The sequence below is a fragment of the Paenibacillus sp. LHD-38 genome, from assembly GCF_031157315.1.
Classification (GTDB): domain Bacteria; phylum Bacillota; class Bacilli; order Paenibacillales; family Paenibacillaceae; genus Pristimantibacillus.
Map to the genome: position 1 here is coordinate 173,015 of NZ_JAVIFU010000008.1, position 57,671 is coordinate 230,685.

The 57,671-nt window shown below is 49.2% G+C and carries 37 protein-coding genes and 1 riboswitch (2 of these 38 running past the window's edge); of the genes, 36 read left to right on the forward strand and 1 reads right to left on the reverse strand.

Going from position 1 to position 57,671, the window contains the following annotated elements:
• The 32 genes from RCO25_RS09420 to RCO25_RS09575 form a co-directional block, all read left to right on the forward strand.
• On the forward strand, window positions 1-392 hold the final stretch of the coding sequence (locus RCO25_RS09420) for a carbohydrate kinase family protein (RefSeq protein WP_308995890.1). 550 nt of this gene lie to the left of the window's left edge; 392 of the gene's 942 nt are visible here — the last part of the coding sequence; its start codon lies beyond the left edge, outside the window; the stop codon is at window positions 390-392.
• 97 nt (window positions 393-489) lie between these two features.
• A complete protein-coding gene (locus tag RCO25_RS09425; protein WP_308995891.1) occupies window positions 490-2,046 on the forward strand; it encodes a glycoside hydrolase family 38 C-terminal domain-containing protein in 1,557 nt (518 codons plus the stop codon).
• Between the two features lie 20 nt (window positions 2,047-2,066).
• Complete coding sequence (locus RCO25_RS09430) at window positions 2,067-2,978, forward strand: metallophosphoesterase family protein (RefSeq protein ID WP_308995892.1); 912 nt, start codon at window positions 2,067-2,069, stop codon at window positions 2,976-2,978.
• Complete coding sequence (locus RCO25_RS09435; RefSeq protein ID WP_308995893.1) at window positions 2,975-4,450, forward strand: leucyl aminopeptidase family protein; 1,476 nt, start codon at window positions 2,975-2,977, stop codon at window positions 4,448-4,450. The genes RCO25_RS09430 and RCO25_RS09435 overlap by 4 nt, the downstream gene beginning before the upstream one ends.
• 36 nt (window positions 4,451-4,486) lie before the next feature.
• Entirely contained in the window at window positions 4,487-5,458 is a 972-nt protein-coding gene (locus RCO25_RS09440) for an aldo/keto reductase (protein WP_308995894.1), read from the forward strand.
• On the forward strand, window positions 5,448-6,215 hold the full coding sequence (locus RCO25_RS09445; protein WP_308995895.1) for a sugar phosphate isomerase/epimerase family protein: 768 nt from the start codon (window positions 5,448-5,450) through the stop codon (window positions 6,213-6,215). The genes RCO25_RS09440 and RCO25_RS09445 overlap by 11 nt, the downstream gene beginning before the upstream one ends.
• A gap of 362 nt (window positions 6,216-6,577) precedes the next feature.
• A complete protein-coding gene (locus RCO25_RS09450) occupies window positions 6,578-7,588 on the forward strand; it encodes a LacI family DNA-binding transcriptional regulator (RefSeq protein WP_308995896.1) in 1,011 nt (336 codons plus the stop codon).
• A 136-nt stretch (window positions 7,589-7,724) separates the two neighbouring features.
• Entirely contained in the window at window positions 7,725-8,546 is an 822-nt protein-coding gene (locus RCO25_RS09455; RefSeq protein WP_308995897.1) for a hypothetical protein, read from the forward strand.
• A gap of 123 nt (window positions 8,547-8,669) precedes the next feature.
• Window positions 8,670-9,296, forward strand: coding sequence for a hypothetical protein (locus RCO25_RS09460; RefSeq protein ID WP_308995898.1), 627 nt, complete (start codon window positions 8,670-8,672; stop codon window positions 9,294-9,296).
• 15 nt (window positions 9,297-9,311) lie between these two features.
• Window positions 9,312-10,667, forward strand: a complete 1,356-nt coding sequence (locus RCO25_RS09465) for a family 4 glycosyl hydrolase (protein ID WP_308995899.1) — start codon at window positions 9,312-9,314, stop codon at window positions 10,665-10,667.
• A gap of 372 nt (window positions 10,668-11,039) precedes the next feature.
• Window positions 11,040-11,240, forward strand: a riboswitch (cobalamin riboswitch).
• A gap of 159 nt (window positions 11,241-11,399) precedes the next feature.
• Window positions 11,400-15,095 (forward strand): DUF4430 domain-containing protein, encoded by a 3,696-nt coding sequence (locus RCO25_RS09470; RefSeq protein ID WP_308995930.1) that lies wholly within the window; start codon window positions 11,400-11,402, stop codon window positions 15,093-15,095.
• Between the two features lie 73 nt (window positions 15,096-15,168).
• A complete protein-coding gene (locus RCO25_RS09475) occupies window positions 15,169-16,695 on the forward strand; it encodes an S-layer homology domain-containing protein (protein ID WP_308995900.1) in 1,527 nt (508 codons plus the stop codon).
• 282 nt (window positions 16,696-16,977) lie between these two features.
• The gene (locus RCO25_RS09480) at window positions 16,978-21,552 is read left to right on the forward strand and encodes a rhamnogalacturonan lyase family protein (RefSeq protein ID WP_308995901.1); all 4,575 of its coding nucleotides are present in this window, start codon (window positions 16,978-16,980) and stop codon (window positions 21,550-21,552) included.
• Window positions 21,553-21,753: 201 nt separating this feature from the next.
• Window positions 21,754-23,535, forward strand: a complete 1,782-nt coding sequence (locus RCO25_RS09485) for a glycerophosphoryl diester phosphodiesterase membrane domain-containing protein (RefSeq protein ID WP_308995902.1) — start codon at window positions 21,754-21,756, stop codon at window positions 23,533-23,535.
• A 30-nt stretch (window positions 23,536-23,565) separates the two neighbouring features.
• Window positions 23,566-24,294 (forward strand): uracil-DNA glycosylase family protein, encoded by a 729-nt coding sequence (locus RCO25_RS09490; protein ID WP_308995903.1) that lies wholly within the window; start codon window positions 23,566-23,568, stop codon window positions 24,292-24,294.
• Between the two features lie 33 nt (window positions 24,295-24,327).
• Window positions 24,328-25,116, forward strand: coding sequence for an SGNH/GDSL hydrolase family protein (locus tag RCO25_RS09495; protein WP_308995904.1), 789 nt, complete (start codon window positions 24,328-24,330; stop codon window positions 25,114-25,116).
• Window positions 25,113-26,024 carry an ABC transporter ATP-binding protein gene (locus RCO25_RS09500; RefSeq protein ID WP_308995905.1) on the forward strand — a complete coding sequence of 304 codons (912 nt, stop codon included), beginning with the start codon at window positions 25,113-25,115 and terminating at the stop codon, window positions 26,022-26,024. Before RCO25_RS09495 ends, RCO25_RS09500 begins: the two co-directional genes overlap by 4 nt.
• Window positions 26,017-26,988: an ABC transporter permease gene (locus RCO25_RS09505; protein ID WP_308995906.1), complete on the forward strand. Its 972-nt coding sequence runs from the start codon at window positions 26,017-26,019 to the stop codon at window positions 26,986-26,988. The genes RCO25_RS09500 and RCO25_RS09505 overlap by 8 nt, the downstream gene beginning before the upstream one ends.
• Before the next feature lie 75 nt (window positions 26,989-27,063).
• Window positions 27,064-27,411, forward strand: a complete 348-nt coding sequence (locus RCO25_RS09510) for a hypothetical protein (protein ID WP_308995907.1) — start codon at window positions 27,064-27,066, stop codon at window positions 27,409-27,411.
• Window positions 27,412-27,651: 240 nt separating this feature from the next.
• Window positions 27,652-29,475, forward strand: coding sequence for a sensor histidine kinase (locus tag RCO25_RS09515; protein WP_308995908.1), 1,824 nt, complete (start codon window positions 27,652-27,654; stop codon window positions 29,473-29,475).
• Entirely contained in the window at window positions 29,472-30,974 is a 1,503-nt protein-coding gene (locus RCO25_RS09520) for a response regulator transcription factor (protein WP_308995909.1), read from the forward strand. The genes RCO25_RS09515 and RCO25_RS09520 overlap by 4 nt, the downstream gene beginning before the upstream one ends.
• Window positions 30,975-31,266: 292 nt before the next feature.
• Window positions 31,267-32,664 carry an ABC transporter substrate-binding protein gene (locus tag RCO25_RS09525; RefSeq protein WP_308995910.1) on the forward strand — a complete coding sequence of 466 codons (1,398 nt, stop codon included), beginning with the start codon at window positions 31,267-31,269 and terminating at the stop codon, window positions 32,662-32,664.
• Window positions 32,665-32,754: 90 nt separating this feature from the next.
• Entirely contained in the window at window positions 32,755-33,621 is an 867-nt protein-coding gene (locus tag RCO25_RS09530; RefSeq protein ID WP_308995911.1) for a carbohydrate ABC transporter permease, read from the forward strand.
• Complete coding sequence (locus tag RCO25_RS09535; protein WP_308995912.1) at window positions 33,618-34,523, forward strand: carbohydrate ABC transporter permease; 906 nt, start codon at window positions 33,618-33,620, stop codon at window positions 34,521-34,523. The genes RCO25_RS09530 and RCO25_RS09535 overlap by 4 nt, the downstream gene beginning before the upstream one ends.
• Window positions 34,524-34,935: 412 nt before the next feature.
• Window positions 34,936-36,042 (forward strand): Gfo/Idh/MocA family protein, encoded by a 1,107-nt coding sequence (locus RCO25_RS09540; RefSeq protein ID WP_308995913.1) that lies wholly within the window; start codon window positions 34,936-34,938, stop codon window positions 36,040-36,042.
• A 37-nt stretch (window positions 36,043-36,079) separates the two neighbouring features.
• A complete protein-coding gene (locus tag RCO25_RS09545; RefSeq protein WP_308995914.1) occupies window positions 36,080-36,883 on the forward strand; it encodes a sugar phosphate isomerase/epimerase family protein in 804 nt (267 codons plus the stop codon).
• Window positions 36,884-36,917: 34 nt separating this feature from the next.
• The gene (locus RCO25_RS09550) at window positions 36,918-38,312 is read left to right on the forward strand and encodes a sulfatase family protein (RefSeq protein ID WP_308995915.1); all 1,395 of its coding nucleotides are present in this window, start codon (window positions 36,918-36,920) and stop codon (window positions 38,310-38,312) included.
• On the forward strand, window positions 38,309-39,313 hold the full coding sequence (locus RCO25_RS09555; protein ID WP_308995916.1) for a Gfo/Idh/MocA family protein: 1,005 nt from the start codon (window positions 38,309-38,311) through the stop codon (window positions 39,311-39,313). Before RCO25_RS09550 ends, RCO25_RS09555 begins: the two co-directional genes overlap by 4 nt.
• Window positions 39,314-39,343: 30 nt before the next feature.
• Window positions 39,344-39,895 carry an adenylyl-sulfate kinase gene (gene cysC / locus RCO25_RS09560; RefSeq protein WP_308995917.1) on the forward strand — a complete coding sequence of 184 codons (552 nt, stop codon included), beginning with the start codon at window positions 39,344-39,346 and terminating at the stop codon, window positions 39,893-39,895.
• 55 nt (window positions 39,896-39,950) lie between these two features.
• Window positions 39,951-41,369 (forward strand): sulfatase family protein, encoded by a 1,419-nt coding sequence (locus RCO25_RS09565; RefSeq protein ID WP_308995918.1) that lies wholly within the window; start codon window positions 39,951-39,953, stop codon window positions 41,367-41,369.
• 45 nt (window positions 41,370-41,414) lie between these two features.
• Window positions 41,415-42,359: an AraC family transcriptional regulator gene (locus RCO25_RS09570; protein ID WP_308995919.1), complete on the forward strand. Its 945-nt coding sequence runs from the start codon at window positions 41,415-41,417 to the stop codon at window positions 42,357-42,359.
• A complete protein-coding gene (locus RCO25_RS09575; protein WP_308995931.1) occupies window positions 42,340-43,755 on the forward strand; it encodes a sulfatase family protein in 1,416 nt (471 codons plus the stop codon). Before RCO25_RS09570 ends, RCO25_RS09575 begins: the two co-directional genes overlap by 20 nt.
• 313 nt (window positions 43,756-44,068) lie before the next feature.
• Here RCO25_RS09575 and RCO25_RS09580 read toward each other — a convergent pair whose 3' ends face one another.
• Entirely contained in the window at window positions 44,069-45,301 is a 1,233-nt protein-coding gene (locus tag RCO25_RS09580; RefSeq protein WP_308995920.1) for a nitrate/nitrite transporter, read from the reverse strand.
• A 766-nt stretch (window positions 45,302-46,067) separates the two neighbouring features.
• Between RCO25_RS09580 and sigK the strand changes: the two genes are divergently transcribed.
• The 4 genes from sigK to RCO25_RS09600 form a co-directional block, all read left to right on the forward strand.
• Window positions 46,068-46,769 (forward strand): RNA polymerase sporulation sigma factor SigK, encoded by a 702-nt coding sequence (sigK, locus tag RCO25_RS09585; RefSeq protein ID WP_053374990.1) that lies wholly within the window; start codon window positions 46,068-46,070, stop codon window positions 46,767-46,769.
• Window positions 46,770-47,859: 1,090 nt separating this feature from the next.
• Complete coding sequence (locus tag RCO25_RS09590) at window positions 47,860-54,717, forward strand: Ig-like domain-containing protein (protein ID WP_308995921.1); 6,858 nt, start codon at window positions 47,860-47,862, stop codon at window positions 54,715-54,717.
• Between the two features lie 187 nt (window positions 54,718-54,904).
• Entirely contained in the window at window positions 54,905-55,978 is a 1,074-nt protein-coding gene (locus tag RCO25_RS09595; RefSeq protein ID WP_308995922.1) for a glycoside hydrolase family 88 protein, read from the forward strand.
• Window positions 55,975-57,671: the 5' portion of an exo-rhamnogalacturonan lyase family protein gene (locus RCO25_RS09600; RefSeq protein ID WP_308995923.1), read on the forward strand. 871 nt of this gene lie beyond the right edge of the window; the window shows 1,697 of its 2,568 coding nt (coding positions 1-1,697); the start codon lies at window positions 55,975-55,977; its stop codon lies off the right edge, out of view. Before RCO25_RS09595 ends, RCO25_RS09600 begins: the two co-directional genes overlap by 4 nt.

Consider the following 57,671-nt stretch of genomic DNA (forward strand, 5'->3'; position numbering starts at 1 on the left):
CATGGATTGACGTGCTCTTCATGAACGAGACGGAGGCTGTACATTATACGGGTTGTGAGACTATAGGTGAAAGCATTCCATATTTGACCGATAAGAATAAAAATGTCGTCGTTAAGCTGGGTTCTAAAGGGGCAGTGTCTATAATGAACGGGACTGCAACTTATTGTTCGGGCTATAACGTTGAGGTTGTGGATACGACGGGAGCTGGAGATTCATTTAACGCCGGATATATATATGGATTTTTGTCAGGTATGCCGGTTAAAGATTGTTTAGTATACGGCAATGCCTGCGGTGCGTTATCGGTAGGGGCATACGGAGGCAGTACCGGCACAGTGGACCTGCCAACGTTGGAACAGTTTATTGAAGCGCGTCAATCCGAGATTAGCTTGTAGGAGGATAATCATATGGCTGCTGCGAATCCGATGCATGAAAAAAAAGCAAAGTTAAAAAACAATTACACGAATAGTTATTGACCAGGAAATCGTCGCTATGGAGAATGCCAAGAGAAGCGCCGCAATCCGGCAGCTTGCCGCGAATATAGATAATTCCCGTTATATCGTAGAAGACGAAGGTCTAAGAGAAAGCTTCTCCGAAGGGGCGGGAGCGGGAGTTGGCGTGAAAGACCTGTTCCAAATCGGGGAAAGCGACCGGGGAAGAGGGAAAACGCGTATATTCCACGTGTTCAACTCGGTATGGACTGAGCGGAATGAAATTACGGAAATCACGATCTGGGATTGGAATGGAGATCTTCGAAACCTCGCATTCTATGACGATGAAGGCAACCACGTTGATTATCAGTTCGTAGACCGGGGCTTTATGGAGAATTGGGGACATTTCTATTTGCGCGTGCTCCTTGCCGTCTCTGTACCGCCTATGGGTTACAGCACTTATATTATGAAGGAGAAAGGCGGGGATATGAACTTCTTGTCCGCAGACGATCATTACTTAACCCGCGAAAATTTGCCGCCAAATGAGCTGCATTCAATCACGCTGGAGAATGAGCGGTTAAAGGCCGTTCTCGATACCCGTTCATTGAGCCTAATTTCATTAATCGATAAGGAAAGCGGCAAAGAATATGCGGATCGAGGCCGTTCGGGAGCGTTATTCCGGTTTATTGAAGAAGATGCGTTTAATGGCGGAGGAAATGCTTGGCTTATTGGCAGATACGGCAAAGTTGAACCGTTGACGGAAGGGCAGCATATCGAAGGAAGCGATTTGGGAATGAATAAGATCCGTCAATCCGTGGCATACCGCGTGCCGTTCCGCAATTCCAGCTTGCGTGTCACGATCTCTCTCGACCGTGGAAATTCCCGGTTGGATTATCAGGTCGAATGTGATTGGCACGAGTATGGCCGTAAGGATGAGTTTACTCCGCAGCTGCAGTTTATCGTTCCACTTGGTTACGAGTGCGAAACATACAAATACGATACCGCATTCGGAACGGTTGCCCGTAAACCGATGGATATCGACGTACCTGCGAATAGCTGGGCAGTGGGAATGCCGCAAGGAAAAGGCAAAGGGATCATGATGGTCACGGACAGCAAATACGGATTCCGAGGCGTCGATCAGTCGTTGTCCGTAACGCTGCTGCGAGGCTCTTACGCCCCCGATCCTCATCCGGACACCGGAACACATACGTTCAGGTTGGCGATATGCCTGACCGATTGCGACAACAACGTTTCCTTGATTGAAGAAAGTTATCGTTATCAACATCCGCTCAGCCATGTATCCGTTCGAGCCAGTAAAGGGGCGTGGCCGACGAAGCAAAGCTTTTTTCATATGGAAGAGGGGACTGCGGCGATTTCTGCTATTAAGGTACCTGAAGAAGGAAATGCAGCTCCTCGTTGGATTATTAGGGCATACGAAACCGAAGGGCAATCCACCGTTGCCAAATTGGATTTGTATCGGAACGTTAAGAAAGCATATTGGGTCGATACATTGGAACGGAATACGGGAGATGAGGACATACAGATCGACGGCACGTCTATTCGATTCCCGGCACGTGCGTATTGCGTCGTTAATCTGTGCATAGAATTTGCACCTTAAAGTTGGGGAGGAGCAGAAAAATGAATAGGGAATTAAAGTTTCGCGGAGACGGTACATTTACCATCGTGCAGTTTACGGATATGCATCTGGGCGGCGGAAAAGAGGATGAGCTGGATCGGGATGCCCAAACGTTGGAGTTAGTACGGCGCGTAGTGGAATTGGAGCAACCGGATTTCATCGTGCTGACCGGCGATATGATCTGGAGCCATGGGGTGGCGGATCCGCAAGCGTCGTTCCGCAAAGCCATATCGACGGTAGTTGAATGCGGCGTCCCGTGGGCAGCGGTATTCGGCAACCATGACACCGAGGAAGGCGTTACCAAGGAAGAGCTGCTCCGCATTCAGCATGAGTACGTAAGCTGCCTTACGCAGGCGGGGCCTTCCGATATTAGCGGGGTAGGGAACTATGTGCTGACAGTGAAGAGCGCGTCTAAAAGCGGGAGCTCGGAAGCCGCCTTGCTCTACTTCCTTGATTCGGGCATGATGGCGCCCGAAGAAGTAGGCGGTTATGAATGGATTCATAGGGATCAAATACACTGGTACGCCGAGCAGTCCCGCAAAGCGGAAGACCGTAACGGAAAGAAGCTTCCGGCACTCGGCTTCTTCCATATACCACTACAGGAATATGATGAGCTGTGGAAGGTCGGCAATGTGAGCGGGTCTAAATTCGAGAGAGTCGAATGCGCTAAAGTCAACAGTGGATTATTCACGGCCTTGATGGAGCGGGGAGACGTGATAGGCACTTTCGTCGGTCATGATCATGACAACGACTATACCGGCATGCTCCACGGAATACGCCTTTGTTACGGGCGCGTGAGCGGATATAACTGCTATGGTAAGCTTCAGCGCGGGGCACGGGTCATCCGACTTCAAGAAGGCTTACGCGATTTTAAGACGTGGATTCGCCTGGACGACGGGGGTATCGCGCGATGAAGGGCCATTTCGGAAAATTCGAAGATGGAGATGCGGTAATTTATCCTCTCTTCAAGGAAGACATTGAGAGCGGAATCCCCGCACATTTGAACGCAGCTGATATGCGGGACGTTGAAGTGCGTTCCTCGGCTGGCGAGAAAGACGCATTAACTTGGATGTTCAGACAACGAGGCAAACCGGGCGTTCTGCTTGTTGGGTTAGGAGAGAAATCTAAGGCGGATGCGGATCTCATCCGGAATGCCGCGGGAAATGCGGGAAGAGCCGTAATGAAGGACCGGTTGGAGAGAGTCCATGTTTCGTTGAATGCCATTCAGAATAGTCCATTGCATGCTGCGGAAACCGCAGGGGCATGGATGGAAGGTTGGATGCTGGGTACTTACACTTTCCATAAATACAAGTCGGCGCCAGCGGATCGGGTTGTTCCGCCCTTGCGATTGGATGTGGAACAAACGGCGGAAACAGAGGAGCAAGTCCGTATGGCTATGCTGCGCGCCGAAGGAACACTGCTGGCAAGAGACTTGGCCAATGAACCGCCGAACGAACTTCGCCCGGAGATGTTGGCCCGCCGGGTTCAAGAACACTTTGCGAATACGCCGGTTGAGGTTGAGGTTCTGTCAAGAAGCACATTGGAGAAGGAAGGCATGGCCGGACTTTTGGCGGTAGGCCGCGGAAGCCGTTATGCACCTTTATTCATCAAGATGACGTACATTTCCGACAGTTCAAAACCATTAATCGCTCTAGTGGGCAAAGGAATCACGTTCGATACCGGCGGTATTTCACTCAAGAAGGATTATAACATCAGCGATATGCGGATGGATATGGCCGGCGGGGCGTCCGTCATCGGAGCGATGGATATTTTGTCGAGGAGCGGGGCGCCTCTCAAGGTTGTCGCTCTTATCCCTGCGGCGGAAAACATGCCCGGCGGTAACGCGCTTCTTCCCGGCGAAATTCTCACTTATGCGAACGGGCTTACCGTACAAATCGGGAATACCGATGCGGAAGGCAGGCTGGTGCTTGCCGACGCGTTACTTTATGCGCATCGGCTCGGAGCCCGGGATGTTGCGGATATCGCCACGTTAACCTACTCTTGTACAGGAGCGTTAGGTTCCAAATATGCGGGCGTATTCGGAGATCAGTCCTTGGTGGATTCGATGCGAGATGTATCTGCCAGGGTGGGTGAGAAGGTGTGGCAGTTGCCGTTGGCGGACGAATACGAAAGTTATCTTGATAGCGATTGCGCCGACATCTGCAACGTGAGCAGTGTAGGGGAAGCAGGTGCGATAACCGCTGCGTTGTTTCTGCGCAGATTCGTGGATCCGTCGATGAAGTGGGTACATCTGGACATGGCCGGACTGAAGGATGCTTCAGCGACGAAAGGGCATGTCGTACATGGAGCTACAGGATTCGGCACGCGGCTTCTGGCGGAATGGGTGCTGAGTCGCACGGCGCATCACGAGAGATCACATGCCTGAGTCCGATCGCGGAACAGGCGTTAGGGGAGACTCTTTTTGAAAACGATAAATATTGAAGGTATAATAAACGGCAGTCCGATTGTCAAGAAGTGCTCGCAACTTATTATGGGTTCGGGAAATTTCTTGCGGAAAGACGATAGGGAGCATATCGACCGAATGTTCGACACCTTCCTTCAAGTCGGAGGGAACACGGTGGATACGGCTCACCAGTACGGCAAATGCGAGCGCAGAATCGGCGAATGGCTGGATGCCACGGGCAGAAGAAGTGAGTTGATGATCCTAACGAAGGGAGCTCACCATGACGATGGAGAACCGGGCCCGCGAGTCAATCCGCGAGCGATAACGAAAGATTTGCTGGAAAGTCTGGAAAGACTCAGAACCGACTACGTGGATTTCTATGCGCTCCATCGGGACGATCCGAACGTAGATGTGGGGCTGATTATGGAAGTGCTAAATGAACACTTGAAAGGAGGACGGATTCATGCCATCGGTGCTTCCAACTGGACGCATGATCGGATTCAAGAAGCGAACGATTACGCGAAATCGCACGGATTGACAGGGTTTACGTTTAACAGTGCGAACCTCAGCTTGGCCAAGTGCAGAGTGCCTCGTTGGGAAGGGTGCGTCTCGGCGGGACGCGAAATGTGCGAATGGCACGAGGGCAATAACATGCCGCTCTTGGCATGGTCATCCCAAGCTGGAGGTTTCTTCACAGGGAGATTCTCGCCGGATAAACTGGATGATGCGGAGATGGTCAACGTTTATTATACGCTGGACAATTGGGAGCGGTACGCCAGGGCGGAGAAACTAGCAGAGCAGAAGGGCGTAAGCCGGATTCAGATCGCGCTATCCTATGTGTTGAACCAACCCTTCCCAACCGCGGCGTTAATCGGGATGGAAACGATAGAAGAATTGCTGTCGTCGGTAAACGGAATAAAGGTCGAGCTCTCCGATCAGGAAATACGTTGGCTGGATTTGATGGAAGGAGGAGAGTGGATTGCGCAATAAATTTGCCGCACAGCTGTACACATTGCGTGAACAATGCAAGAAGGATTTCTATGGGACGCTCCGCATCTTGAAAGAGATGGGGTGGAGGTCTGTCCAAATTGACGGACTGCACGGATACCCTGCAGAAGAGATTGCAACTGTGCTGAAAGAAACGGGTCTTTCCGTCGCGGGAATGCACGTGAGCTTAACCCGGATGAACACTGAGCTGGACGTTGTGTTGAAAGAAGCGGAATCGTTCGGCACTCCTTATTTCTACTGCCATTATCTTCCATCTGAAATGCAGGACGAAGCCGGATATCGCCAAGCGAAGCGAGAATTACTTGAGGTAGCGGGCAAAGTCAGAGGACTCGGTTACCACGTGGGGTACCATAACCATGACTTTGAATTTCATATCGAAATCGACGGCAAGGTCGCACTGGATTATTTGCTTGCAACGGAGGATGGTTATTCTCTACTGCCGGAAATCGATACCTATTGGGTGAAAAAAGCCGGCCGCGACCCGTTAACGTACATCTCCCAGTATGCAGGGCGGAAGTTCCCAATTCTGCATCTCAAGGATATGACGAATGACGATCGGCAATATTTCGCGGAAGTAGGCACGGGATCGATCGATTTTGGTCCCATTATTCAATGGGGCGAAGCAAACGGCGTCGAATACTACGCAGTCGAACAAGATTATTGTCCTGGAAATCCGTTTGACAGTTTGGCACTGTCCTTGGAACATTTAAGGAAATTGGTGAGCGGTGCATCTAAATAGATTATAAGAATATTTTTAAACGGATGGATCGATAATGAAGATGCTTTTAATAGACGTTCCATCTGATAGTATGACACGAAGCAGGGGAGCCAACCTCTTCCTTTATGACGGCAGAAGGTACACGTCAGCCGTATATGGAGGAAGAGACGCACTTACCTTGCTTTTTGTCCGTAATGGGTGGGGATGGAGACGAAGATCCGTCTAAGACGTTTTAATAGTATTGACAAACTAACCGGTATCATCATAACATAAAATTATATATAATCTTTTTTTGTATACCTTTTTTTTGTAACTTCTGGTATCGATATCATATAGGTTCGGGAACAATAAAAGCAGGTTTGCAGGCAGGAAGGATGGGGTACGTGAAATTGAAAATCAAGGATGTCGCTGAAAAAGCTGGAGTTTCCGTTACGACGGTTTCGAGAGTGTTAAACGGCGAGAAATATGTAAAGGATGAACTCAAGGCGAAAGTACAGCGTGTAATTGATGACCTTGGTTATTCGCCGAGTCATATCGCCAGAAGTCTCGTACGTCAAAAGACCAACCTTATAGGCATTATCGTTCCAGATCTCACCTCCAGTTTCTATTCCACTATTTTAAGCAGTATCGAAGAAGCGGTAAGTCTCAATCAATATAATCTTCTTGTGTGTAACATTAATGAAGATACGGATAAAGAGTACAAGTATTTAAACATTTTTAAAGAAATGCGTGTGGAAGGGATTATCATCATGCATGAAAAATTGAATGATGAAATCCGACAGTTTATTAATAAGCTGGATATCCCCGTGATATTCTCCAGTGTATGTCCAGAGGATCAAAAGTTTGTTTCCGTAATCATTGACGATTACAGTGCCGCCTATGATACGACAAATTATTTGATCGGGCTTGGTCATGAGCGAATCGCATTTATTGGAGGCGACTTGCGAGACGTCACATCAGGGAAAAATCGATATTTTGGATACCTGAAGGCATTAACGGACAATGGTATTCCCGTTGTGGAAGATTACATCCGCTTTGGTAATTATAAAACGCAAAGCGGTTACATGCTTATGAAGGAAATGTTAGCTTCGGAACCTCGACCGACGGCCGTATTTGCAGTGAGCGATGATATGGCCGTAGGGGCAATGAACTGTATCCATGATCATAAGTTAAACGTTCCGGACGATATATCCATTATTGGATTTGACGGCAGTCAACTGACGGAGCTGGTTCGTCCGCAATTGTCATCCATGGAGCAGCCTATTCACGAGATGGGCAAAACGACGGTTTATTCGTTGCTTGATTTGATCATGGACAAGCCATCTGCGCCGAAGGAGGATATTATCCTGCAGCATCATCTTGTTATTCGTGATAGTTGTAAAGCTCGGAGTTAAGCATAGGTTGTGGAATTGATATTCCCGTAAATAACGGCTGTAGCCGTTGTAAACGGGAACCGTTCGGTCAATATGGTAACGATACCAGAAAAACTCTGGAATTCGTTGAATTACATTTTCTAAGGAGGTTAACCCATTGAAAAACTATAAGTTTCAAGGAAGTATAAGCAAAGAAGTATTGGAAAGCTATCTTTCGAGGGCTATAACGGCGGCCAATTTGATAAACAGTGACACCTTGGAAGATGATTTACGCGCGATAATAAACATCGGTGCCAAGTTTCTAGGCAGGGCTTCTGGCGTTTGGAACATGGAACCTGACGATGAGGAGCATTTCCGTAAATCTAAGGCTTTAGCAGATCGCGTATATGCGTTGGATGCGGAAATTATTTTGCAGACTTGTATTTTTGAAGTGATCTACACCGACGTGGAGAAGATCAAGATCCCGCAATGGGTATTTGATGCCTTTGATCTGGCTTATGAAGAGAGAACATTCCGCTATGGCGCGATGTTGTTCGACAATAGCCCATTAGGATACGGTTCAGATGGAACGTGTGAAATTCCTAATATCGATAAAATAGAAACACAGATGTGGTTCTACTATAGAGCTGTACGTTATATTGAAGCGGGATTTGAAGCTATACATATGGGCCAAATCCACCTCTATACTGCAGACGATGCAGGCTATAAGAAGACATATCGATTATTTGAAATGATTCGCAACTATGCAAAGAAGCATGCAAGACGCAATATGTTTCTTCTTGATGCGCATACACATGGTGTCAATGTAAACGGTAAACTGCTATTTGATTTTCACTCTATGCCATATTCAAGAATGCCAATCCTGGATGTACCTGGAGAGAAGCTTGCTCTTGTTCGGGAAGGTTACTATGAGGGAGGGTTGACCCCTAGCGGTGGGGCTTCCGAAACGTTACCGATGATTATGGAATTCGATAACTAGGGCTGGAAATTTTTTGAAAAAGAAGATCAGATCCCCTATGAGCAACGCGCATGGTTAGAGTGGTGGGGTTATGACCAAATTACATGGTTTGCCTCACAAGAGGAAGAAAGCAGAAATAAATATTTGGAATATACCTTCAAATGGACGGCAATCAACAATGTAAATGCATATTTTCAAATGCCATTTATGAGAACGTTGGGCAGTTGTCGAATCCAGATGCAGGCTTACGGGTCAGGCAAAGAAATGATTAGCAGCTGTTACAAAGTGAATATGCCAAGTGAAGCATGTTCATTAGGCTTTGGGCAAGAAGAAACGATGAAACGGATCTGGGTGTCGGAGAACAACTTAAGAGAAAGAGCAGGAAATCCGCCATTGGTTCGTGAGTACGGAGCAGAGGATGAATATGATTCGCTAACAAGCGTGAAGCTGCCTTCAAGAGTCATTCTATTCCGTAATTTCCAACATCATTTAGGCGTGATCAACCATGATTCGAACAGTGAAGTGACACGGATGTATTATGTGGGTGATGGTGAGTATAGGTTAAGTTGTGTTTTTCCATTTAAGGGGGAGTATGAATTTGCGGTAGCGCCCTATGGCACGTTATCTTCAATCTATTCTATTGATAACTATCCTAGAAGTGGATCTTCTTCCAAAGCCAAGCTGCGTATTGAACTGGATAACACAGTTGTTATTTTCGCATACAATTTTAAAACAAGAACGATAAAGACAGAAATAATAGAAGGAATGTAGAGAAGGAGTGGTCCTATGAAAATCGTAATTATTGGTGGAGCAGGCGTAAGAACCGTATTGTTTATTCATGGCTTGATCGCGAGATATCAGCAACTAGGTATTAAGAAAGTTGTGCTTTATGACATTGCTAAAGAGAAACTGGACGTTATTGGTAAATTATGTTCTTATGTTATGGCTAGAGAAAATGCGCAATTTGAAGTCGAAACATCAAACGATATACGGGAAGCTTTGCAAGATGCGGATCATGTCGTGACCACGTTGCGAGTGGGAAATGATCATTCTCGTGTAATTGATGAGGAAGTAGCTTTAAGCCATGGTGTGATTGGCCAAGAGACGACAGGCGCAGGCGGGTTTTCAATGGCTGTCCGAACGATACCAGTACTCGTCGAATACTGCAAAATCATTAAAGAAATCGTTCCAAATGCCTGGATCTTCAACTTTACGAACCCTTCGGGACTTGTTACACAAGCACTGAGAAATTTAGGTTTTGATAAGGTAATCGGAATTTGTGATGCACCTAGCTCGACGATTATCCGAATGGCCAAAGCGCTTGAGATCGACCCGAATCATATGTATGTCGAGTTCTTTGGCCTGAATCACCTTTCCTGGATTGGCAAAGTCATCTTTGAAGGCAAAGACTTATTGCCTGAGCTTGTTAATGACGAGAAATTTTTAAGCAAAGTTGAAGAGTTTAACATGTTTGACTTCTCGCTCATTAAATCAATGGGGTATTTACCGAATGAGTATCTATACTACTTCTATCATAGAGAACAAGCGATTGATCATATAATTAAATCGGGTAATTCAAGAGGGAAGAATATTGAAAATATTAATACTCTTATGATGAATGAACTGTTGAGTATAGATATGGATGCGAATCCTGAAGAAGCCCTTCAAACATTCCTATACTATATGGAATCAAGAGAATCTTCCTATATGAGTATTGAAGCGAATAAAGAGAAAAATGTAACGATCGAAAAAGGGCACTTGGAGATTCCGGATTCCATGGGCTACGCCGGCGTCATGCTGGATTGTATCGAAGCATTGCAAACAGACGAGAGCAAACAAGTCATTTTATCCGTACCTAACAATGGCAGTATGGATGGACTAGAGGATAGTGATGTAATTGAGGTAACTTGCAATGTATCCCGAAAAGGTTTTGAGCCGGTTCATATTGGTAAAATTCCTGAACATATGTATGTGCTGGTAAAAACGATTAAGCTCTATGAAAAATTGACAATTGATGCCATCATGAACAAATCTCCTGAATTGGCAATCAGAGCGCTTACTGTGCATCCGCTTGTTTTTTCCTACTCCTTAGCTAAGAAATTGGTAGATGGCTATACAAAAGAGTATGGCGGTCTACTCTAATTAAAAATTGAATCCGTGATATAAACATCTCGAAAACGGTAGATTATTCTCGGATTGGAAGAATCGGCCAAGCTCCTTAAACAGGAGAAAGATCCACTAACTCCCCCTACAGATTCGGGTTGGCGATGAAACGAAAGCTTATATGCCGCTATTTTACATATATTTTTTAAGAGGGTGTATATGACTCTAAATTATATCAATTTAAGGAAGAATGATCAAAACAAGATTTTGAATAAAAGATGTGATTTAGTAGCGAAACAAATGAAAGTGGAAAAATATAGGACATAGAGAAAGTGTATTAATAAATATTAATAGAACCTTTGTCTAATCTACAAATTTTTGATACAATTCACAAGTCTGATACTTACAATTTCATAGAATAGCTAGTATGGTGCTGCCGTGAAGTTACTATTCGCAAGCAGCTTAATAGGGAAGTTCGGTCAAAGTCCGACGCGGTCCCGCCACTGTATCGCAGAGCTGACTATCATTTTATCCACTGTCCGGTTAGGACGGGAAGGGGATAGTCGAGCAATGAAGCGAAGCCAGGAGACCTGCCATAAGAGTGCTCTATAATTCTCACGAGGATGGGAGGGAGATGTTTATTCGTGCTTCAGCTATAGGTATTTTCCTATGCTCTCTTACGCACGTGACAGCCCCAACATCTTTCCAAAAGCGGAAGATGTTTTTTTGTTGCCAAAAAAAGAACCAGAAGGAGAGAAAACATTGCTTACCGTGAAAACATTTCTAAGAAAAAGCTTGCTTGCCATTTTAAGTTTTGTTTTAATCTTTAGTTTATTTGCACCCCAAGTCAGTAAAGCTGCTGACCATACCGCCAATACCGCTTTAAATGAAATGATTGGGAAAACAGTCGATCATTTTAAAAATAAAAATAAAACCTTGGAATCCTGGTGGGAGATTGTCGCGCTGTGGGGAGCCGGAGAAAACCTGCAGGACGGCAGATGGAAACTGCCTAGCTGGAAGACGATAGAACCGGAATCCACGTTTGACGGAACCGAGTATATCCGATATATTTTTTCATTGCTCGCTATGGGAGAGGATCCCGCTCATGCTTGGCAGACCAACCGTAACCTATACAAGGAGCTAGCCGCACAGCAAAACCCATCGACGGGTGCATTTGGTTCCACGAACAAGCACATGTGGGCGATGCTAGCGCTCGATACGGGCGCAAAGCTGGGCAGTAATGTTGGCGTATGGAATGCAGCCGCTAAACAAAAGGCATTAGACTTTTTATTGAGTAAACAGCTTAGCGACGGCGGCTTCGCATTTTTTGGAAGCACTTCTGACTCTGACATGACGGGAATGGGTCTGCTTGCGCTAGGAAACTATCAGAATGATAGCGCCGTGCAGCAGTCTATTGCAAGAATAAAGGCATTTTTGAAAACAAAGCAGTTAAACAACGAGCAAGTCATGTACGGAGCAAATTCAAACAGCATGTCTGCCGTAGTCTCGGGTTTGACTGCCATTAACGAGGATGTATTGTCTGATCCTTGGACGGCCAATGGCAAAAGCGTTCTTGATTCGTTTGTGCTTTATCAACTGCAGGATGGCACTTTCAAATGGAATGAGAGCGACATTAAAGGCAATGGTATGGCTACCGAACAAGCGCTTATTGCCCTCACCGATATCCAGCAACTGAAAAGCGTGTGGTACCGCTTTGGTGAAATCAAACAGCCAGTTTCGGTAAGCGTTAATGTCGACGGCATCACGGACAGTATTTATGCCAAGCAAGCCGTCTCGGTTTCGCAAATCAAAAACCCAGCAACGGCGCTTGATGCGCTTAAAACCGCACTTGATCAAGCGAATCCGAAAATCAGCTACAAAATCGTGGACAGCAGCTTTGGTGCTTATGTCCAAGGCATTGCAGGCCAAGAAGCGGGTACTCTAGGCGGCTGGGACGGCTGGATGTACGAGGTTAACGGCATCGCACCGGAAGTTGGGGCAATCGCATACTTGCTCAAGCCAAACGACGAAGTCCGATTCTATTACAGCCGTTACCCGGCGATATCAACTTCATCCGTGATCGAAAGCGGCGACAGCGATCCGCAAATCGAGGTTGATCTGGTTGGAGACGAGTTCAGCAGCGACGCGGAACAAGCCAGCAATTGGGCCATCCAGACGCAGGATTCCGGATTAACGGTACAGTCGATTGTCAAAGTAAACGATCAGAAGATCGCCATTCATTTCGCGGGGGCTGCAACCAATAAACCGATTACGATTCAAACCTTGGCAGGAGCCCTGGTAAGCAATCAAAGCAGCAATACGATTACGGTTCGAGTTCCGGTAGCATCAGAACTGCAAGTAGACGGGATTTCCGGATCGATTTACGCCAAACAGCAGGTCACAATTAAAAATACGGCAAAACCGGCAACGGCACTGGATTTGCTAAAGCAAGCTCTTGATCAAGCGAATCCGAAAATCAGCTACAAAATCGTAGACAGCAGCTTCGGTGCCTATGTCACTTCTATTCATGGCCAAGCCGCAGGCAGCCTTGGAGGCTGGGACGGCTGGATGTATGAAGTAAACGGCATCGCTCCAAGCGTTGGCGCAGCCGCATACGAGCTGAAGTCTGCTGATGTTGTGCGATTCTACTACAGCAGATGGCCAGCCATTTCAACGACAGCACAAATCGCAAACGGAGCTTCGAACCCATCAGTCGAGGTAACGCTTGTTGGCGATGAGTTTACAGCTGATGCGGTGAACAGCAGCAATTGGTCTATTCAAACGGGAAACACAGAGCTTCAGGTAAATGCGATCAGCAAAGATGGAAATAAAGCGACGATTTCATTTACAGGAACAGCTGAAGGCGGAACGATTACATTAAAAGCTTTGGGCGCTGCGCTTGTCGGCAATACAGACAGCGATTCAATAGCTGTAGTAGTCCCTCGCGTACTTAGCGGCTCAACGGATCAAACGATTGCGATTAATGAGAATGAAAAATCCGTTCTGATCACAGAAGCAGGGACAAGTCCTCTAACGAATAATGTGAGCCTTACTTTCGCGACGGCTGCATTGCCAACGGTGACGGCAGAACGCGGCAATGCATGGCTTGAGATTCCGGTCAATACAATAGTCACATCGACTTGGAATAAAGAACTTAAACTGCCACAGAATCTTAGCACGACGGAAAGCGGATTGGACACTAAGCTGAATACGGCGCTTTCTTCCGACAATAAAAAGGTTGCTGCCATTGCCGTTCGCATTCAAGCAGGCGGCTCGGAGAAAATCGAGTTCAACCAACATGTCACCCTGACCTTGAAAGGCCAAGGCGACAAAGAAGCAGGATTCATTGATCAAACGGGCGTATTTACGCCAATCAAAAAATACTCCGATTCGTCTGCAAGAACAGACGAGGTTTACGCATACAGCCAAAATGGCGATCTGATTATTAAAACAAAACATTTTACCGAGTTTCTTGCTTATACAACCTCGGCATTAACGATTGGCGGAGGCGGCGGAGGTCTCCCGATAGCCCAAACCATCACGTTATCCGTTGAAAAACGTTCACTAAATGAGGGGGACATCGTTGCTCCTTATGCCGTAACCCTGTCCGAAGGAGATACGGCGTTCACTTCACTCAAACGAGCTCTGGAGCAAAAAGGCGTATCGCTGAACTACACAGGTTCAGGTGCAAGCATTTATGTCCAAGCGATTGGCGGTCTTGCCGAATTCGATAAAGGTTCGGAAAGCGGCTGGATGTATTCCGTAAACGGCGTGTTCCCTAAATCAAGCGCGGGAGCCTATACGCTGAAAAACGGCGATGTGCTGCGCTGGCAATATACGAAAGATCTAGGTAAAGATCTTGGTTCACCGCTTGAGCCGGGCGAATCCGGCGAACAACTGCCTGGCGAGAAGCCAGACCCAGAAGCGACGAAATATACCGATGAAGCTAAGATTGCAAGCTGGGCGCTAGCTGCCGTAACGAAAGCGACGGAGCTTGGCTTTATGAACGGTACGAGCGTGGAGAATCCGAAATTTGAGCCTAAACGTCAGCTGACTCGCGCCGAGTTTGCTGCATTAGTCGTCAAATATGCAGGAGAAGAACCGCTGCAGGCTGATTCAGGCTTTAATGATGTAAATAAACAGGCATGGTATTACGGTTACGTAGCGGCTGCAAAAGAAAAAGGCTTGATGTCAGGCATATCGGGCACATCCTTTGCTCCGAGCGAGTCCATTACTAGACAAGAAATGGCTGCAGTCCTCGTTAGGCTTAAGGGCTTGACTGACGCGAATGCGCCGCAAGCTGCAATTAAGGACCGCGATGCCGTATCGGCATGGGCTGTTCCTTTTGTAAACGTGGCTTACCAAAAAGGCTTGATGACCGGCGATAACGGGTTATTCAACCCGCAAGCTCTTGTAACGAGAGAGATGGCGGCGGTAACCATTATCAGGTTGCATGAATTGAAATAATCACCAAGCTGCCTCATGGCTAAGCGTTAGCCGTGAGGCAGCTATTTTCATAGAAGGAGCGTGTTTCAAAGAAATGCAGACTAGAAGCGTGTCGTACCGATCCTTGATGCTCTTCATGGGCGTTATCGTATTTCTATCCTTTATTTGCTCAGCCGTGCTGCTTCCGGAACAAGCAAAAGCAGCTGACCAACTCAATGTCAGCACGGAAATCAAACAAGCAGCAGAGCAAATTTTAAACAGCGGCGTGATCAGCGATTGGGAGGCGTTAGGATTAGCTCGTTCAGGAAAGTCATTACCTGCCAGCTATTTGAATCTGTTATCGGATGAATTGAAGGAGAAGAAAGGCGAGTTCCGTAAAGTAACCGACGCGGAGCGCATTGCGATTGCTGTCCGGGCTGCCGGAGTGAATGCGGCTTCGTTTGCTGGTTTTAATCTTATTGAAAGCATTTATAATCATGCGAAAATGACGAATCAAGGCACCAATGGCCCGATTTTTGCATTAATTGCTTTGGACAGCGGGAGCTATGAGGTGCCTGCGAATGCGTTATGGACGCGCGAAAAGCTGGTGGATTGGCTGCTTAGCCAGCAAAACGCCGGCGGAGCGTTCCCGCTTTCGGAACAAGGCGAGGACAATTTGGATATTACGGCGATGGCCATAAGCGCGCTCGCTCCATATCAAGAGCAAGCAAATGTGAAGAGCGCGATCGACAAAGCCGTATCCTGGCTGTCTTCCCAGCAGCAGGTTAACGGAGGCTTTCAAGCCTTCGGCGAAGATAACAGCGAGAGCGTCGCGCAGGTGATTATCGCTTTATCAGGCGCGGGAATCAACCCCCTCGATACGAGGTTCTTGAAAAAGAACGGGAATCTTCTGACCAGCCTGCTGCGCTTTCGTCAGGCGGATGGAGGCTTTTCCCATGCCATAGATCAGCCTTCAAACGAAATGGCGACGGAGCAGGCATTAATGGCTTTAGTCGCTTATGACCGGTTTACTAGGCTGGGGCCGGCTTTATTCGACATTTCGGCTGATACGAGCTTGACCGGCGTGAAGGAACAATTTGTAGATAACGAGCTAATTTCGTCATGGGCCTATGATGCGGTATATCGTGTATTCGAGGTTAAAATCATGGTGGGGGTAAGCGGCTCGGAGCTCCGCTTCGATCCAAAGAAGCCGATGACAAGAGCCGAATTTGCAACCCTGCTCATCAACCTGCTGGGGGAAGCCCCTGCGAAGGATGCCGCAGCAGCGTTCAAGGATATTCGGCCGGGCGCTTGGTATTACGGCTCGATTATGCGCGCGAAGGAGCTTGGCATCATTCAAGGCATTACAGCAGATACATTTAAACCAGGTCAGGTAGTGACCAGGCAGGAGACGGCGATTATGATTGCCAAAGCTTTTGAGCTTAAAGGAAATTCAGACCCGCTGCCTTTCGATGATGCGAATAGCATCCATGTCAGCGCAAAAGCATACGTCAGCGCGGTATATGCAAACGGTTTGATGCAGGGCTCTAACGGCAGCTTTAATCCAAAGGCAGCCGTTACGAGAGAGATGGCGGCTGTCATAGCGGCTAAGCTGCTTCAAAAGAAAAACGATACAATATAAAGCAACAGCCTCAAATAAATGCATGCTTCGAGCAAGCAGCCCTGACGATTTGTCGTCAGGGCTTTTTTTTATGCTGTATGCCAGCAAATACACGGAAACGAAAAATTCACTGGTTTTTAATTGTTTTAGTCTGGTTTTTAAATGGTTTGTTTAATTGAATTCCCTATAATTGGTATGGTATCGCTTACATGGACAGGAGGGAGGCAGTAGCAGGCTCGGAAGGAACCAACCGAATTTGAAGCGTGAACTCACAATCAGATTTTCAGGGAGGTAAATAACGAAATGCAAAAGTCAAGTATTAGGAACGGGAAGCTGCTTCTATCGAAGCTTCTTAGCTGTATGCTGGTCATGTCACTTCTTATGCCGCTTCATCTAGCTTCCGTACATGCGGCAGATAAGGCTCTCGTATCCGACGATTTTAGCAGCTATAAGAACGGGGAATTCACGATTGGCGCAGGCAATAACTGGACAAAAGAAGGAACTGCTCCCACTGTCAACTTTTCGAAGAATACAGTGACGGGCTCGACATATGCGGAAATTACCCATAATGGGACAGGGTCCTCTTATTTTGGACAAAGGTTCGCTGCCCAAAATGGCGGGACGATCATCGAATTTGATGTGAATCTTCCTACAAACAAGGGCGGAACCCTTTGGGTGATGGACGGGAAGGTGAATGCGACAAATGCGGCTGCTCTTCGTTATCAGTTGGATGCAGGCGTGATCAAGCGCCATAATGCGGCTGCGGAGAATCAGATCAATTATGATCCTACCCACTGGTATCGTTTCAAAATGGTGTTTAATACGCCGCAAAAAAAATATACGGTATCCATTACCGATTTGACGACGGAAACGACCGTCGTATGGCCGGATGCGTTCTACAGCCCGCGTGAGCGAATTAGCAGTTTCGGTTTTTTCGTTAATGCGGGCGGCGGGACTTTTAATTTAACCAATGTCAAGGTCACAGCGCTTGATCTGGCATTAAGCAGCTTGGGTATTCAAGCGGGAGACTCTGCTGCGAAACTCGTTCCGCCTTTTGATCCGAAAGTAGACAACTATACGCTCGAGGTTCCATATTGGGTTTCGGAGCTGGCGGTTCATCCGGCAGCAAGCAATCCAGGCGGAGTTTCGCTGAAGGTAGGGGAAGCAAACGTAGAGAGCGGAGGGGCGAAGTCAATTGCGTTAACCGAGAGCTCGACCAGCTTTGGCGTTTCCGTCACCTCTTCAGCATACAGCGATATTTACAAGACCTATACGGTTACTGTGAATAAGCTGGATAAGGATCCTAATGTCAATTATCCTGTTGCAGAGGGAAGAGATTCAAAGGTGCTGCTCGGCTGGGAGGAGCCATCTGATCCCGCTTATCAGGAAGCAAGAATTTACAAGAAAAATGATGATGAATCGCTAGTATTGGTGGATACGGTGGCCAAAGGAAAATATATCTCGACGATTAACGGGTTGACCAACGGTACGCCGTACAGCTTCGTCATCAAAGGCGCATTTGCATATGAGGGCGAGGAAGTAACCGAGTCAGCCGGCGTAACGGTGAGTGCGGAGCCTAGCAAGCAAGCAGCGCGGCAAATGGAAAATTTGGACCGCGGCTTGGTAGCCGTCAAGCAGGCTGACCATGTTTATGTGGGCTGGCGGATGCTCGGAACGGATCCGTCTGCCATTGCCTTCAACCTTTATCGCGATGGCGCTAAAGTCAACGCCAGCCCGATTACGAACAGTACGAACTTTGAGGATGCAGGCGGCAAATCCGATTCGATCTACTTCGTCCGGGCAGTTATTGACGGTACTGAGCAGCGCCAATCGGAATCTGCCGAGGTATGGGATACGAATGCATTGGACGTTCCGATTCAAAAGCCGGCAGACGGTGTAACGCCTAGCGGTGAAGCCTACAGCTACCGCGCTAATGACGCTTCGATCGCGGATCTGGACGGCGACGGCCAATATGAAATCGTATTGAAATGGGATCCAAGCAATGCCAAGGATAATTCCCAAAGCGGATACACGGGTAATACCTACGTAGACGCATATGAGCTGGACGGAACGCAGCTTTGGAGAATCGATTTGGGCAAAAACATCCGGTCGGGAGCTCATTATTTGGATGTGATGGTCTATGACCTCGACGGTGACGGCAAAGCGGAAGTAACCTTCCGGACTGCGGACGGCACGATCGACGGCAAAGGCCAGGTCATCGGCGATGCAGAAGCCGATTACCGGAATGCAAGCGGTTATATTTTGACAGGGCCTGAATATCATACGGTCTTTGAAGGGGCAACCGGCAAAGCGCTTGCTACAGAAGCCTATGAGCCGGAACGCGGAAACGTCGCAGACTGGGGCGATGCTTACGGAAACCGGGTTGACCGCTTTCTGGCAGCAATTGCTTATTTAGACGGCGAGAGACCAAGTATCATCATGCAGCGCGGTTATTATACGCGTATGGTGCTGGTTGCTTATAACTGGAGAGACGGCAAGCTGACTAAGCTGTGGACCTTTGATTCCAAGACAGCTGGAAACGAAAGCTATGCGGGACAAGGAAACCATCAGCTCAGCGTAGCGGATGTCGATGCGGACGGCAGAGATGAAATCATCACGGGCGCAACAGCGATTGACGATAACGGAACAGGATTATGGAACTCGCGGCTTGGTCATGGCGATGCCATGCATCTCGGCGACTTGGACCCTACGCGCTTAGGCTTAGAATTGTTTGCCGTGCAGGAGGATACGTCGGTTAAATATTCGGCTGACGTGAAGGATGCGCGGACGGGTAGAGTGCTTTGGGGGCAGCTGCAAACTGGAATTGATACCGGCAGAGGCTTGTCGGCAGATATTGATCCGCGATATGAAGGAGCGGAAGCCTGGGCAATCGACGGTGCTTGGAACAGCCCGACAGGAGGCTTGTTCACCGCGCAAGGAGAGAAAATAGCCAATCAAATTCCAAGCTCCAACTTCGCGATTTGGTGGGATGGAGATCTCAGCCGCGAGCTGCTCGACCATGTATGGCAGGGGGATACGCTTCGGGTAGGCATTCCGAAAATCGATAAATGGGATTATGAGGCGAATCAACTAGTCAATCTAGAGACGTTTACGGGAACGCATTCGAATAACGATACAAAAGGGAATCCTGCCCTGCAAGTAGATATGCTGGGGGATTGGCGCGAAGAGGTCATCGTGCGTACAGAGGACAGCAGCGCGCTTCGAATTTATACCACGTCCGATGTGACGGAGCATCGCATTCCTACGCTAATGCATGATCCGGTCTATCGGGTGGGTATTGCTTGGCAGAATACGGGTTATAACCAACCGCCGCATACAAGCTTCTTTTTGGGCACGGGGATGGAAACGCCGGCGCAGCCTAATATTCGCACCAATGAAATCAAAGCCACGGGTTTAAGCATATCGCTCTCATCGACTGAAGCAGCAGTCGGACAGCAAATCCAGTTAAATCCCGTATTCACGCCGGCAGCAGCAACGAATCAATCCGTAAGCTGGTCGGTCTATAACGAGGATGGCTCCGCCACCAAGCTGGCATCGATTAATGCAAGCGGGCTTCTGACAGCAGCAGCAGTCGGCAAGGTAAAAGTGGAAGCAGCCGCTAAGGATGGTTCTGCTGTGGTGGGATCAGCCCTATTAACGATCAAAGCCGCGATTACAGAAGTGCCAAGCGGGGGAACAGCGCCGCAGCCGGCTGTCACGGTTGGAAGCGGCAGCGTTAAGCAAACCGTCGCAGTCGATGCATTCGGCAAAGCGGCAGTTGAATTTAAAGCCGCCGATGTTGCGAAAGCAGCGGAAACCGCCGCAGGCAAATCGCTTGTGCTGGAAGTAGCAACAGATAAAGCAGCTGCGGCTGTGCAAGCCGTACTGCCTGCGCAGGCGCTAAAAACAAGCGTGGACAAAACGATTCAAACCGTTGAAGTACGACTGGGCCTAGCGACCATCTCGATCGATAAGGCGCTGATCACGTCAAGCGTAACAAACGAGGCTTCCAAGGTAGAGCTGTCTGTTCGTAAAATAGATGCAGCCGCGCTGCCCGAAGAGGTAAGGGAAAAGGTAGGAGCCCGTCCGGTGCTAGACTTTAACCTGACGGTTGACGGCAAGAAGGTTAGCGCTTTTGACGGCAGCGTAAAGGTTGAGCTCGATTATAAGCTTGCCGAAGGGGAAAATCCAAACGCCATTGTCATTTATTATGTAGACGAGCAGAACAAGCTTCATCTCGTGAAAAACGGAGCCTATCAGCCGTCTACGGGGAAAGTCGTATTTAAACCAAGCCATTTCAGCCAATATGCGGTTTCTTACGTGAAAACAAGCTTTACCGACATCGCACGCGTGAGCTGGGCGAAGGACAGCATCGAATCCCTTGCAGCACGAAGTATCGTTAATGGGGTAGGCAATCAAACCTTTAAGCCGGATCTGAAGGTCACTAGAGCAGAATTTCTGAAAATGCTCATGTTCGCGTTTGATCTAGCGGATGAGGGCACGAAGAGCGAGCTTAGCGACTTACAGGAGGGAAGCTGGTATTACAGCTCTATTGCGAGCGCTCAAAAGCTGGGTATCGTGCAAGGCAAAGCCGACGGCAGCTTCGGCGTGAACGATGAAATTACAAGGCAGGATATGGCGGTCATGGCTTATCGCGCTTCGCAGCATCTCAAGCTTGGGCTGGGCGGCCAAGCGTCATCCGCCGCATTTGCAGATCAAGCAGCTATCGTCGGCTATGCGGTTGAAGCGGCCGAGGCGATGCAAGCAGCGGGTATTATTCAAGGAATAGGAGGCGGAGTGTTCGCGCCGAAGGAGCAGGCGACTAGAGCGCAGGCAGCCGTAATTATTCATATGCTTATTCAATTGTCGAATGTATAAGGATTGATTTAAGAACCACGCCGCTTAGCGGCGTGGTTTTTTTTGATGCCTATTTTCTCTAGAAGAGAGCGGATGTATTTGTTTTGCGGCGCTCCGATTCGACTTGGGGGTAGGGTCATACGCTATAATAGGGAAGTGGAGACATTTGGCAACTCTTTTGCTCCATATTCGATCACAACACAAAGAATAGGATGAATGTTTATGCTTCAACGATTGGGTAGAAGTATTCGTGACTTCCGTGACACATACAAAAAACATCTTATATTCGAGTATTTGTTTATGCTGCTGACGAGCTTCGTCATCATCCCGATTATTTCGTTTATTTTCAACCGTATCATCCGCGTAGTCGGTTCCGGCTCCGTCTTGAACGGCGAGTTCTACAAAATCGGACTTAGCTACGCGGGAGTAGCCGGCCTAATCGCGATTTGTTTTGTAGCGATGCTGGTGCTGTTTATTGAGTTTGGCGTGGTCATCACGATTGCGCAGCAGCATTATTTTGGGAAAAATGTACTGATCGCAGATGCGGTGCTGACGACGCTGCGGCAAACGCCAAAGCTATTCGGCTTCGGCATCATTCAGCTGCTGTTCTTCCTGCTGTTTCTTGTGCCGTTCATTGACTCGCCGCTGTCTTCATCCTTGTTTGCGCAGTTTAATGTCCCGATTTTTTTTAACAGCCGCATCATGAGCTCTTCCGCTGCGATGCTGGTCTTATACGGATTTTTGTTACTAGGGGGGTTGTACCTCGTATTGCGATGGATTTTTGTTTTGCATTACATTATGATCGAAAACAAATCGATTCGTGCGGCAATCAAAAGCAGCCTTGTGCTGACGAAGGGCAAGCGCTTGTCGATCTTCATCAATCTGTTTTTGCTTAATGCGCTTGTGTTCGCGCTAGGTTTTATGACGATTTCCGCTGTTGCTTATTTGCCATCCTGGCTTGACAACAATATATTGAAAGTAGTCACGGATCAATATTCCTTAACGTTATCGACTGTGCTTACCTATATGTTTACGCTGCTGCTCGTGCCGGTTAATATCATCTATCTGACAAGGCTTTATTATCATTTCAACCGGAGTCCCGGCGTTAAGCCGTTTGACCAGCTTCAATTGCACAAAAGCCGCTGGTTCGGGCCTCTAGAAAAGCGTCTTTACGCCTATGTGGAGGGAAGAACCCGTACACGGATATTATATGTATCGATAGCAGCCGTATATTTGGCATTGGCGCTGACTGTCAGCTACGCGGCGAATGATAATTTGGTTTATGTCAAATGGAGCGTGCTTTTATCCGCTCACCGCGGCGATTCTCTGGAAGCGCCGGAAAATTCGCTTGCGGCAGTCCGAAGCTCGGTGGAGCAGGGCATCGACGCTGTTGAAATTGATGTTCAGCTGACGAAGGACGGCGTCGCCGTACTTCATCATGATTATAATTTGCAGCGGATGGCCGGCGTGCCGAAGCGCGTGAATGAGCTGACGTATGATGAGGTTGCTAGACTGAATATCGGAAACCGGGGCGGCGGCCTTGATGAAAGCGAACAAATTCCAATGCTGGCGGAGGTTCTTGCCGAGGTGCAGGCGAAAGCGAAGCTGATTGTTGATCTTAAACCATACGGGCCTGGCGAGGAGCTCGCCAAGGAAGTCGTAGCATTGATTGAACAATTTGACATGGTTCAGGACTGCTATATTCAGTCGTTTGACCGGCAGACGCTGCAGCAAATCAGGCAGTTGAATCCCGACATTAGAATCGGCCAAATTCTTTATTTTGCGGTAGGCGACCTTTCGCTGTTAGATGTGGATTTTTATACGATTGAGCAGGTCATGCTGACGGAGACATTCGTCGAGCGCGCGCATAAAAAAGGCCGCGAAGTATGGGTGTGGACGGTCAACAGCGAACGTAATTTGAAAGAGGTGCTCAAATTCGAGATCGATGGCATTATTACGGATTTCCCTGCACGCGCGCATAACATGGTAGAGCTTGATTTATAGCAGCATACACAAAAAAAGGGGCGGGAGCGCATGACACAAATTGAGAAATATAAAGCCTTTATCCTATCGCTCTCGCCGGGTCGCTTGTCCAAAGAGCAGCTGTTCGTCCAAGACTTGCTTTTATATGAGCAGCAAGATATATCGATATATTACGTGCCTTACGAGTATGTGAATACGCAGGCAAAAGTGATGATTATCGGCATTACGCCGGGCTTCACCCAAATGGAGCTGGCGATTCGCAGTGCGCGCCAGGATTTATTGGACGGAGTGCCCACCGGGCAGATTGATCAGCGCGCCAAGAAGCTCGCGAGCTTCGCAGGCTCAATGCGAATAAACCTGATCGACATGCTGGATCAAATCGGATTGCCTGCTCTCATCGGAATCGAAGGCAGCAGGCTCTTATTTGAGGAACGCAGAGATTTGCTGCACACGACTTCTGCGATCAGGTACCCGGTGTTCCAGCATGGCAAAAACTATACGGGACACAGTCCTCCGATTTTGAAATCGGCTGTGCTTTTGCGCTATGCGGAAAGCATCCTACTTCCAGAATTGCTAGCGGTGAAGGATGCGCTTGTTATACCGCTCGGCAAGGCAGTCTCGGAAATAGTACAAGTATTCGTGGAAAAAGGATGGCTGAGCGAGGAGCGGTGCTTATTCGACATGCCGCATCCATCGGGTGCCAACGGGCACCGGAAAAAACAGTTTGAGCAGCATAGGACAAGCATGCAACAGCAGGCCTTTCAGTGGTTCAGCCGTTAAAAAGCAACATGAGAGCGAGGAATGATATATACAATGCACAGCAGAAAAGTTCGTTTAATAACCGCCTTCGCGACACTTGCCTGTCTCTTATGGTTATTCGGATTAGGCTGGACGTTAAAGGATTATTTAATCGGAGCATCGCGCACATCGTCCTTGCCTTCCGTAACAGAGGAGCCTGCCATACAGACGAATGCGCTGAAAATTGTTGCTTTAGGCGATTCCTTAACGAGAGGAACGGGCGATATTGAAGGCAAAGGTTATGTCGGCTATGTCAGCGATCAGCTGCAGGAAGCGGGCAAAGAAATCTCGTTAATCAATTTGGGCATTAAGGGGTTAACTTCCCCTCAGTTAGCGGAGCAAATGAAGGAAAAGGAAATTAGGCGTCAGCTGGGACAAGCCAATGTCATTCTTATGACGATTGGGGGCAATGATCTCTTCCTTGGCGGGCAGATCCTCTCGGATGTTTCCGAAGCAAGCATTGAGGGGCTGGAGGATGCTTATCTTGTCAGCCTAAAGACGATCATCTCCAGTATTCGGGAGGTGAACACGGAAGCGACCGTCTATTTGCTCGGTTTATATAATCCTTTTAGCGAATTTGAAAATGGGGAGCTCTTGTCGGGCGTCGTCAGAGGCTGGAACTTCAAAGCGGCAGAATTGCTTGCCCAGGACGCAAAAACCGTGTTCGTTCCGACGTATGATTTGTTTCAGCAGAAAATAAATGATTATTTGTTTACGGATCATTTTCACCCGAATGAAAAAGGGTATCGTCTGATAGCTGAGCGGATAACCGCACTGATTACCGGGGAAGGAGGACCATCATGAGCGAGATTACGTTATCGGTTCAAGGCCTTCGAAAGGTCATCGGCAAGCGGACCATTATTAAGGATTTAAGCTTCGAGCTGGAGCGCGGCGAGGTATTTGGTTTCTTAGGACCGAATGGGGCCGGGAAAACGACGACCATTCGGATGCTGGTCGGATTGATTAAGCCTACCTCCGGAACGATTCATATATGCGGGCTGGATATTGCGAAGCATTTTACGAAGGCCATGAGGCATTTGGGCTGTATCGTTGAAAATCCGGAGCTGTATCCGTTCTTAAGCGGAATGGAAAATTTACGTCATTTTGCCGTCATGATCAGCGGCATAACGCAGGTGCGCATTGATGAGGTCGTTCGTCTGGTCGGCATGCAGGATCGAGTGAATGATAAGGTAAGCACCTATTCGCTTGGGATGCGGCAGCGTCTTGGCATTGCGCAAGCTTTGCTCGGCAAGCCGGATGTGCTGATTTTGGATGAACCGACGAATGGGCTTGATCCGTCCGGTATCCGGGAAATGCGTGCTTTTATTCGGTTTTTGGCAGAAGAAGAAGGGTTAACGGTACTCGTATCCAGCCATTTGCTGCATGAAATTCAATTGATGTGCGACCGGGTCGCGATTATTTCGAAGGGTGAAATTATTCGGGTGGACTCGGTCAAAGATCTGCTGTCCAGCGAAGAGCGGCTGGTATGGCGTTTGAATCCGTTAACATTAGGCAAAACCATACTGAGCGACCATACGGTTATTTCGCACGAGACGGAGGAAACGGTGACGACGCCTTACACGGAGCATGCCGTTGGTGAATGGAACCGAAAGCTTGTGGAAGCGGGAGTAACCGTGCTGGAGATGAATCGTAAGCTTCCGGCGCTTGAAGACTTATTCCTCGAGCTGACAGGAGGCGAATCGATTGATTAATCTCGTTCAAAACGAAATGACGAAGCTGGTCGGCAAACGCCGGTTCATGGTTATCTCCATTATTATTATCGTGCTTCTTTCGATGTTTACCTACGCGCAGGCGAAGGAATCGGAGGCGATCAAGGAGCGTTTAGGCACGGTGGATTGGCGAACCGAGCTGCAGCAGCAGATCGTAGATATGCAAAACAGGCTAAGCAGCGCGGGACAATGGCGCGAGCAGATGCAAATCCAGATCAAACAGTCGGAGTATTATTTGGACAATGATGTTAATCCGTCTGAGCCGGGCGCTCCCACCTTTATCAGAGGTTTTGTACAAAACTCCGCGGAGCTGTTTCTTCCCTTGCTCGTCATGATCATTGCGGTAGACATTGTTTCCTCCGAGCGGAGTATGGGCACGATAAAGCTTCTGCTGACTCGTCCGGTGAGCCGGTTTAAGATATTGCTGAGTAAATACATCGCCCTTATTTTATCGGTTTCGGTGGTTATTTTCCTGTTCGGTTTCCTCTCTTACATCGTCTCCGCTGTGATGTTCGGAAACCAAGGCTGGTCGGCACCGGTATTGACGGGCTTCTCCACGCAAGGCGGGGAGCTCGACATATCGGGCGTGCGCCTCGTATCCCAGTGGCAGTATATTATTCAGCAATTCGGGCTGGCTTGGTTTATTTCCGTGGTCGTCGGCACCTTGTCCTTCATGCTCTCGATTCTGATGCGAAGCAGCGCGGCAGGCATGGGGACGATGCTGGCCTGCTTGATATCGGGAGCTATCCTAAGCAACATGGTATCCTCATGGGATTCCGCCAAATATTTGTTTATGGTCAATCTCGGCCTAATGGATTATGTCAGCGGCTCGGCTCCCCCGATCGAGGGCATGACGCTCGGCTTCTCGCTTTCCGTGCTTGCAGCGTGGATGCTGGGTTCGCTGCTCGTTTCGTTTACCGTTTTTATGAGGAAGGATATTTATTAAGCTGCTTTACAGCGGTCGTCGTGTCCTAAAATGATTCGTCTTCTCATATGCATGTAGAAGAGGAGCGTGATCTTAATGGACAAGACTGTGCGCAGATATTATCAGCAGAAACAAAAGCAAAAAGAAATAGAGCAGGAGCTGACAGAGCTGCGCAACGAAATTTTGACTTATTTGACCGAGAAGGAAGCGAGCGAGCTGGAAATCGGAAGCCACAAAGTCAAGCTTGTTGTGCAGGAGCGTAAAGAATACGATGACAATAAGCTTTTTGAGGCGCTGCCGGATCCCGAGCTATGGCGGATGCTTTCGAAGCCCGATTCGTCCAAAATCGCCAGCTTGATCAAGCTGAACGTCATTAATGAGGAAAAGTTGAAGGACACCTTTGCGACAAAGACGGTTAAGCTGCTTCAGGTGGATAAGAAATAAGGGACAGCAGGGATACATAGAATATACGGAGCAGGGTGCTTGTGCCGATTGTCGGCGGAGGCACCCTGTTTTTTTTTGTATTGTAATACAATTGAATTGAGCCTATTCTAGGATTGCCGATTTGGGGAAATCGTCTCTTTCTTCAGCTGCTTGAGCTATGATATTATCTTGACAGAATTGTAAATCCGAAGGGGGCTATTCGCTATTTCGTTTACGACTCACACCAGAGGAGAATCCGAGATGAAAAGATGGAACGACTACCTGTTGAAGAGTAAAATGTTCATCGTGTTCTCCGCGGTGTCGCTGTTTACCGTCATGCTGACATGCATTATTTTCTATTATAAAAATGTAAGCGATATCAAAAATCAAACCTTGTCGCTTTCCGACACGATTACCCGTCAGTTCAGCCGGACCTTCGAGCTGTATATTCAGGACATGGAGAAGCTCTCCGTCTCCATTATTGGCGATCCGATCATTCAGCAAAGCTTGATCGATCATTACGGAATCCCTGAACCCGTCACGCAGAACGAGATCGAACTGATGATCAACAAAAGGTTGTTCACCCATCTTCAGCCGCGCCCCCAGCTGCAGAGCATCTATATCTTCACGACGGACGATATTGCTTACTTCGTATCGAAGGCGGGAGGACCAAAGGTAAGCTTCAATCTGCTGGACGAGAGCTGGTATGAGAAACGGCTGGAGATGCCCGGAATCAAATTTCTGCTTCAGCCCGTCACAACAGAGAGCACGGGCGGCGATCGTGAAGCCCAGGTTATATCCTTCGTGCGGAACATCAACCGCATTCCTTATCGGGATGTTCTGGGGTATATGAAAATTAATATTAACGTTGATGTCATTAAGGACATGCTCGTCAACTCAGACATCAACGACGTTGAACGGAACATGAGAGCGTTCATCATAACCGATGAAGGCAGCGTTGTCTATGACGACAGAAATGAGCTGACGGGCAGCGAGGATCCGGGAATCGATCTTTCGATCTTCAAGGGAAATCGTCAATCTAACGAGGTGGTATGGAACGGTGAGAGCTATCTCTATACAACGTCGAAGTCCTCCTACACGAAATGGAATACGCTGATTCTGATTCCGAACGAATTCCTGTTGTCCAAGCAGAAACGCTCCGCTTATATTCTCATGCTCGTTGGATTGTTTGCGATGGGGCTGATTGCTTTCGTTTCCTATGCGCTCTCCTATCAGATTACGCTTCCTCTCCATAATCTGATGAAGAAGATGGCGCGCGTCGAGCAGGGGGATTTAAAGCAGCGAATGGAGGTGGCCGGCAACAATGAGATCGGTCGTCTGAGCCGTATTTACAACAGTATGCTGGACAGTATTACCCGGTTGATCAGCGAAGTGTACGCATCTAAGCTGGCGGAGAAGAATGCGCAGCTATCGGCGCTGCAGGCGCAGATCAACCCGCATTTTCTGTACAACACGCTTAACATTATGAAGTCAATCAGCCGGGTTCGAGGCATCGAAGAGGTTGCCGAGATGGCAGAATCGCTTGCGGAGCTGTTCAAATACAGCATGAAAAATCTACAACACCCTATCCCGCTGCGTGACGAGATGGATCATATCTGGAATTACATGAATATCCAGCAGCACCGGTTTGGCAGCCGATTCGAGTTCAGTATGAACATACCGGAGCCGTTGGAGGATGCTTCGGTGCTGAAGCTTACCGTGCAGCCGTTGATTGAGAATGCTATCGTTCACGGACTCGGCAAGGTCAAGTCCGGCGGACGAATCGACATCGTAGTCAGGCGGCTCGGCGGCGATCTGATTATCGAAGTGACCGACAATGGATGCGGTATCGAAGAGGAACGCCTCCACATGCTGCGCAGGAGGCTCGGGAGCATCCAAGCGGCGGACGCTTACGACGAGGAAGGGCTGGGTATAGGCTTGTCCAATATCGCGCAGCGGATCAAGCTGTTCCACGGCGTCAATTACGGAGCTGAGCTGATAAGTGCTCCTGGCCTCGGAACGACCGTCAGGCTGACGTTCCCATATGAACTTTTCGTCAAGGTGAAAGGAGAGGCCGGATTATGAATTTATTCCTGGTGGAAGACGAGCGGTGGGCGCTGGCGGAGCTCAAGTCCCTCTTCAAGCGATACGAACCGCAGCATCGCGTGCTTGCGTTCGAGAACGGGGAAGATGCACTCGAGGCCGCAAAATCCATAGTTCCGCATCTCGTGCTGACCGACATCACAATGCCAGGCATGGACGGAGTAGAGCTGCTGGCCGAGCTAGGCCGCTGCCATCCGGACGCCAAGGGTATCATTCTCAGTGTCCATGACGATTTTGCTTATGCGCAGCGGGGGATGCAAACCGGCGTGACGGACTACTTGCTGAAGCCTGTCAGGAAAGAGACGCTTTACAGGGTGGTAGACCGCATGCTTGCGCGTATTGAAGAGGAGTCACGGAGCCGGAGCGACCGTGCCGAGTGGTCTCTTCTGCAGCGGCTGCTGTCCGCGGACGCGCAGGAGCGCGGGGAGCCAGCGGCAGCCGAGCAGCCGCAAATGTTCATGGCGCTGCTGCTTCTGGAGAACTGGGCATCGCCGCTCACTTGGAAGGATGCCGGGCTTAAAGCATCGGACATCCTCGCGCATTTTGGGAGTGGTTTGAACGGAGAGTCGGATAGTCACTGCGTCACGATCGACGGCCGACGCAGAATGCTGCTGCTGCCGGCTGACGATGAGGCAAGTACGAAGTCGATAAAGATAAGGCTTCAATCGCTCTTCCAGTATGTGGAGTCCCGCGGCATTCTACTCCATGTAAGCTTCGGAATGAAGAAAGAGAGAGAGAGTCTAAACCGCAGCTTCGTCCGCCTTGGCAAACAGCTGGAAGAGCATTTACGGATCGGCGTGCCAACCTGGGCAGCGCCGGATACGAAGCCGGCTGTACCCGATATCGGCGAAATCTGGGTGAAGGTGCGCGCGCTGCAAGCGCAGATCAAAGCGGGCGATATTGCCAGAGGGCGAGACACGGTATCGCGTATCGTCAAGGGGCTTCAGTGCAAAGGGGTCACCCAAAAGCAGCTGACACAGTTCGCCAGCGATCTGTTCTATTCGTTGAAGTTTAATCTGCAATCAGAATCCGTGGCCCGGCTGCCGGAGGATATGAGCCTGCTGAACGAGGCGATAGACTACGAGCCCATCACGGAATGGCTTGCGGCAGCGGTATTCGTGATTGCGGGGAAATGCGAATCAAAGGAGCAGAAGCCGAAAGGGCTGGTACCGGTCATGATGAACTGGATCCACGCCAACTATCAAGGCGACCTCTCGCTTCAGCAGTTTGCTTCGGAGCATCATGTCAGTCTTGGGCATTTATCAAGATTGTTCAAAAGTCAGACGGGCTATACCTTCTCCGACTATTTGATCGGCTACCGGATCGGCAAAGCGAAGGAGCTGCTCGCTGACGGCACTTCGCGTCCTTCGGAAGTCGGCGAGCTGGTCGGATACGAGGATGCTAAGCATTTCTCCTATCTATTTAAGAGAATAACGGGCGAAACGCCGACCGCCTACACAAAACGAAGAATGAGTGAATGAGACGTATGTAGTAAACGATTAGACGATTAGAGGGTGATGCACCTTCGAAAATCGGATGGTTTCCCTGCCCGATCCATTGCTTTTTGTTAAAAAGGAAAAATTACCCCCTTAAAAAAGCAAAAGAGCAAGTATGCATCAAAAGCAGAAACCCGTAGACTGAAACTACGAGGGAACCCGGGCCCTTGGAACGGAAGATCGCACTTGATGGAAGCGTATTCATTTAATTGAAACTTACGGTATCAGAGATGCGAAGAGGGGCAACAATGGACGGCTGCCGAAGGGAGCACGATTCATGCCAACAAAGGGAGGCTGCGGAACGATGAAACGAACGACTGGTAGAACACTCGCATTCGTGACAAGCGTGATTATGATCGTGGTGCTGCTCGCCGGCTGCGGCAGCGGCAGCAATGCGCCTGCGACGAACAACAACAACGGCAGCGCTAGCGGTGAAACGAACGCAAACACCGACACCACCAACGCACCTGCAGAGAAAACGACGTTAACCCTGATGGTCGGCAATACAGGCACTACGCTCGAAGCACTTAAAGCTGTTGCTGCGGAAGCAGAGAAAAAGCTGAATATCACCATTGAGTACGACATCAAACCGGATGGCACGGAAGGCGACAACCTCGTCAAGACGCGCCTAGCAACGGGTGATATGTCCGACCTGCTCGTTTATAACACGGGTTCGCTGTTGAAGGCAGTTAATCCAGTGGAAAACTTCCTCGATGTGACGAATGAGTCGTACATGGCAGACGTGCTTGATTCTTTCAAAAGCGTCGTAACGGTCGAAGGCAAGGTTTACGGTGCGCCCGTCGGTTCGAGCTCCGCAGGTGCGATTTTGTACAACAAGAAGGTGTACGGCGAGCTCGGATTGACCGTTCCGCAAACATGGGATGAATTCATGGCCAACAATGAGAAGATTAAGGCCGCGGGTAAGACGGCCGTTATCGCGTCATACAAAGATACCTGGACGTCCCAGCTGTTTGTCCTCGGTGATTACTACAACTTACAGGCGCAGGTTCCGAATTTCGCGGACGATTACACGAACAACAAAGCAAAGTACGCGACGATACCACAAGCACTGCGCAGCTTCGAAAAGACGGAGGAACCGTTCAAAGCCGGTTACATGAATAAGGACTTCCTGGCCACGACGTATGATGTTGCCTTGAAGATGCTGGCCGAGGGTACAGGCGTGCACTATCCGATGCTGACAAGCGCTTTAGATTCCATCATGCAGAATAGCCCAGACAAGATCAACGACATCGGGGTTTTCCCGATTCCGAGCGACAGCGCAGACGTCAACGGACTGACAGTTTGGATGCCTAGCGGCCTGTATATCAACAAGAACAGCAAAAAAGTAGAAGCCGCCAAAAAGTTCACGGAATACTTCGTGTCTAAGGAAGGCCAAGCGATATTTGCCTCCAAAGTCAAGGCGGCCGGTCCCAATGTCATCAAAGGAATCGAGCTCCCTGACGATGCTTACGAAGGTGTCAAAGAAATGCAGAAATACTTTGATGAAGGCAGGACGGCACCTGCGCTTGAGTTCGTATCGCCGGTCAAAGGCCCGAACCTGGAAAACCTCACCGTCGCTGTCGGCAGCGGCATCACTTCCGCGCAGAAGGGTGCCGAGGACTATGACAAAGACATTCTGAAACAGGCGCAGCAGTTGAATCTGCCTGGCTGGTAGATCGTCCGCCGTAAGCGGGAATTCTAGTTGAAGACGGGGCTCCGCGCAAGAGCTGCGGGGTCCGTTTTCTCCGGAAAGAAGGAGAGAGCCATGACTAAGCTGACGATTCGGACCTACTCGTATATGTTTCTTGTGCCTGCATTTCTGATCTACTTCGTCTTCTATTTGCTGCCAACCGTGTTATCGCTGTTCTTTAGTATGACGCGTTGGACCCTCACCGATTGGGATTACATCGGATTTGATAACTATGTCACTTTTTTCTCGGAGACGGCGCTCAGCATCGGCTTCCGGAACACATTAATTTACGCGGTTGTAACCTGTGGTCTCAAGGTCATCCTGGGCCTCTTACTCGGCGCGTTCCTCACCTCTACCGTTCTGTTCAAAAACTATCTGCGTTCTGTTATTTTCTTCCCGACACTGCTCAGTACGATTGCGGTCGGGATCGCATTCTCCATTATGATGCATCCTTCGCAAGGGCTGATCAATACAAGTCTGGCTGCGCTTGGTATTAACGGACCAGATTGGCTCGGCAATACGAAGATCGCGCTGCTGTCAGTTGCCCTAGTAGACGTATGGAAAGGTATCGGCATCGCTACCGTCATCTATATCGCCGGCATTTCGGCTATTCCGGGTGAGTATTACGAAGCGCTCAAAATCGACGGCGGGAGCAGCATGAATGCATTCCGGTACATCACGGTTCCATTAAGCAGACCGGCGATGAATTCGGTCATCATACTGGCATTTATCGGGGGGCTTCGTTCCTTCGATCTGATCTGGGCCATGACTAAGGGGGGGCCGGGTTTCACGACTGACCTGATCGCCTCGATCATATACAAGCAGTATCAGGCGGGCTTCTACGGCCTGGCGACTGCGGGCAACGTCATCCTGTTCGTCGGCGTGTCACTGCTGGCGTTTCCCTTGTATAAGTACCTGACGAAAAGCGAGGTGCACTTATGAGCAGGGAAATAAGCAGGATTATGGATAAAGGCGTGGGCAAGGCGCTGAGCCGCGGCGAAAACATGGGGATTAGCAACGGAGCTAAGAGGGCCATCGTTGGCGTGTTCGCGCTGGTGCTCAGCACCGCGATCTTCTGGATTCCATTTTATTTCGTCATCATTAACTCCTTTAAGAATCAGGCCGAATCCGCGCTCATGAATATGTCGTGGCCGAAATCATTTCATATTTTGGAAAATTACAGGGATGTGTTGACTGCCTCCGATCATATGCTCGTCCGCGCCTTCTACAACAGCATGCTGCTGACCGTTTTGTCGATCGCTGTACTGATCGTTGTAAGCGCGATGGCCGGCTTTGTATTGCATCGTCGCGAGGGGGGACGGTTTTCTTCCTTCTTAAACTTTCTTGTTTTGGCCGGTTTGATGATCCCGCCCGCTATTGTGCCTACGATCTGGGTGCTCGATTCAATCGGCCTGTTCAAGACGCTGGCCGGCATCACCTTCGTGGAAGTTGCGCTTCATTTTCCGTTCGCGGCGATTTTGTACAAAGCGTTTGTGGCAACGCTGCCGCGCGAAATCGATGAGAGCGCGCTGATCGATGGCGCTGGCGGCGGGCGGTTGTTTTTCAGTATAATATTTCCTCTGCTTAAGCCCGTCACTTCAACCATCATTGTGCTTGAATCGATAAACGTATTCAATGACTTTGTCAATCCGCTTTACTTCTTCCCGGGCTCCGACAACGCGACGGTGCAGCTGACGCTGTACAACTTTATGAGCCGGTTCACGACATCGTGGAATCTGCTGTTCGCCGATATCGTTCTGATCTCTATCCCGATGCTCATTCTGTTCATTTTCTTCAACAAGAAAATTGTAGCCGGGATGACGGCAGGCGCCGTTAAGGGATAATCGAGTCTGGACTGCGCGAGGAAGAAGAGCCATTTTATTAAGTTTACCCGTACATTGTCTCCAGCCGACCCTCTTACCCAGGTAAGTCATAGAGCCGCAGTCTTTCAGATTGTGGTTTTTTAATTCGATGAAGGATGATTCCGGTGAGCCGGTCGGTACAAATGGCACATCGCGAGGACTGCGGTCGACCAAAGTATGCCGGCTGTCATACGTGTAACTTATATCGGGCCATTCCTTTTATGAAAGCGGTCCCGATCGGAAAGGTTTTTGTCCCGAACCGCCATGATTCGGACAGAAAGAGACAGTATGATATAAACATAAAGCGTTTACAACTATGACGGCTTGACGATTCGGCTATTAATCTTGTCTAGGAAAATCATTATCCAATTCAGAGGACGAAAGGACGTTGAACATGGCGGTCAAAATCGGAATCGTAGGCATGAACGGCATCGGCAACAACCATGCGAATTGCTATAAGGAGGATGAATTGGCTGATGTCGTTGCGGTATGCGACGTCATCCGGGAGCGCGCCGACGCGGCTGCGGAGAAGCATGGTGTAAAGGCGTACTATACTTTGAAGGATATGATCGAGAATGAGCCCGACCTCCAGGTCGTCGATGTGACGACGGGCGGCATCGACAACGGCAGCTGGCATTTTGAACCGGCGATGGAAGCAATGTCTTACGGAAAGCACGTGCTGGTGGAGAAGCCGCTGTGCAACGATGTGCGCGAAGGTCGTCAGATGGTAGCTTTTGCTGAGAAGCAGAATGTGTACCTGGGCTGCAACCTGAACCATTACTTCACGCCGCCGGCTGAGAAGGCGAAGCAATATATGGATAGCGGCGAGGTGGGCGAACTGATCTACTGTTTAGCCAAAATGGGCTTCAACGGCGGAGAGCTTAACTACGCCCTTGCCAGCTCGGACAAAATCAAAGGCCACCCTTACTTTCACATGAGGGCGTTCCTGACCCACCCGTTCAGTGTCATGCGCCATTTCTGCGGAGATATCACGCATATCCAGACGTTCTCCGATCGGCCTGGTTTCCGGCGCAGCGCAGGCGACGTTATGGTATCCATCAACAGCATCCATATGAAGTTCGCAAACGGCGGCGTCGGCTATCTATTGAGTCAGCGCGGCGATGCGGTCTATGGACTAGGCGGATGGTGGAGTCTGGAGGTCGCGGGCTCGAAGGGGACATTCACAATTGAGAACTGCGTCGAGAAAGTGTCGTTCTGGAAAGCGAACAAAGGCATCCCGGCTATCAGCGTTCAGCCTGAGCCTGAAGTGACGGATTTCGGTACAAATGATTTCAACAGGACGTTCAACAATCGGCTGCACGCGTTTCTGGAGGATGTTAACGGTAAGGTATCTCCGGATGCGCTGCGCGCCAGCGGACGAGATGCGCTTGCCGTACTGGAGTATGTGCACGCGGTGCAGGAGTCGTATGAACGGGGCGGTGAAGTCGTTCGGCCGCAGCCGCTGCCGCCGCTGCACGGCGATCCGTTTTATCTGAAATAATTTTAGTAATTAATCTATCATTCAGGAGGATTCTTACATGATAAAATTAGGTGTCAATTCCGTGCTGTTCAAAGAGTTCGATTTTGCCGTAGCGGCTAAGCATATCGCCGCTTGTGGCTACGACGGTGTAGAGATTGCCGCGATTCAGGGAATGTGCGAGCATCTGGATCTCAGCCGCTGGAAGGAACAGAAGAGCGAGCTTCAGGCGATTGTGCAGGAGAACGGATTGACGTTTCTATCGACTGAGGTTGCGTCGCTCAAAGAGGAACGGCTGCTGCCGGCGTTCGAAGCTGCCGCTGAAATTGGTATTCCGATCGTCAACGTTGGTCCTGGCGGAAAGCTTGGAGTCGAAGAAGACCTGCAGGCGTCGATCGAGATGCTTGCGCGGATGGCGGAGAGGGCCGCTTCGTTCGGCATCACGCTCTGCGTGAAGGCACATGTTGGCAACGCAATCCATAATACGCCTACCACACTGCGGGCGATGGAGGCCATCGTTTCCCCGGCATTCGGCATCGACATGGACCCGAGCCATATCCACCGTGCCGGCGAAAATGCGGAGAAGGCGCTGCCCGCCGTACTTAATCACGTGAAGCATGTTCATATCCGTGATTGCAAGGGACGCGAACAGGGACCGGGACCGATAGCCCTGCAAGCGTGCGGACGCGGCGACATTGATCTGTACGGCTACTGCAAGGCAATGGTGGACGGTGGTTACGAAGGACCGGTCGTCGTTGAGGTCATCGGCTCTGCACCGGAGCATACGCTTGCGCAAGTATCCATCGTAGCTGCAGAGTCGTACGGCTACCTAAATGCCGTCCTTAAACAGCTGAACGCGCGATAAAAGCATTGTTTTCATCCAAAAGGAGGATTTCAATATGGCCAGTAAAAAACCGAATATCCTGCTGTTCGGCATAGATAGCCTTCGTCGGGATCATATGAGTGCGTACGGCTATTCAAGGCTGACTACTCCGCATCTTGATAAAATTGCAGCTCAGGGCGTTCTGTACGAGAAGCATTTCAGCCCGGGCATTCCGACAACGCCGGCTTACGCATCGATGCTGACAGGCATGGACGTTTTCGGCACCGACGTTGTGGCGCTGCGCCATGAAGGACCGCTCGGCGGTCACGTCAGAACACTGCCGGAGGTTCTCGCTGAGAACGGCTATAATACTTCGTGCGTCGGCTTCACGGGCAATCCGTCATCGCGCGGTTTCCAAACGTATCTCGATTATGAATCTTGGGTTCCCGACGAGTCGGGACGCACGTCTAAGGCGCAAAACCTGAACGACGTCGCAATTCCGGAGCTGGAGCGGCTTGCGGCAGACGATAAGCCGTTCCTTCTGTTCATGCGGCATATGGATCCGCATTCGCCGTATTTGCCGCCTGCACCGTTCGAGCGGATGTTCTACGGCAAGGACGAGAAGGACCCTGCCAACGATTCAATGGCGCCGGTTTACGATTTCAAGCCGTTTGCCGACTTTCTGAAGTCGTGGATTCCGGAAGGCGTCACTGATGAAGCATATGTCAGTGCGCAATATGATGGCGCAATCGCTTATATGGACGCTTGTATCCAAAGCATCTTCGAGAAGCTGACCGCGCTCGGTTTGGAGGAAGATACGCTTGTCGTTATCACGTCGGATCACGGCGAGACGCTGTATGAGCATGATTGTTATTTTGATCATCACGGTCTGTATGACTGTACGCTTGTCGTGCCGCTCATCATCAAGTTCCCCGGACGCATCCCTGCGGGAACACGGACCCAGGATGTGTCGGTAATCTCGGATATTATGCCGACGCTGCTGGACCTGATTGGCATTGACAGCGGTATTTCCTTCGACGGACGCAGCCTGATAGAGCCGGCTGCGAGCGAAGATGCGGGGAGGATCAGTGAGCTGTATCTTACAGAATGCACGTGGATGCGCAAGCACGGCTGGCGGACACCGGAATGGAAGCTGATCTGCGCGCTTGAACCAGACTTCCACTTCAAGCCGGAGGTAGAGCTGTACAATCTGATCCAAGATCCCGAGGAGAACAACAATGTGTCGGAGCAGGAGCCAGAGGTCGTCGCGCTGCTGACGAAGCGGATGGAAGAACATATTGCGAGACGTGAAGAGCAAACGGGCCGTACCAATCCTATCTATACGAATCTGAACTGGCATGGCAAGGGAGTGGCGTTCACCTCGTCCGAGCAGGCATACGAGTCGCTGCATATCGGCAACATTATCAGTGCACGCTCCCTCCAAACCAAGGAGGAGGCGGCATCCAAATGATTCGGGTTGCGGTCGTCGGGGTCAACAATATCGGGAAAATCCACTGTCGCGCCTACCGGCAGCACCCGGACACGGAGCTTGCGGCTGTCTGCGATCTGATGCCGGAACGCGCAGAGGCGGCAGGTCTTGAACATGGCGTTCCCGCCTATACCGACCTGAGAGAACTGCTAGCTAAAGAGCAGATCGATGTAGTGGCGGTTGCAACAGCGGGTGTGGAGAAGGGCAGCCATCATTTCGAGCCAGCGATGATCGCGATCATCGCCGGCAAGGACGTCCTTGTGGAGAAGCCGATCTCAAACCGGATTGAGGAAGCAAGGACGCTTGTCGCAACCGCCCGGGAACGGGGCGTCCGGCTCGCCTGTAATTTAAATCACCGCTTTACGCCGGCTGCTTACAAGGCGAAAGAAATGATGGAAGCGGGCAAGCTGGGTTCCCTTCTTTTTCTCAATATGCGGCTAACCATTCAGAATCCGCAAGAGGATACGGAGTGGCTGCACATGCGTGCTCTGCATCCCCACTCCATCGATGTCATGCGGTATTTTGCCGGTGATGTAAAGCGGGTGCAGGCGTTCATGACCAAGGCGCCGGGCCGTCAGAGCTGGTCGACCGCATCTGTCAATCTGGAGTTTACATCCGGGGCGGTCGGCCACTTGACCGGCAGCTACGACATGTCGATGCGCCATCCGATCGAATATTGCGAGGTGGCAGGCAACGAAGGCAGATTCGTTATCGACAACGTGTATGAAAGTTTGACGTATTATCCGCATCAATCCGACGAGTTGACCGTAGTCCGCAATTCGCTGTTTGGCGGGATGCAGGGCTTCAATGATACGTTTACACATCGAATCAATCGTTTCATCGGGCAGATCAAGGCAGGCGATGCGCCGGAGGCAATCGAGGCATCCGGAGCGGATGCTCTTGCCGCACAGGAAGTAATCGAAGCCGCTATTCGTTCGCATCAGTCCGGCGGTATGCCCGTTGACGTACCCGCGAACGGATAAGCGAAAACTCTGCGAGAGGAGACGATCAACATGGACAGACAACACGGTTCGGTTATATGGTTCATGGGATTGTCGGGAGCGGGCAAGACGACGACGGCCCGGCATGTTGCGGCGGAGCTGCTGCAGCAAGGACGGAACGTGGAGCTGCTGGACGGCGACGAGCTTAGAGAGACGATCTGCAAAGGGCTAGGCTTCTCCCGTGAGGAACGGATTGAGAATATCAAACGGATCGTGTACCTAGCTAAGCTTCTCTCTCGCAACAGCGTGGATGTGCTCGTCTCCGCTATTACCCCCTACCAGGAAATGCGGGACTACGCCCGGTCGGAGCTGCCAGGATTCGTGGAAATATACGTGCAGTGCCCAATCGGCGAGTGCGAGCGGCGTGACGTGAAGGGCTTGTATGCCAAGGCGAGAAACGGTGACTTGCGTCATTTTACCGGTGTTTCCGATCCGTTCGAGGTACCGCAGTCCCCTGACATCGTGATCGACACGGCTTCGGCCTCGCTGCAGGATAACAGCGAGGCCGTGATCGGCTGGCTGCATGCCAATTTACGGTTCATGCACGCAGCGCAAAGAGCATAACCCGAGTGGCGATTGATAACCGGATCACCGGACATCCCGAAGGAGACGGCATACAATGAAGATCATACTGATATCGCTGGATACGCTTCGCGCCTCAAGGTTGAGCGGGTACGGCTATTCGAAGCCGACGAGCCCATATCTGGACCGGATCGCCGAGCAAGGTGTGCTGTTCGAACGCGCTTATGCCGCCGACATTCCAACCGAAGTGGCGCATACCGGCATTTTTACCGGCAAAGTCGGGCTTACGACAGGGATCGTCTCCCACGGCTCAGAGCTGACGCATCTGCCCAAATCGATCCCATGGCTGCCTAACCTGCTGCGCGGCGCAGGCTTCACGACGTCGGCGGTGGACAATCTGTACCAGCTTAAGGAATGGTTTGCGCGCGGCTACCGCTACTATACGAACAGCGTTGGCGGCAATCGCTGGATCGACGGCCGGACCGTCAATGATCTGGCATTGCCGTGGCTGGCGGAGCACAAGGACGAATCATTCTTTTTGTTCCTTCATTATTGGGACGCTCATACGCCTTATTTGCCGCCGGAATCGTATATTCCGGACTTTTATGAAGCGGGGCGGGATCCGTATGATCCGGACAACCGAAGCATGGAACGGGCGTACAACCATCCCGCCTACCCTTTCTTTAAGCATCACCATTACGATCTTGTCGGTCCGGTCACCGACAGCGCCTACTACGACGCGCTATACGACGCAGAAATCCGTTATCTTGATGATCGTCTGAAGGAACTCGATGCTCAGTTGGAGAAGTTGGGTATTAAAGAGGATACGCTGCTGATCCTGTTTGGCGATCATGGTGAAAGTTTGACGGAGCACGACATCTACTGGGATCATTGCGGCTTGTACGAGCCGACCGTCCATGTGCCGATTATTATGCGGTGGCCGGGTCGTATTCCAGAGGGACGCAGGGTGCAGGGACTTGTGCAGCAGGTGGACATTATGCCGACAGTGCTGGAAGCGATACGCAGTGAAAAGCCAGACGGCGTCGACCTTGCGAAGGTTGCAGACCCGCCCGCAATGGACGGCCGAAGTTTATGGCCAACTATACTCAGCGAAATGGACGGTACGCACGAAGCTGTTTACCTGAGTGAATGCGCATGGCAGGCAGCGCGCGGCGTACGGACGAACCGCTACAAATTTATCCGCACGTACGACGCGGGGCCTTTTACTAGACCGCCAAGAGAGTTATATGATTTGGATGCCGATCCAGAAGAGACGGTGAATCTCGCTGAGCGGGAGCCGGAGCTCGCCGACCAGCTGGAACGGCAGCTGGAAAGCTGGGTGGAGGCGAAGCTGAACGGCCGTGAGGATCCGAAGGACCGGCAGCTCCGCGAGGAGGGACTTCCGTTCCGCAGGCGCATTGAGCAGATTCTGGCGGCATCCGGGATGACGTGGGACGAATGGTTTCAGGATCCATGCCGTGAGCGATTCGATCAGGCGGCTGAGGGGCGGCATTAACCGATCATCGGATCTTGTTCCGATAATGAGGCGAGGGGATGAAGGATGGAACGAATTCTGGGAAGCAATACTTACATGAAGGATGAATTTCCGTTCTGGATCACTCGGACGGTGCAAACTTCCATTGCCGAACACGGTCACGAGTTCATTGAGCTCGTCTACGTGGTGCAAGGGCAAGGCGTCCATATCTTCCAAGGCAACCATTACAACATTCATGCGGGCGACGTGTTTATTATCAATCCCGGCGAGACACATGCCTATTCCGTAAAGCCTGGTGGGCATATGGAAATCATCAATTGCTTGTTCATGCCGTCCTTTATTCCCGATGCGCTGCTTCAGGAGCTGGAAATAACAGCATCGATGGACTACTTCTACGTGCATCCCTTCCTGAAGCAGGATGTCCGCTTCAACCATTACCTGAATCTGAACGGCCAGGAGGCGTCGTCCGTGCTGGCGCTGCTGGAGAGCATGATCCGCGAGTTCAGCAGTCGCGGATCTGGCCACACGACGTTGATCCGCCTGCAGATGGTGGAGCTGCTTGTGCTGCTGTCCCGCTATTACGCCTATATGCAAAGTCATCGTATCCATAGATCCCCCCGCCAATCGGAAAGAGTGATGATGGCCAGACGGATTTCCGGCTATCTCGAACGTCATTTCGACAAAAAAATTACGCTTCAGGCGCTGTCCGGCCTGTTCAATGTCAGCACCCGGCAGCTGAACCGGCTGGTGCGCGAGGAGTTTGGCAAGAGCGTATTCGATCTGCTGCACGAAATTCGCATCGAGCGGGCGAAACGGATGCTGTTGGAGTCCGACGAGAAGGTCATCTACGTCGCGACCATGGTCGGCTACGACGATCCATCGTTCTTCAGCCGACTGTTTGTCCGCTATGCCGGCTGCTCGCCGCGCGAATACAGGACCGGCTCACAAGATCAGTGGGAAGGAAAGGAGCCGATAACGCATGCCAGACTCGATGAGAGAACGGAGGCCTAACTTACTGATAATAACGGCCGACCAATTACGAGAGGATTGCGTAGGCTTCAGCGGCAAATATCCGGTTCGCACACCGCACCTGGACCGACTATCTGAGCAGGGAGTCTCCTTCTCCCACGCCTACTCCGTGCTGCCGGTGTGTTCGCCGGCTAGGCAGTCTCTTCTGCGTGGGAGGAGGCCGGAGACATTCGGCGCCCTATGGAATTATAGCGGTGCCCTGCCTGTGGCGGCACTGCCGCCGGAATCCTATACGTGGACGAGAGCGCTAGCGGAAAGTGGCTATGCGATGGCATATTTGGGCAAATGGGGTGTTAATCCGATGCACGGCCCTACGGCTTATGGTTACGAGTCGTACGTCAGTGAAGCAGAATATCGTGACTTCGTCTCGCAGAAGCATCCGGACGTCCGTTACGAGAACGGATTCTTCGGGGAAGAGAGCCCGCTGCCGCAGGAGGACACGGAGACGCATTGGTTTGCCGCGCGTGCGGGCGAGACACTGGAGCGGCTGCGTGATGACGGACGGCCCTGGCATCTGGCGCTGCACTTCAGCGAACCCCACTTGCCCTGCCGACCGTCGGTTCCCTTCGCAGGGATGTACGATGCCGCGGATATTCCAGAATGGGCAGGCTTCCGCGAGACATTTGCCGGCAAGCCGTACATTCAGCGCCAACAGCTGCAGAGCTGGGGCGTCGCCGGTTACGGCTGGCAGGATTGGGCGCCGATCGTTGCCCGTTATTACGCCATTATCAGTCAGCTCGACGATGCGATCGGGCGGGTGATGGGGACGCTGGAGCGGCTAGGCATGGCGGACGACACCATTGTGATCTTTACCGCAGACCACGGTGACATGTGCGGTTCCCATGGCATGATGGATAAGCACTACATCATGTACGACGATGTTGTACGGGTGCCGCTCATCGTTCGGATGCCGGGCGGCGGGGAGGCAGTACCAGGCTGGGGATGCGATAAGTTCGTCTACAATTTTCTGGATTTGCCGCCGACGATTCTGGAGCTTCTCGATTTGCAATCGCGTGATCCTGGGGATCTGCAAGGCCGCTCACTTGGGCCGCTGCTGGCTGGGGAGGAGCCGGCCGATTGGCGGGACGCCGTCGTATCGACCTATAACGGCCAGCAGTTCGGGTTGTACACGCTTCGGATGATCCGCACAGCAGACTGGAAATACATCTGGAATTTATCGGACGTCGACGAGCTGTACGACATGGCCGGCGACCCTGGCGAACTGACGAACTTGAGCGGGAAGGCTGATCATGCAGAACTGCTCGCTGTGCTGAGGAGACGGCTATACGAGCAGCTGTCCTTGGACGGCGATGCGATCGTCGCCAATGAATGGACACGCCGTCAACTGCTGCAAGGCGCTAAGCTGGGCGGGACATGAAGAAAACTGCAGATATCCTTGTGAATGAATGATTTGAGTAGTTGTGCTTAGACCGTTGGGATTTACGGCTTCGCCGAAGCTCAAAAGGCTGCTGGTCAGCTATGGCAGCAAGCCGAAACCTAAATTCACGATCAGTAGAACATGTCGCAAAGGCGGCTCTCGATGTATTGGTGCATAATCCTGCTATAGAAAAATGCCAACTATCTCTGGATATTAAACGAAAGAAAGACAGCCGAATAAATTCGGACTGTCCCTTTCTATCCCTATTATGGCATTGATTACATTCTTTGTGTGATAGGCAGTTCTGGAATGCTTAGAAATTAACCCCTGATTCCGTTGAAGCCCAAGACTTTCTCCAAGAGCGCGAAACTGCGAAGAAAACAAGCGTCATAACTAATACGATCGATCCGATAACAAGGAAGCCGGTAACGTGAGTGCCTGTCGATTCTTTTAATGGACCAAGAATATATTTAGGAAGCAAAAATCCTCCTAAACCGCCTGCAGCTCCGACGATCCCGGTAACAACTCCGATTTCCTTGGAGAAACGCTGCGGAACAATCTGGAACACCGATCCGTTCCCCATACCCAAGCAAGCCATCATAACACTTGTATAAAGAAGCATAAGAAGGAATGAACCAGGCATTGTTGCAATCGCAAACGCGCATATTGTAACTATGCTAAACAATATGGTCAAGAAACGCATTCCGCCAACTTTGTCCGCAATCCAACCGCCAACGGGTCTAAAGAAGCTTCCCGCTATGACTGTAAGGGTAACCAAGTAACCTACTTGTATTTTGGTTAAGCCGCCTGGGTTTACGCCATCGCCATACACATCATAGAAGAAAATGCTGAAGTAGCTGGCAAACCCGACAAAACCGCCGAATGTTACCGAGTAGAATAGGGAGAACCACCATGTATCCGCATATTTAAATACACTGAGGTAATCCTTTAAAGTTTTAGGCGCAGGAGCATTCGGAGCATCCTTGGCTAAAATTGCATAAATAATCATGATTGCGATCAAAGGTATAAGTGCCAATCCAAAAACACTGTGCCATCCGTAGGCTGTCGCTATCTGAGGTCCAAAAAATGTAGCTAGCGCAGTACCGCTGTTGCCTGCTCCGGCAATTCCCATCGCCAGACCTTGATACTGTGGAGGATACCAGCGGCTTGCCAATGAAAGCGATACAGCAAAGCTTGCACCCGCGATACCGAGCAAGAACCCAATCGACTGAACTTGAACCAGGCTTGTTCCGCCGAGCCAACCCCAGAGAAGAGGAATAGTGGTAAGCCCCATCCCGATAAGGCCTGCTTTTTTAGCGCCAATACGGTCCGCCAATATCCCCATCGGTATACGGAAAATGGAACCTCCCAAAATCGGGATGGCTACCATGGTTGCCTTCTGAGTATCCGACAAACCAAAATCTTTGGTAATGAAGAGTGCTAAAGCCCCGCAAAATACCCATATCATAAAGCTTACATCAAAATAGAGAAAAGATGACAACAAACTTGGAAAGTGGCCAGACTTACGAAAACTTTGTGCTTCCATTTTTCATTCCCCCTATAATTAATAAACCTTGATGTTCTTTCCGGCTAAATCATAGCTTTGGCCGGGATCATTCACGTTCATTCGATACTGGTGCTGTCATCAATTCTTTTAACAACCTCTCTCTTTAATTTCCGGTATTCCCTCCACTTCTCGGCAATCATTAGGCAAAAAGAGGCCGACTGACAGAACCGCACATATGCGAATTCTGTTAATCGGCCTCATTGCCATTGCAGCCACACCGTCGTGACTGACTTTATTAATATTCGCTGTAAAATACAAAGCCTACCCGTCTACAATATTGTATGGATAGACTGCAACGCCGGAACTGACACGTCATTGTGCCGTTAAGCTAAATCTTATATTGCTACTATAAATCGCTTTTCTGTTCATGTCAATAAACTTAACATCAAAATTTTGATGAATCATTATATCATCAAATTTTGACCCTTTTGTCTTAATATTAGCATTTTAATGTTAAGTTATATAACATTAGTTCTAGGTGATGAACGGCTTCACTCTGAAACGCATCATTACTAATGATTTGCCGGATGATGAAGATTCCATGCACTATGCTGCTTTACTGGAATGGAATAACATTGACTATAAGCCGAACATTATCAAAACCCTGTGAATTCTGTCTTGATTCAAGCGTACATGCACTTCTAGGCTATTACCCACATACAATAAAGAACAGACTTCAGTTTGCTTAGATAAAGCTTCAATTGAGGTTTCATCTAAGCAAATACAACGTGGGGGTGTACGGTAAATGCCTGGACTGTTCTCAGCGATTGCGCTTTTTATTAAACAGCTTTCACTTCTTGTCTCTTATGTCAAAAATAATGCTTTTCCTCAACCGCTTCAAGAAGAGGAAGAAACCAAGCATCTTCAACTGATGGCCGAAGGCAATCAGCGTTCCCGTAACCTGCTCATTGAGCATAATCTCCGCTTAGTCGCTCACATAGTGAAAAAATTCGACAATACAGGTGAGGATCTCGAAGATTTGATCTCGATCGGTACGATCGGATTGATCAAAGCGATCGAGAGCTTTCAGACCGGGAAAGGTACGAAGCTCGCGACGTTCGCGGCTCGTTGTATCGAGAATGAAATACTTATGCATCTGCGGTCTTTGAAGAAGACGCGCAAGGACGTTTCTTTGCATGATCCGATTGGCACGGACAAGGAAGGCAATGAAATTACGTTGATCGATATCCTCGGTACTGAGGCTGATGATATCGTGGATAAGGTGCAGTTGAAAATTGAGAAATCGAAGATATATAAGAATTTAGATATACTCGATGACCGCGAGAAGGAAGTTGTTATTGGCCGCTTTGGTTTAGAGCATGGTGGGGATGAGCGGACGCAGCGGGAGATTGCGAAGGAATTAGGGATCTCGCGGAGTTATGTGAGCCGGATTGAGAAGCGGGCACTCATGAAGCTGTATCATGAGTTTTATAAGGCGAAGCGTTGACAATGTGTAATGGAAATGGACCTCATCGCTGGCAGCGATGAGGTCAGGGGTTCGATCCCCCTAGGCCCCACCAAACTTGAAATGACGAAAACCCTTGCGTAGCAGGGTTTTTTTGCTGTCAAATGTTCCTTACTTTATTGTGCGATCTCAATCACTTTGGGGAAGACAATGGGAAATGGCTCGTCCAAGAAAAACAGGTTGGTACAAGCCGTGGAAAACAACGGTTATCGAATCGGAAACGGATTCTTGTCAACGCCGTTCGATTAGACTAGTCGGGGGGAGCGATGCTCCCTCTTTATTAAGTTATAGCGATAACTTTTGGAGATGATTTTTTGCTGGAGCAGGAAATGATAAGCATTCAGAGTTGTTGCGGATTAACCCTTTTGCAATTCAGAAAAAGCATGGAAGCCAGATGAAGCGAAAATTGCGAAGTCGTCATGTTATTCGGATACCAATTGGTTTGCCTATACTTTATTCCGGTGTCGAATTGGGACAAACTCTATCCACCGCTGTCATACTTCAACCAATTAAATCCGAATGCAATTAGAGAAAACGCAGACAGGACAAGGCTTCTGAGGATTTAATCGGACTGAAGCGGCTACCATAGGAGGTCGCCCGCGCGCAGGAAGTGAAAGGGCAGATTCTTCGATTAGCCTTAACGGCAGCAATCACATGAAATCACGTTGCTGACACTCACGCTTGGTGATGTTGTACGTCGTATAAGATATGAACACAGGTGTCAGATGTTGCTTTATGTTTAGGAGCACGCCATTCAAAAAGGAACCACTGCTCGACATTTTGCGAGATTTAAGACTCCTCGCATAAGGCTATTTCCATCTCCAAGATACTAGTAATGGTTGTACATCTCTTACTGTAGAAATAATTCGTAAAAGGAATATTTACCGGTTCAGTAAATGAATAAAGACCCTGAGAAAGTACTACAATCTAAAAGATTTTTTATATCGTAAGAAGTTGACTACAAACTATACTCGGAATGTAAGCGGTTAACAGCGGTTATTTGAAAACGCTTTATTCTTGATTGACCGGGTTCAAAGGTATGCAGTGCTATTTCAAATTAGGAGGATTGTTAATGTTAAAAAAAATGCTGCCATGCTTGCTTTCAGTATTGATATTATTTTCAATTGTTTTTACGAGTCCGGTTTCGACTGTATATGCGCAAGTAGATGAATTAGGAGGTGCAAACTTAGGCTTTGAATCTAATCTTGATGGATGGCAGGTAAATGGGAATGTCACGATTCAAGCTGATAGCGGAAAGAGCGGGAACTATGTACTAATGAGAGCTGGTTCTTCTTTAAGCAAGACAATCACGGGGATTCCCCAGGGCAGCTATACCGTAAGTATGTGGGTAAAAGGTGCTACAAGCAGTAACACCGCCAATTTAGCAATTAATGATACAGGTGGCCCTGACTCGGTGCTAAAAATTGATACATTACTTGACTCAAGTACCTGGCGCGAAATATCTCACAGAAATGTGCTGATCTACAACGGGCAAATGACCGTAAATGTAAATGCGGGAACCTCAAGTGGCCTACAGGTTGACGAAGTTGTAATAACCCTTGACTCCAACGATAACAATCCGGTTTATAACTGGGATTTTGAAGAAGGTCTTCAGCAGTGGGGGACGAAAGGCGAAGTTACGATAGACACAAGCAATGCCGACACAGGCGTGAACGCAGTCAAGCTGGCGGATCAGTCTGAAGTCAGTCAAATCGTATCGGTTAAGCCGGATACGGATTATGTGGCGACTGTTCGGATGAAAGTGGATGAGGAAGACGCGTTCAAATCAACCAAACAGTACAATTTAAGCGAAACATCCGTGTTTGGCGTTCTTGTAGAAAGGGAATCGTTAGGCAACCGTGTTAATCTTGGCGTCAGAGGAACGGATGGCGTAGTTCTGCGTCAGGCTCCTGCCAGTACCGAGGGGTACGCACTGGTCACAATCGCGTTTCATACTGGCGCGAATCAGACAGAGGCTGAGTTATATGCGAACACGATATTTGATCAAAACTATATCGATTCTGTAACCGTGTATGAAAATAAACTGGATAACAACCCCTATCCAAACGGATGGCAAAGACCTAACTATGAAGAAACGGACAATACTCATCCAGCAGATGATTGGAATTCAAATGGCAACCAATTTGCTTACGTTGACAATGTTAACGTATTTGAAATATCCAATGATTACATCAAAGGCGCGGACATGTCCTATCTTCAAATTATTGAGGATGCTGGAGGGAAGTACTTTGCCAATGGCGTGCAGCAGGATGCATTGCGAATACTGTCAAACCATGGTGTTAATTCGATACTGACTACGATATGGGTCAAGGCAGGAAATCCGGTTTATGACTGGAATACGTTAACGCCACTATCCAGTCAAACCTTAGGTTATAATGGAGAAGCTGTTACCGGCCGGCAAGTCGTAACCGGATACTTCGGTAAGAAACATAGTGTTGCATTTGGCAAACGCGCTACCGAATTACATATGACCTATACGCCTAGTTTCCACTATAGCGATACATGGATTAGTGCCGCCAAGGCGCATATGCCGTATGAATGGATTGAAAAAGATTACGATGGTAAGCTGTCAAACCCCGATATTCAGATGCTTGAAACGGCAGTTTATAACTATGTACACGATACTCTTACCGAAATGAAGACTGAAGGGGTTCATATTATTTCTGTGAAGCATGGAAATGAGCAAGATGGCGGCTTATTATTTCCTGTAGCGTCAGGTTCACAATATAATCAACACGCTGCCATAGTAACCGCTTCTACACGTGCGGCAAAAGAAATCTATCCTGGTGCAATCAACACCATACACACAAATACGGGTTACAATGCTGCGCAAATCTCAAGTTTTTTCCAGGCGAATGCCACTCGCGGAGCTGAATTTGACGGAATGGCATTTTCACTCTATGGGGGACGTGAAACGACTGGCCAATTTGTTATGATGAACGCTGCGATGCAAAATAATGCGACAAAATATTATGACTATATTAATGTGGAAACAGGATTTACATTTACGCGGGAATCCCCTATTAGTGACACCGAGAGCACTATGGCATTGACACAATATTACAATGCTACTCCAAATGGACAATACAATTTTTTGCTGGATTATATACAGGCTCCGCTTGATATACCAAATCCATATGGCACAACAAGAGGGTTTTACTATTGGAATGCGGAGCCGATATCCATTTATGGAGCTGGCCACAAAGCTGGAGAAACTGCTGGAGGCAGCAAACGCATATTGTTTAACAATGGAACAGAAAGCATAAAGGAGATGGGCAGCTCTTACAACGGCAAAGCCGGCGATATGATGGATAGTATGTTTGCTTTCCTGCATAGGGGACATACCAAAAAAGCGTCGGATACCGTATATAATCCGTTACGGTTTAACGGAACAAATTATGATATAGGGGGACCGACCGACCTATCCTTTCAGAACGACAATTTGTCGCTGCAAGCTGGTGAGGTCGGTCGCTTGCAGCCAACTATCGCGCCGGTGGATAAATTGCTTAATGATTATAAGATTCATTACACTTCAGATAATCCCGATGTGGCTGAAGTATCTGATTATGGTTTTGTTGCAGGCAGATCGGCAGGAACAGCCTTAATAACAGCAACAATAGGAAGCATCTCGAAGTCAGTGACTGTAACCGTTCATGAATCAGACAAGGCGACCGGAATTAGTATAACTTACGAAGTAATAAGAGGCAGAAGCAGTGTGGATACAGGAACTATATCACCAGGAAGTACAATAAATGCAAAACCATTCGATAAGATAAAATTTAAAACCGTACTTTCCGGTAATCCGTCGAACAAGGCAGTTGAATATAAGGTATCGGAACCTGAAATTGCAAGATGGTATGGAGACACCTGGGAAACCGATGACAGGATCATGCGCACGCTTGCTGATAAGCTCTCTACCTCAAATTATGAACCTATTGTACAGCTTAATCCAGCTAGAGCCGGAACTGTAAGTATCACTGCTGCAGCAGATGACGGAACAGCTGCTGTGAACTTCAATGTGGCTGTAACTCAAACAGATGTTACAGATATATCCATTAATCAAGGAGATCGTTCTATTCGTGCAGGCAAGAGCTTGCAGCTGACTGCCTCAATAACACCCAATGACGCATCATTTTACAAGGTATATTGGAGCAGTGATGACGAAAATATCGCTAAAGTGGATTCGAAAGGCTGGGTGACTGCCATTAATCCTGGCGAAGCAACCATTAAAATTGTTTCTGATTCAAACCCTGCAATAACGGACACTATTGCGCTTACTGTAACTGACGTATTAGTTGAACAACTGCTGCTTTCGAACAGCAAAATAGGGCTTCTTGCGGGAGACAGCAAAACACTTGTTCATATGTCATTGCCAGATAACGCTGTGAACAAAGAGGTTGTATGGAGTGTGAAGCCAGGGGATGAAGGCATTATTTCCGTAGATCAAAATGGTACAGTGACGGGGCTGCAGGCTGGCACAGGTACGGTTATGGTTACTTCGACTGACGGAAGCCATGTGACCGCAGAGTGTGTCGTAACTGTAGTCAATCAATCCATTACTGCAACTGGTATGGAGCTGTCCGCAAATGAATTATGGATAAAATCCAATTATTTCTCGCCAGATTCAAGTGCAAAGGGAGACAGGCAGCCTATAAATAAGCTGGAAGCCAGATTTGCACCTGAGGAAGCCACTAATACAGATGTATTCTGGTCTTCCAACAATGAAGCGATCGCATCCGTGGATGCAAATGGATTTGTTACAACACATAAGCCAGGCGTGGCAGTGATTACAGCCGAATCTTTAGATGGTGGCTTTACTGAAAGCGCTACCGTATATGTACCCCATATCAGTGAAGATTGGGAAAACTACGAAGTAGGCTCCAAAGGTGGATTTACAGATAGCAACACGTTTACTTATGAAGTTGTCGATGCAGCCGGCGATCAAAAAATGCAAGCTGCTGTAAAAAGCCAGCGAGGAGGGGAGAATCCTCCTACGCTTAATCGTAGAGCGTTTACTCCGGTAAGCGGCGATCAGATTGTTGTCGATTTTGACTGGAATGTTGGTTCTTTCACACCAGATAACCGTTCAAGAGGCGCAAATGTTTCCATTGAGGATGCAAACGGGAATACTTATCTGGCATTAGCCGCATTCCCTGCAGTATCCGGCACCGATTATGAAATGACTTATTACATGTATAATGGCTCAACGGCAATGCCAACAAAAAAAGGCGACGTCAATGGAAATTATAATTATATCCACGGCGGCGGCGGAGCTGGCGGAACTTATTCGGATACTGCAAATGTAGGTAAGGGCCTAAAGGGAGCAAAGAAAGATTACAACGTGAGGGCGGTTTTGAATTTCAAAACCAGAACGATCAGCTTTACAGTGACAGATAAACATAACCCTAGCATCACATCAACCGTATCGGGGTTAGCAATGGATTCCAGGGTTAATTATTCGAACAGCTTCGGAGCGGTAGCATTCTCACATTATTTTAACTCTCTGGCATCATGGACGACGACGATTGATAATTTGGCCGTGTACACGACATCCATTCAGCCAGAAAAAATTGAATTTGATGTGAAAGCTATTAATATGAATGAGAGTGAAGGGATAAAACTGGTACCAGTCGAAAATGCTCTAAGTGCAACTGCGAAGATTAATGCTCGTGTGCTTCCATCAGCTGCCGATCAGAATATGGTGTTTACGCCGCTGGGAGAATTAGCGGATGTTCTGTCAATTGAACCAAATGGTACGATAACCGTAAACCCAACTTCATTAGTCAACTATGGTGATTATGAAGCAATTCAAAGTGCAGCTGGCTTCATTCGCGTATCATCCGTCAGTGCGCCTGAAGTATACAAGGATGTTAAACTTACAATAGGAGGACCGAATGCATCTGAAGTTGTTCAGGTATATGCGGACGGCGAGGAGTATTTCGGACCAGTGATGCTGGCACTAGATGCAACTCCTAGATTAACCTTTACTGCTACTGGTGGGGATGGCACTTCAGATATATATTCATACAATTGGCAGGTTACTTCTGGCAATGCTCAAATTGATGCCAACGGTGAACTTTCCGCAGAGACAGTTGGAAATGTCACGGTTACATTTACGGTTGATTTTTTCCGGAAACAAGAAGTGCGTACATTGGAATTCAGCTTTATAGAGCTACCGGTGCCGGTGACGGGAGTAAGAGTATCGCCGACTGAACTGATACTGAAAGTGGGAGGCAATTCGCAACTGGCGGCGACGGTAGCCCCAGCGAACGCGACGAACCAAGCCCTAATCTGGAGCTCAAGCCATTCGGACGTAGCAGAGGTAAGCGCGAGCGGCCTTGTAACAGCGAAGCATGTGGGAACGGTGACAATTACAGTAACAACGAAAGACGGTTCGTTCACGGCAACAACGGAAGTAACGGTGGATGCCTTACAACCTAGCGTTGTGCCGGTGACGGGAGTAAGCGTATCGCCGACTGAACTGACACTGAAAGTGGGAGGCACTTCGCAATTGGGGGCAACGGTAGCCCCGGCGAACGCGACGGACCAAGCCCTAATCTGGAGCTCAAGCCATTCGGACGCAGCAGAGGTAAGCGCGAGCGGCCTTGTGATAGCGAAGCAAGCGGGTACTGCGACGATTACGGCGACGACGGAAGACGGATCATTTATTGCTACAACTCAAGTTACTGTACAAGCGGCACCAAGCGGCAATAATGGTTCTTCAACAGGCGATGGAGCTGCTCCGAAGTCAAACTTGGACATCATCGACGGGAAAGGAGTTTGGACAGCCGCTCTGGACGAAGACGGGAATGTCAAAGTTCAGTTGACTGAAGCCGATATGGACAGTATCGTCAAGCAAAGCCGAAATGGCGTATTGCATATCCATATTGTTTCGGAAACTTCGAACAATTCGATGGAATTAACGATGCCTGTGCAACGGCTGTTGGAGGGAGAGGAAACTTTTTCCACCATTGTTATTGAATATGGTCCTGTATGGATTGAAATCGCTGTAGATGAGGCGTCCAAAATATTGTCAGAAGGAAGCCGTCAACTGAATTTCACCATGCATAAGGTTGATGTGAAATCGCTGTCTGCCGACTCGGCAGCTATAATCGGCAAACATCCGGTGTACGACTTTAATCTGTTGGTTGATGGTCATGCACCGATATTCGCCAACAACGTTACGGTCAAGGTGACATATGCCCTTCAAGCGGGAGAAACGCCAAGCGGCATAGTTGTTTATTACGTAGACGATAGCGGGAAGCTGAATGTCGTAAAAAATAGTCACTATGATGCCGAAACGACAGAAATTGTGTTCCAGCCGCAGCATTTCAGCCGTTACGCAATCGCTTATGTACCAAGCTTGTTCGAAGATATGGAATCCGCAACATGGGCTAGAGAGATGATTGAATCTCTGGTTGCCAAAGAAATAATTGGCGGCGTATCCACTTATTCATTCCAGCCTGGCCGCTCGGTTACCCGTGCGGAATTCCTGAAGATGATTCTGAATGCGTTGGATCTGACATCAACTCGAGCAACAGCGGCGGCATTCGAGGATGTCACGACAGACCACTGGTATTATGATGTGGTATCGACCGGATACCAGCTCGGAATTGTATACGGAAAGTCGAATAAACAATTTAGAGCTAATGATGCCATTACACGGGAAGATATGGCGGTCATGCTATACCGAGCCATTCAGCTTGCGGGAACAAGCGGCTTCGATCAGGCGAATAATTCGTCGACGTTTTCAGATCAAAGCACCATTGCCAGATATGCGTTGCAAGCGGTAGAAAGCCTGCAAGCAATCGGCATTGTGAATGGGTTTGAAGATGGCGCTTTCGGGCCTGAGCAACTCACGTCCCGGGCACAGGCCGCAGTCGTTGTATATCGTTTATTGAGTCTTTAATTCCACATGCCTCACATCAGATGCTTCAAAGCGATGTGGGGCTTTTTATGTGATGATTCCAATAGATTGCCACCTTATCCGAATTTATTCTTTAAATAAGAGCATCGGCTAAAGGATTTATCATATTCTCGTTTCCAGGATCATTCTACAATGAAGGCAGGAGTGGAATGAACAAGGGAGGATACTCATGAATACAGGTATTAGCTTGCAGAGAAGCGCAATTGAGTCGGGAATAGATAAGGTTTGGGGAAAGTTGTCCCGGGAACCAAAAGATATGGGTGATAACGTTCATTATTGGGAGTGGACGCAAGGTGTGGGGATGTACGGCGTCATTAAAGCTTATGAAGGGACGAAGCAGGAAAGGTACGAGGCTTTTCTAAGGCAATGGGCTGAGATTAATGCCGGTAAAATTCGCTATGGTTCGGTGAACTGGGTCATCCCTGCCAACGTGCTCCATGTAGTCCATCTGCTTACGGGAGATACGGCATATCTTCAAAACTGCCGGGACGTTGCGGACTGGTGCGTAAACGGGGCGCTAAGGACTACGAATGGCGGATTTGCTCATGTATGGGGCCCTGGAGCTGGCGGCCTAGATGACTATAAAAATCAACTTTGGATCGATACGCTGTTTATGACGGGTATCTTTATGCTTCGTTACGGTGTCAGCGAGCAGGACGGCGAATGCATCAATGAGGCTTTAAGGCAGTTCGATATTCATATCGATTGTCAATTCGATACGTCCTGCGATTTGTTCTATCATGGTTACCACTGCTTGGAGAAGACAACTCTTGGCGAGCATTGGGGACGCGGAAATGGCTGGGCTGTCGTCAGTATCGTCGAGCTGCTGGACATTCTTCACGGACAAGCTTACGATACGGAACGCTTCTCTCAGCTGTTCAAACGACATATGAAAAGCGCAATTCATCTGCGCATGGAGAACGGCATGCTTCGAACGCTGCTCGATTTCGAGGAGTCGTACCTGGAAACAAGTGCCTCGGCTTTGTTCGCTTATGCCGCGATGAAAGGCCATAGACTCGGGTTGCTAGAGGAGTCCTACCGCATATGGGGAGAGCAGGTCACGAACGAGATATTGACCAATCATCTGGACGAGGATGGTACGGTGCTTCATGCTTCCGGAGGTACGGACTGCCAGGAGCGGGAGGGTTATTTGAAAGTGCCGTATCAGTCTAGACAATATAATGCCGGCATTGTACTAATGCTCCTTTCCGAAGCATTGCTTGGACGGGAGGGAGAACGATGACCAAGTTGGATTTGCGATGGCTGGCGCCAAGAAAGGCACCTCAAGCGTCAGTTAACTTCGGCACTCCTTGGGGAAAGGGAGATCTGATGCCCGGAGAGGAAGTGGCCCTGCAGGACGATAACGGGAACCAGGTACCCATGCAAACCAAAATAAATGCGTATTGGCCGGATGGCTCGGTCAAGTGGCTTCTGCATAGCGGCGTTTTGGATACGCGCAAGTCTTATAGCATTGGCAAAGGCAGCGGAGTAAAGACAGAATCACCAATAGCCGTAAATCAGAATGAGGATGGATCTATTACGATAGAAAGCCATCTTCTCTCGCTCATGGTCATGAAGGGAGAAACCTTTATCCCCTCTCTGATCCGCAAAAGGACCGCGCAAAAACCAATGTCCGCACAACTATACGCTTTTATCGAGAATAGGGAAGAGCTTGACGGGGTTGAAACGGTTAAGACCCATAAGATGATCGGCATGGCGGAGAAAATAACTCTGGAGGAAAACGGTCCAATTCGAGCTGTCGTCAAGATTGAGGGCAGCCACAAGCATACGAATCGTTTGAGAACCATGTTTCCGTTCGTCATCCGATTATACGTATACGCGGACAGCGACGAAATCCGTATCGTCCACAGCTTCGTATTCGACGCGGACGAGAACGTCGATTTCTTGAAAGGATTGGCTGTACAGTTTCGTATGCAAGCAAGTGGGGAACTATGGAACCGGCATGTCGGTTTCGCCGGCGACACGGGCATGTTCTATGAATCGGTACAGCCGATGTACACCTATCGAGGCATTCATCCCTTATATGAAAAACAACAGATCGAAGCTCAATTCGTCACCATTGATCCCAAATCGGATGCCGCTTTGATCGAACAGGTCCGGGACAATGCCTCATGGAGCAATTTCAGGCTGCAGCAGCATGCCTGTGACCATTATGCGATCACGAAAAGCACGAGACATGGATGTGCGTTCATACCGGCCGCACAAGGCAATCGATCCATGGGGGCGGCGTTCTTTGGTGATGAAAGCGCGATTATTGCAGCTGCCGTAAAGGATTTCTGGCAGAAATGCCCGATGGCGCTTGAAATTTCGAATGCTGCGGAAGACACGCCCGTCATGACGGTATGGCTCTGGAGTAAATATGCAGAGGCATACGACTTCCGGGCGTATGACACGGTTCAGCATGAGTTCTCATACGGAGACATTAATAATCACCCGGAGGGCATCGCCAATACGAATGAGATCTTAATCAAGTTGTTTGATCGAATGCCTGGCAAACGACTCATTCTTGATTTCGCCGAAGACGTTCAGACGGATTCGCTTCTGATAGCCGATTTAGCTGCTTATGAGGAGACGACCGTCTTCGGAACCTACTGGTGCCAGCCGAAGGACGAGAAGTACCAGAATGCTGCGCATGAACGAGCCTTGCTTGAATTCCTCGATTATTACATGAAGGAAACGGAGCAGCGAAAGTGGTACGGTTTCTGGGATTACGGCGACGTCATGCATACCTACGATCCGATTCGCCACAGTTGGAGGTATGATGTCGGCGGCTTTGCTTGGCAAAATACGGAGCTCTGCAACACTTACGTCAATTGGTTAGCCTTTCTCCGAACCGGAGACTACAGCATATACCGCTTCGCCCGCGCGATGACACGGCATACGAGCGAGGTCGACATCTATCACTCGGGCGTTTA

Excerpts from the sequence above, each read along its gene's own strand:
- RCO25_RS09535 (WP_308995912.1), top strand. The coding sequence starts at position 33,618 with ATGAGCAGGGAAATAAGCAGGATTATGGATAAAGGCGTGGGCAAGGCG.
- RCO25_RS09515 (WP_308995908.1), top strand. The coding sequence starts at position 27,652 with ATGAAAAGATGGAACGACTACCTGTTGAAGAGTAAAATGTTCATCGTG.
- RCO25_RS09500 (WP_308995905.1), top strand. The coding sequence starts at position 25,113 with ATGAGCGAGATTACGTTATCGGTTCAAGGCCTTCGAAAGGTCATCGGC.
- RCO25_RS09545 (WP_308995914.1), top strand. The coding sequence starts at position 36,080 with ATGATAAAATTAGGTGTCAATTCCGTGCTGTTCAAAGAGTTCGATTTT.
- RCO25_RS09510 (WP_308995907.1), top strand. The coding sequence starts at position 27,064 with ATGGACAAGACTGTGCGCAGATATTATCAGCAGAAACAAAAGCAAAAA.
- RCO25_RS09520 (WP_308995909.1), top strand. The coding sequence starts at position 29,472 with ATGAATTTATTCCTGGTGGAAGACGAGCGGTGGGCGCTGGCGGAGCTC.
- RCO25_RS09525 (WP_308995910.1), top strand. The coding sequence starts at position 31,267 with ATGCCAACAAAGGGAGGCTGCGGAACGATGAAACGAACGACTGGTAGA.
- RCO25_RS09485 (WP_308995902.1), top strand. The coding sequence starts at position 21,754 with ATGCTTCAACGATTGGGTAGAAGTATTCGTGACTTCCGTGACACATAC.
- RCO25_RS09555 (WP_308995916.1), top strand. The coding sequence starts at position 38,309 with ATGATTCGGGTTGCGGTCGTCGGGGTCAACAATATCGGGAAAATCCAC.
- RCO25_RS09540 (WP_308995913.1), top strand. The coding sequence starts at position 34,936 with ATGGCGGTCAAAATCGGAATCGTAGGCATGAACGGCATCGGCAACAAC.
- RCO25_RS09530 (WP_308995911.1), top strand. The coding sequence starts at position 32,755 with ATGACTAAGCTGACGATTCGGACCTACTCGTATATGTTTCTTGTGCCT.
- RCO25_RS09580 (WP_308995920.1), bottom strand. The coding sequence starts at position 45,301 with ATGGAAGCACAAAGTTTTCGTAAGTCTGGCCACTTTCCAAGTTTGTTG.
- RCO25_RS09430 (WP_308995892.1), top strand. The coding sequence starts at position 2,067 with ATGAATAGGGAATTAAAGTTTCGCGGAGACGGTACATTTACCATCGTG.
- RCO25_RS09480 (WP_308995901.1), top strand. The coding sequence starts at position 16,978 with ATGCAAAAGTCAAGTATTAGGAACGGGAAGCTGCTTCTATCGAAGCTT.
- RCO25_RS09465 (WP_308995899.1), top strand. The coding sequence starts at position 9,312 with ATGAAAATCGTAATTATTGGTGGAGCAGGCGTAAGAACCGTATTGTTT.
- RCO25_RS09490 (WP_308995903.1), top strand. The coding sequence starts at position 23,566 with ATGACACAAATTGAGAAATATAAAGCCTTTATCCTATCGCTCTCGCCG.
- RCO25_RS09570 (WP_308995919.1), top strand. The coding sequence starts at position 41,415 with ATGGAACGAATTCTGGGAAGCAATACTTACATGAAGGATGAATTTCCG.
- RCO25_RS09425 (WP_308995891.1), top strand. The coding sequence starts at position 490 with ATGGAGAATGCCAAGAGAAGCGCCGCAATCCGGCAGCTTGCCGCGAAT.
- RCO25_RS09435 (WP_308995893.1), top strand. The coding sequence starts at position 2,975 with ATGAAGGGCCATTTCGGAAAATTCGAAGATGGAGATGCGGTAATTTAT.
- RCO25_RS09565 (WP_308995918.1), top strand. The coding sequence starts at position 39,951 with ATGAAGATCATACTGATATCGCTGGATACGCTTCGCGCCTCAAGGTTG.
- cysC (WP_308995917.1), top strand. The coding sequence starts at position 39,344 with ATGGACAGACAACACGGTTCGGTTATATGGTTCATGGGATTGTCGGGA.
- RCO25_RS09475 (WP_308995900.1), top strand. The coding sequence starts at position 15,169 with ATGCAGACTAGAAGCGTGTCGTACCGATCCTTGATGCTCTTCATGGGC.
- RCO25_RS09495 (WP_308995904.1), top strand. The coding sequence starts at position 24,328 with ATGCACAGCAGAAAAGTTCGTTTAATAACCGCCTTCGCGACACTTGCC.
- RCO25_RS09590 (WP_308995921.1), top strand. The coding sequence starts at position 47,860 with ATGTTAAAAAAAATGCTGCCATGCTTGCTTTCAGTATTGATATTATTT.
- RCO25_RS09550 (WP_308995915.1), top strand. The coding sequence starts at position 36,918 with ATGGCCAGTAAAAAACCGAATATCCTGCTGTTCGGCATAGATAGCCTT.
- RCO25_RS09575 (WP_308995931.1), top strand. The coding sequence starts at position 42,340 with ATGAGAGAACGGAGGCCTAACTTACTGATAATAACGGCCGACCAATTA.
- RCO25_RS09595 (WP_308995922.1), top strand. The coding sequence starts at position 54,905 with ATGAATACAGGTATTAGCTTGCAGAGAAGCGCAATTGAGTCGGGAATA.
- sigK (WP_053374990.1), top strand. The coding sequence starts at position 46,068 with ATGCCTGGACTGTTCTCAGCGATTGCGCTTTTTATTAAACAGCTTTCA.